Origin of the sequence: Ferrimonas sp. SCSIO 43195 (assembly GCF_023716685.1) — a bacterium.
GTDB lineage: Bacteria > Pseudomonadota > Gammaproteobacteria > Enterobacterales > Shewanellaceae > Ferrimonas > Ferrimonas kyonanensis.
Map to the genome: position 1 here is coordinate 3,667,225 of NZ_CP072679.1, position 57,671 is coordinate 3,724,895.

48 protein-coding genes and 7 tRNA genes (2 of these 55 only partly in view) are annotated in these 57,671 nt (G+C 57.2%); 31 read left to right on the forward strand and 24 right to left on the reverse strand.

Annotated features, from left to right (window positions below):
- Positions 1-3,586: the 3' portion of an EAL domain-containing protein gene (locus J8Z22_RS16940; RefSeq protein ID WP_035416340.1), read on the forward strand. It extends 719 nt beyond the left edge of the window; only the last 3,586 of its 4,305 coding nucleotides appear in the window; its start codon lies off the left edge, out of view; its stop codon occupies positions 3,584-3,586.
- Between the two features lie 94 nt (positions 3,587-3,680).
- Positions 3,681-4,835: a hypothetical protein gene (locus J8Z22_RS16945; protein ID WP_252007167.1), complete on the forward strand. Its 1,155-nt coding sequence runs from the start codon at positions 3,681-3,683 to the stop codon at positions 4,833-4,835.
- Between the two features lie 226 nt (positions 4,836-5,061).
- Here J8Z22_RS16945 and J8Z22_RS16950 read toward each other — a convergent pair whose 3' ends face one another.
- From J8Z22_RS16950 to fadI, 3 genes are all read right to left on the reverse strand, one after another.
- A complete protein-coding gene (locus J8Z22_RS16950) occupies positions 5,062-5,253 on the reverse strand; it encodes a hypothetical protein (RefSeq protein WP_028114673.1) in 192 nt (63 codons plus the stop codon).
- Between the two features lie 113 nt (positions 5,254-5,366).
- Positions 5,367-7,490 carry a fatty acid oxidation complex subunit alpha FadJ gene (gene fadJ / locus J8Z22_RS16955; protein ID WP_028114674.1) on the reverse strand — a complete coding sequence of 708 codons (2,124 nt, stop codon included), beginning with the start codon at positions 7,488-7,490 and terminating at the stop codon, positions 5,367-5,369.
- Positions 7,490-8,800 carry an acetyl-CoA C-acyltransferase FadI gene (fadI, locus tag J8Z22_RS16960; protein WP_028114675.1) on the reverse strand — a complete coding sequence of 437 codons (1,311 nt, stop codon included), beginning with the start codon at positions 8,798-8,800 and terminating at the stop codon, positions 7,490-7,492. The genes fadJ and fadI overlap by 1 nt, the downstream gene beginning before the upstream one ends.
- Before the next feature lie 396 nt (positions 8,801-9,196).
- Here fadI and J8Z22_RS16965 point away from each other — a divergent pair.
- From J8Z22_RS16965 to J8Z22_RS17075, 23 genes are all read left to right on the forward strand, one after another.
- Positions 9,197-9,273 (forward strand) — tRNA-Met (locus J8Z22_RS16965).
- Positions 9,274-9,396: 123 nt separating this feature from the next.
- Positions 9,397-9,472 (forward strand) — tRNA-Asn (locus tag J8Z22_RS16970).
- A gap of 51 nt (positions 9,473-9,523) precedes the next feature.
- A tRNA-Met gene (locus J8Z22_RS16975) sits at positions 9,524-9,600 on the forward strand.
- Between the two features lie 149 nt (positions 9,601-9,749).
- Positions 9,750-9,825, forward strand: a tRNA-Asn gene (locus tag J8Z22_RS16980).
- Between the two features lie 51 nt (positions 9,826-9,876).
- A tRNA-Met gene (locus J8Z22_RS16985) sits at positions 9,877-9,953 on the forward strand.
- Between the two features lie 150 nt (positions 9,954-10,103).
- A tRNA-Asn gene (locus J8Z22_RS16990) sits at positions 10,104-10,179 on the forward strand.
- Between the two features lie 51 nt (positions 10,180-10,230).
- Positions 10,231-10,307, forward strand: a tRNA-Met gene (locus tag J8Z22_RS16995).
- Positions 10,308-10,859: 552 nt separating this feature from the next.
- The gene (locus J8Z22_RS17000) at positions 10,860-11,684 is read left to right on the forward strand and encodes a pirin family protein (protein WP_252007168.1); all 825 of its coding nucleotides are present in this window, start codon (positions 10,860-10,862) and stop codon (positions 11,682-11,684) included.
- 151 nt (positions 11,685-11,835) lie between these two features.
- A complete protein-coding gene (locus tag J8Z22_RS17005; protein ID WP_028114677.1) occupies positions 11,836-12,792 on the forward strand; it encodes a MoxR family ATPase in 957 nt (318 codons plus the stop codon).
- Entirely contained in the window at positions 12,792-13,712 is a 921-nt protein-coding gene (locus J8Z22_RS17010; protein ID WP_035416345.1) for a DUF58 domain-containing protein, read from the forward strand. Before J8Z22_RS17005 ends, J8Z22_RS17010 begins: the two co-directional genes overlap by 1 nt.
- Entirely contained in the window at positions 13,694-14,152 is a 459-nt protein-coding gene (locus J8Z22_RS17015; RefSeq protein WP_252007169.1) for a DUF4381 domain-containing protein, read from the forward strand. The genes J8Z22_RS17010 and J8Z22_RS17015 overlap by 19 nt, the downstream gene beginning before the upstream one ends.
- On the forward strand, positions 14,146-15,126 hold the full coding sequence (locus J8Z22_RS17020) for a VWA domain-containing protein (RefSeq protein WP_252007170.1): 981 nt from the start codon (positions 14,146-14,148) through the stop codon (positions 15,124-15,126). Before J8Z22_RS17015 ends, J8Z22_RS17020 begins: the two co-directional genes overlap by 7 nt.
- A complete protein-coding gene (locus J8Z22_RS17025; RefSeq protein ID WP_252007171.1) occupies positions 15,119-17,071 on the forward strand; it encodes a VWA domain-containing protein in 1,953 nt (650 codons plus the stop codon). The genes J8Z22_RS17020 and J8Z22_RS17025 overlap by 8 nt, the downstream gene beginning before the upstream one ends.
- Complete coding sequence (locus tag J8Z22_RS17030) at positions 17,065-18,687, forward strand: BatD family protein (protein ID WP_252007172.1); 1,623 nt, start codon at positions 17,065-17,067, stop codon at positions 18,685-18,687. The genes J8Z22_RS17025 and J8Z22_RS17030 overlap by 7 nt, the downstream gene beginning before the upstream one ends.
- A gap of 138 nt (positions 18,688-18,825) precedes the next feature.
- Positions 18,826-19,392, forward strand: a complete 567-nt coding sequence (locus tag J8Z22_RS17035) for a sigma-70 family RNA polymerase sigma factor (protein ID WP_028114682.1) — start codon at positions 18,826-18,828, stop codon at positions 19,390-19,392.
- The gene (locus tag J8Z22_RS17040; protein ID WP_252007173.1) at positions 19,385-20,083 is read left to right on the forward strand and encodes a DUF3379 family protein; all 699 of its coding nucleotides are present in this window, start codon (positions 19,385-19,387) and stop codon (positions 20,081-20,083) included. Before J8Z22_RS17035 ends, J8Z22_RS17040 begins: the two co-directional genes overlap by 8 nt.
- Positions 20,084-20,438: 355 nt before the next feature.
- Entirely contained in the window at positions 20,439-21,878 is a 1,440-nt protein-coding gene (gene putP, locus J8Z22_RS17045; RefSeq protein ID WP_252007174.1) for a sodium/proline symporter PutP, read from the forward strand.
- A gap of 361 nt (positions 21,879-22,239) precedes the next feature.
- Complete coding sequence (locus J8Z22_RS17050) at positions 22,240-23,553, forward strand: outer membrane protein transport protein (protein WP_252007175.1); 1,314 nt, start codon at positions 22,240-22,242, stop codon at positions 23,551-23,553.
- Between the two features lie 162 nt (positions 23,554-23,715).
- Complete coding sequence (locus J8Z22_RS17055; protein WP_252007176.1) at positions 23,716-26,256, forward strand: RND family transporter; 2,541 nt, start codon at positions 23,716-23,718, stop codon at positions 26,254-26,256.
- A gap of 4 nt (positions 26,257-26,260) precedes the next feature.
- Entirely contained in the window at positions 26,261-27,046 is a 786-nt protein-coding gene (locus tag J8Z22_RS17060; protein WP_028114686.1) for an outer membrane lipoprotein-sorting protein, read from the forward strand.
- A gap of 7 nt (positions 27,047-27,053) precedes the next feature.
- A complete protein-coding gene (locus tag J8Z22_RS17065; RefSeq protein WP_252007177.1) occupies positions 27,054-28,346 on the forward strand; it encodes a hypothetical protein in 1,293 nt (430 codons plus the stop codon).
- Between the two features lie 11 nt (positions 28,347-28,357).
- Positions 28,358-28,579, forward strand: coding sequence for a DUF2892 domain-containing protein (locus tag J8Z22_RS17070; protein WP_028114688.1), 222 nt, complete (start codon positions 28,358-28,360; stop codon positions 28,577-28,579).
- A gap of 3 nt (positions 28,580-28,582) precedes the next feature.
- The gene (locus J8Z22_RS17075) at positions 28,583-28,933 is read left to right on the forward strand and encodes a rhodanese-like domain-containing protein (RefSeq protein WP_028114689.1); all 351 of its coding nucleotides are present in this window, start codon (positions 28,583-28,585) and stop codon (positions 28,931-28,933) included.
- Between the two features lie 89 nt (positions 28,934-29,022).
- On the opposite strand, the gene J8Z22_RS17080 is transcribed toward J8Z22_RS17075, so the two are convergent.
- Positions 29,023-29,442: a hypothetical protein gene (locus J8Z22_RS17080; protein ID WP_252007178.1), complete on the reverse strand. Its 420-nt coding sequence runs from the start codon at positions 29,440-29,442 to the stop codon at positions 29,023-29,025.
- Positions 29,443-29,653: 211 nt separating this feature from the next.
- Here J8Z22_RS17080 and J8Z22_RS17085 point away from each other — a divergent pair, with 211 nt between their 5' ends.
- Positions 29,654-30,634 carry a transposase gene (locus tag J8Z22_RS17085; protein WP_252007179.1) on the forward strand — a complete coding sequence of 327 codons (981 nt, stop codon included), beginning with the start codon at positions 29,654-29,656 and terminating at the stop codon, positions 30,632-30,634.
- 343 nt (positions 30,635-30,977) lie between these two features.
- Positions 30,978-31,634, forward strand: coding sequence for an HAD family phosphatase (locus J8Z22_RS17090; protein ID WP_252007180.1), 657 nt, complete (start codon positions 30,978-30,980; stop codon positions 31,632-31,634).
- Between the two features lie 106 nt (positions 31,635-31,740).
- On the opposite strand, the gene rssA is transcribed toward J8Z22_RS17090, so the two are convergent.
- The 3 genes from rssA to J8Z22_RS17105 form a co-directional block, all read right to left on the reverse strand.
- Positions 31,741-32,673, reverse strand: a complete 933-nt coding sequence (gene rssA, locus J8Z22_RS17095) for a patatin-like phospholipase RssA (RefSeq protein ID WP_252007181.1) — start codon at positions 32,671-32,673, stop codon at positions 31,741-31,743.
- A 129-nt stretch (positions 32,674-32,802) separates the two neighbouring features.
- Positions 32,803-33,966, reverse strand: a complete 1,164-nt coding sequence (locus J8Z22_RS17100) for a helix-turn-helix transcriptional regulator (protein ID WP_252007182.1) — start codon at positions 33,964-33,966, stop codon at positions 32,803-32,805.
- A complete protein-coding gene (locus tag J8Z22_RS17105; protein WP_252007183.1) occupies positions 33,950-34,936 on the reverse strand; it encodes a helix-turn-helix transcriptional regulator in 987 nt (328 codons plus the stop codon). The genes J8Z22_RS17100 and J8Z22_RS17105 overlap by 17 nt, the downstream gene beginning before the upstream one ends.
- 375 nt (positions 34,937-35,311) lie before the next feature.
- On the opposite strand from J8Z22_RS17105, the gene J8Z22_RS17110 reads away from it, so the two are divergent.
- Entirely contained in the window at positions 35,312-36,871 is a 1,560-nt protein-coding gene (locus tag J8Z22_RS17110; protein ID WP_252007184.1) for a SulP family inorganic anion transporter, read from the forward strand.
- Positions 36,872-37,191: 320 nt separating this feature from the next.
- On the opposite strand, the gene J8Z22_RS17115 is transcribed toward J8Z22_RS17110, so the two are convergent.
- Complete coding sequence (locus J8Z22_RS17115) at positions 37,192-40,146, reverse strand: hypothetical protein (protein ID WP_252007185.1); 2,955 nt, start codon at positions 40,144-40,146, stop codon at positions 37,192-37,194.
- Positions 40,147-40,644: 498 nt separating this feature from the next.
- Here J8Z22_RS17115 and rihA point away from each other — a divergent pair, with 498 nt between their 5' ends.
- Positions 40,645-41,580 (forward strand): pyrimidine-specific ribonucleoside hydrolase RihA, encoded by a 936-nt coding sequence (rihA, locus tag J8Z22_RS17120; RefSeq protein WP_252007186.1) that lies wholly within the window; start codon positions 40,645-40,647, stop codon positions 41,578-41,580.
- Positions 41,581-41,634: 54 nt separating this feature from the next.
- On the opposite strand, the gene J8Z22_RS17125 is transcribed toward rihA, so the two are convergent.
- The 3 genes from J8Z22_RS17125 to J8Z22_RS17135 all read right to left on the reverse strand — a co-directional run bounded on the left by J8Z22_RS17125 (position 41,635) and on the right by J8Z22_RS17135 (position 44,676).
- Positions 41,635-43,284 carry a methyl-accepting chemotaxis protein gene (locus J8Z22_RS17125; RefSeq protein WP_252007187.1) on the reverse strand — a complete coding sequence of 550 codons (1,650 nt, stop codon included), beginning with the start codon at positions 43,282-43,284 and terminating at the stop codon, positions 41,635-41,637.
- Positions 43,285-43,643: 359 nt separating this feature from the next.
- Positions 43,644-43,967: a hypothetical protein gene (locus tag J8Z22_RS17130; protein ID WP_156896941.1), complete on the reverse strand. Its 324-nt coding sequence runs from the start codon at positions 43,965-43,967 to the stop codon at positions 43,644-43,646.
- A 124-nt stretch (positions 43,968-44,091) separates the two neighbouring features.
- Positions 44,092-44,676, reverse strand: a complete 585-nt coding sequence (locus tag J8Z22_RS17135) for an MliC family protein (RefSeq protein ID WP_252007188.1) — start codon at positions 44,674-44,676, stop codon at positions 44,092-44,094.
- 204 nt (positions 44,677-44,880) lie between these two features.
- Here J8Z22_RS17135 and J8Z22_RS17140 point away from each other — a divergent pair, with 204 nt between their 5' ends.
- Complete coding sequence (locus J8Z22_RS17140; protein WP_252007189.1) at positions 44,881-45,495, forward strand: outer membrane beta-barrel protein; 615 nt, start codon at positions 44,881-44,883, stop codon at positions 45,493-45,495.
- Between the two features lie 109 nt (positions 45,496-45,604).
- Here the strand turns inward: J8Z22_RS17140 and J8Z22_RS17145 are convergent, their stop codons facing one another.
- The 13 genes from J8Z22_RS17145 to J8Z22_RS17205 form a co-directional block, all read right to left on the reverse strand.
- Entirely contained in the window at positions 45,605-46,093 is a 489-nt protein-coding gene (locus tag J8Z22_RS17145) for a DUF2059 domain-containing protein (protein WP_252007190.1), read from the reverse strand.
- Positions 46,094-46,166: 73 nt separating this feature from the next.
- Entirely contained in the window at positions 46,167-46,712 is a 546-nt protein-coding gene (locus J8Z22_RS17150; RefSeq protein ID WP_252007191.1) for a DUF1131 family protein, read from the reverse strand.
- A gap of 30 nt (positions 46,713-46,742) precedes the next feature.
- Entirely contained in the window at positions 46,743-47,675 is a 933-nt protein-coding gene (locus J8Z22_RS17155; protein WP_252007192.1) for an esterase-like activity of phytase family protein, read from the reverse strand.
- 70 nt (positions 47,676-47,745) lie between these two features.
- Positions 47,746-48,636, reverse strand: coding sequence for a cation diffusion facilitator family transporter (locus J8Z22_RS17160; RefSeq protein ID WP_252007193.1), 891 nt, complete (start codon positions 48,634-48,636; stop codon positions 47,746-47,748).
- Positions 48,637-48,872: 236 nt separating this feature from the next.
- On the reverse strand, positions 48,873-49,109 hold the full coding sequence (locus tag J8Z22_RS17165; protein WP_252007194.1) for an RNA-binding protein: 237 nt from the start codon (positions 49,107-49,109) through the stop codon (positions 48,873-48,875).
- A 90-nt stretch (positions 49,110-49,199) separates the two neighbouring features.
- Entirely contained in the window at positions 49,200-49,544 is a 345-nt protein-coding gene (locus J8Z22_RS17170; protein WP_252007195.1) for a hypothetical protein, read from the reverse strand.
- Positions 49,545-49,714: 170 nt separating this feature from the next.
- Entirely contained in the window at positions 49,715-50,476 is a 762-nt protein-coding gene (locus J8Z22_RS17175; protein WP_252007196.1) for an SDR family oxidoreductase, read from the reverse strand.
- Between the two features lie 2 nt (positions 50,477-50,478).
- Entirely contained in the window at positions 50,479-51,381 is a 903-nt protein-coding gene (mmsB, locus tag J8Z22_RS17180) for a 3-hydroxyisobutyrate dehydrogenase (protein WP_252007197.1), read from the reverse strand.
- A gap of 2 nt (positions 51,382-51,383) precedes the next feature.
- Complete coding sequence (locus J8Z22_RS17185; RefSeq protein WP_252007198.1) at positions 51,384-52,499, reverse strand: enoyl-CoA hydratase/isomerase family protein; 1,116 nt, start codon at positions 52,497-52,499, stop codon at positions 51,384-51,386.
- A complete protein-coding gene (locus tag J8Z22_RS17190) occupies positions 52,499-53,272 on the reverse strand; it encodes an enoyl-CoA hydratase (RefSeq protein WP_252007199.1) in 774 nt (257 codons plus the stop codon). The genes J8Z22_RS17185 and J8Z22_RS17190 overlap by 1 nt, the downstream gene beginning before the upstream one ends.
- A gap of 12 nt (positions 53,273-53,284) precedes the next feature.
- A complete protein-coding gene (locus J8Z22_RS17195; RefSeq protein WP_252007201.1) occupies positions 53,285-54,442 on the reverse strand; it encodes an acyl-CoA dehydrogenase family protein in 1,158 nt (385 codons plus the stop codon).
- Between the two features lie 10 nt (positions 54,443-54,452).
- Positions 54,453-55,946, reverse strand: coding sequence for a CoA-acylating methylmalonate-semialdehyde dehydrogenase (locus J8Z22_RS17200; RefSeq protein WP_252007203.1), 1,494 nt, complete (start codon positions 55,944-55,946; stop codon positions 54,453-54,455).
- A gap of 99 nt (positions 55,947-56,045) precedes the next feature.
- On the reverse strand, positions 56,046-57,233 hold the full coding sequence (locus tag J8Z22_RS17205) for an acetyl-CoA C-acyltransferase (protein ID WP_252007205.1): 1,188 nt from the start codon (positions 57,231-57,233) through the stop codon (positions 56,046-56,048).
- A gap of 180 nt (positions 57,234-57,413) precedes the next feature.
- Between J8Z22_RS17205 and J8Z22_RS17210 the strand changes: the two genes are divergently transcribed.
- A protein-coding gene (locus J8Z22_RS17210; protein ID WP_252007208.1) for an FMN-binding glutamate synthase family protein crosses the window boundary here: on the forward strand, positions 57,414-57,671 show its start. 1,227 nt of this gene lie beyond the right edge of the window; the window shows 258 of its 1,485 coding nt (coding positions 1-258); it begins with the start codon at positions 57,414-57,416; its stop codon lies beyond the right edge, outside the window.

Genomic DNA, 57,671 nt, shown 5'->3' on the forward strand with positions numbered 1-57,671 from the left:
TGGCGAACAGTTTGAAAAGCTGGATTACAACGAGCGGGAAAGCACGCTGCGGGTAGTCTCAGAAACCGGAATCATCGCCGTTGACACCTCAGAACACCCTTACAAGATCCGCCAGTTTCACACCGAGGATAACAACAAACCCATCATTAGCCTGTTCACCGATTCAGGCAATAACTTCTGGTTTGGCACCAATGGCAACGGCCTGTTCAGAAAGAGTAATCAACAGAAAGTGGTTGAAAAGTTTGCCAATGACAATGGCAATGACGTCTGGGGGGCTCACCAGTTTGGCCAGGAGTTGGTGGTTCTGGAAGATGACCCCGAGGTTCACTTCTATAATGAGCAGTTTGAGCAAACCCGCAGCCTCAACACCGCCATTGCCGGCCCCAAAACCGTGGCCACCTTTGGCGACAAACTGCTGATCAGTGGTCGCCAGACCCTGGTCATTGTCGATGCCAACTTCAATACCACCACCCTGAAGCACGATGCCACCTTCAGCTGCATCATTCCTGATATCTATCAGGGCAAGGTGTACCTTGGTACCGTGGATCACGGCTTGATGATGCTCAACCTCAACAGCCCCTCCCCGGCCATTGTTCCGGCTCCGCTGGATGAGCAGTTTAAACACCCCATTCTCAATGGCGCAGTCACCAAAAGCAGCCTGGTGATCGGTACTCAGAATGGCGTCATTCAACTGGTGAAACTGGACGACGAACTGATTCGAAATGGCGAATTCCTCAAGGGACGCATCATCTCCGGCACCAAAATCGCCAATGGCCAGATCTACGCTCAAGCACTGGATACCGGTATGTTTGAGATAAACAGCAGCGGCCACATCGAACAGTTCAGTAAACTGAACAAGAGCGTGGCCTACTCCTTTGAAGTCACTCCGGAACGCATCATCAGTGCCACCTCCGGCGGCCTGGTGGTGGTCGATCGCAGCAGTGGCGACACCGTCAACATCTACGATACCAAGCTCGGAGCCCTGTCCGAGTTTAACGGCATGGCCAGCGGTAAATTCAATGACAAGTTGGTCTTTGGTGGCAGCGGCGGACTGAACCTGGTCTCCGACATCGACAAAACCCAGCAGCGGGCGACCGCTCCGGTAATCACCTCGTTTCGAATCTTCAACCGAGAAGTGCCGGTGAGTGAGAAGTTGAGCAAGAACATTTTGGTGGCCAAATCCATCACCCTGAAAAGCAGCGATTACCCATTCTCTTTCGGCTTTTCCTCGCCCACAGAGGCATTGGATTACAACATCTCCTACCTGTACCGACTCCATGGCCTGGATGACAACTGGCTGGAAACCGCCAACAACTCCCGCATCGCCACCTACACCAACGTGCCCTACGGCGAGTACCGGTTCGAGATAAAAAGCACCAATGGCCTCGGTCACGACAGCCCGGTTCGCAGTCTTGAGGTCACCATTCTTCCCCCATGGTGGTTGTCGACCTCGGCCAAGGCAATCTACGCCATGGTACTGATGGCCATCATCTACCTGGCCTTCCGCTCCATTCAGCAGCGACGTCGGGTTCAGGCGCGCATCGCTCAGAGTGAGGAGCGCCTCAAGCTGTCTCTGTGGGGCAGTGGCGATGAGATGTGGGACTGGGACATCGATTCCGGACGGATATACCGCTCCAACATCTGGGGCACCCTGGACTTTCCTCAAGATGGTCAACGCAGCACCCCCACCGACAACGGCAACATCCACCCCAATGATCGGGAGCGTGTCCGCGCCGCCCTTGAAGCCCACTTCCGTGGCGACATCGATCATTTTGAGGCGACCTACCGGGTTCGAGACAAACAGCACAACTGGATCTGGATCCTCGACCGGGCCAAGATTGTCGAACGTGACGGTGACGATCAACCATCGCGAATGACCGGAACCATTAAAGACATCAGTAAAATCAAGGAAGCGGAAGAGCGCCTGACCATCTTTGCCCGCGCCCTGACCAACATCTCCGAAGGTATGTTCATTCTGGATGCCAATTTCAACTACCTGGAGCTGAACGACAGTGGCTGTCAAATCCTGGGTCACAAACGCCAGGCACTGATTGGCACTCCGCTGTCACTGGGGGATCTGGACACCGATTACTTCCAGGAAATCTCCAACATCGTCAAGATTCAGGGCAACTGGGCCAGCGAACTTGAGCACCGCCGCCCGGATGGCCGAAAAATCCATCTGGATGTGGTGATCGATCTGATCAAGGCCGAAGACAACCACCCCAGCTATTTTGTCGGCATCCTTACCGACATTACCCACCGCAAACAAAATGAGGTGGAGCTGCGGCGGCTGACCAACAACGACGTGCTGACCGGACTGCCAAACCGCACTTACCTGCACATCAGCCTGGACGCCCGCATCAAGCGTCAAAGCGAACACTGCCTGTTTGTGTTTGATCTGGATAACTTTAAGCGCATCAATGAAACCCTGGGCCACGATGTGGGAGACAGCTTGTTGTGTCATGTGGCCAACCGCCTCAACAGCAAACTGCCCAACGACTGCGAACTCTACCGCCTCGGCGGCGACGAGTTTGCCGTCATCGCCGACAGCACCTCGTCGGTGAAGAATGCCAGTAAGATCGCCAAGCGGATCCTGACCACCTTTGAACAACCCTATCTGGTAGACGAAGAGGAGATCGTCGTCAAAGCCAGCATCGGCATCGTCAGCTACCCCGAGGATGACGTCGAGCCTCATGCACTGCTGAGAAAAGCCGATCTGGCGATGTACCACGCCAAGAGTCAGGGAGGGCAGCGTTTCCAGTTCTTCAACGACTTTATGAATCAGGACGCCATTAAGCGCTTCGAGGTCGAAAGCATGATTCGCCAGGCCCTGAAGGAGCACTGGTTTGAATTGCATTATCAACCCAAAATGGCCCTCGGTTCCGACTCCATCTTTGGCATGGAAGCACTGGTTCGCCTCAACCACCCCAGCAAGGGTCTGCTGTTCCCCGACCAGTTCATCGACCTGGCGGAGGAGACTGGCCTGATTATCGACATCGATAACTGGGTCTTAAAGCAAGCCTGCCTCACCGCCGAGCAATGGCGGAAAAAAGGCCTGCTGCGGGGCCGAATGGCGGTGAACCTCTCCAGCCAGCAATTTAGCTCTCCCGGGCTGTGCAAGCGCATTCAAGCGATTCTGGACGAGACCGGCCTGCCCGCCCACAACCTGGAACTGGAGATCACCGAAGGCACCGTCATCGAGCGGCCAGAAGCAGCCATTCAGATTATGAAAGACCTCAACCGAATGCAGATTCATCTGGCACTGGATGATTTCGGCACTGGATACTCTTCATTGTCTTACCTGAAGCGGTTCCCGATTCATACGTTAAAAATCGACAAATCCTTTATCGATGACATCGCCACTTCCGATCGCGACATGAAAATGGTCGACTCCATCATTACCATCGCCCACAACATGAACTTGCAAGTGGTGGCAGAAGGGATTGAAGAGCAATCGCAACTTACTGTTTTAAAGGCTCTTAAGTGTGAATTAATTCAAGGCTACCATTTCAGTAAACCGCTAAAAGAAAGTCATATAGAACAAAAGCTTAAAAATGAGAAATCCAAAATCTCTTTGAAAAGCTAGGAAATTTACCACAAAACAACATTGGCACAACCATTGCTAAACCCTTGCTGTCTATTTTTAACATTCAGCAAGGGCAACCACTATGACTACAGCAATGAAGCTTCTGTTATCCACCTTCGTTACTGCTACCTCTTTCTACGGTGTCGCATCCATCAGCCATACCCCTGAGCAGGCCAACGCGCTGCAACAGATCGCCGGAAGCGTGCCATGGATAAAGTTGTCCGAGCAAAACCAGCAGGTCGCGGGCAGCGTTCCCTGGATCAAGTTATCCGAAACCACCAACAAGCTGGCCGGCTCGGTGCCATGGATCAAGCTGTCCGAGCAAAACCAACAAGTCGCCGGCTCGGTGCCGTGGATCAAGCTGTCCGAGCAAAACCAGCAAGTCGCCGGCTCGGTGCCGTGGATCAAGCTGTCTGAGCAGAACCAGCAAGTCGCCGGTTCGGTGCCATGGATCAAGCTGTCTGAGCAAAACCAGCAAGTCGCCGGCTCGGTGCCGTGGATCAAGCTGTCTGATCAAAACCAGCAACTGGCCGGCTCAGTGCCGTGGATCAAGCTGTCCGAGCAAAACCAGCAAATCGCCGGCTCAGTGCCGTGGATCAAGCTGTCTGAGCAGAACCAGCAAGTCGCCGGTTCGGTGCCATGGATCAAGCTGTCTGAGCAAAACCAGCAAGTCGCCGGTTCGGTGCCATGGATCAAGCTGTCTGAGCAGAACCAGCAAGTCGCCGGTTCGGTGCCATGGATCAAGCTGTCTGAGCAGAACCAGCAAGTCGCCGGTTCGGTGCCATGGATCAAGCTGTCTGAGCAAAACCAGCAAGTCGCCGGCTCAGTGCCATGGATCAAGCTGTCTGAGCAGAACCAGCAAGTCGCCGGTTCGGTGCCATGGATCAAGCTGTCTGAGCAAAACCAGCAAGTCGCCGGTTCGGTGCCATGGATCAAGCTGTCTGAGCAGAACCAGCAAGTCGCCGGTTCGGTGCCATGGATCAAGCTGTCTGAGCAAAACCAGCAAGTCGCCGGTTCGGTGCCATGGATCAAGCTGTCTGAGCAGAACCAGCAAGTCGCCGGCTCGGTGCCATGGATCAAGCTGTCTGAGCAGAACCAGCAAGTCGCCGGTTCGGTGCCGTGGATCAAGCTGTCCGAGCAGAACCAGCAAGTCGCCGGTTCGGTGCCATGGATCAAGCTGTCTGAGCAGAACCAGCAAGTCGCCGGCTCGGTGCCATGGATCAAGCTGTCTGAATCAACAACCGCCTAACTCAAACCAGGCGTTGATATTCACCCTGTATAGAAGGAGCACGCATCATGATCAAAATGATAGCCACACTATTTAGGGCCACACTGATTCGTAAGCCTCGCAAACGAATCAACGCTGAATTGGATATCAGAGAAGTACCGGCAGGGAGCTGGTGGTCGTAAATTGACAGGTCATCGCCACAAGGTGGCAACCATAAGACCTTTACTCTAGGAGCCTTCGGGCTCCTTTATATTTTCCAGATAACGTTGCCCTGGCCACGGCATTGCAGCATGGCCATGCGGCGATGTACCTGAAACAGAGGCCAGACTAAAGGGCCGCACAGCAAGCCGGCAACAGCCCAGGTTTTTGGCGCCAGGCCGTTTTTCAAGGCTTCGGCATAAAAGAACAGAGCACTTGCGAATGCCAGTATCAACCACATCACGTTTCTTCTCACTACCGCGCCACACCAACAAGCCGAGCATTATATAGTCAGCTCAAAAACTGTCCAATAAAAAAGGCGGCTTGCGCCGCCTCTTATTGAACCCCGATCACTTAGTCGTAAAAATGGCGCCCCTCTTCGGCCATCTTCACCAGATACTCACTGGGAGCAAACCGATCGCCAAACTTGCTCTGGTAGCCCTGCAGTATCTCAACCAGGCGCTTTTGCCCCAGCGAGTCGATATAGCGGAACGGCCCCCCCAGGAACGGCGGAAAACCGATGCCAAAGATGGCACCAATATCACCGTCTCGTGCGGACGCGATGATGCCCTCATCCAGGCAGCGAACCGCTTCGTTCAGCATATGCACCACACAGCGCTCAGACATCTCAGAGTCCGACAGGCGCCCCTGAGGAGTAATGCCTAACACCTTGTATACGCTCTCATCGACGGGCTTAGGCCCCTTTTTCTTACCATTAAACTGGTAGAAACCCTTACCATTCTTGCGACCTTTACGGTCATCCGCCAAAAGTTTGGCGAAAGCCGGTGGGGCCGCGAACCGAGATCCCAATTCCGCCTCTAAAATCGGCGAAATTTTGGCGCCCACATCGATACCTACCTCATCCAAAAGTGTAACTGGACCGACAGGAAAACCGAATTTAACCAGTGCCTTATCTAACTTTTCAATGGGTTCACCCTCTAAAACCAGGGTGGCAGCCTCATTCATATAGGGGGCTAAAATACGATTTACATAGAACCCGGCACAATCTTGAACCACAATGGGTGTTTTACCCTGTTTCTTAGCGAAAGCGACCGTGGTAGCAATGGTCTGAGCAGAAGTGGACTTATGAGCGATAACTTCCGCCAGTGGCATCTTTTCCACCGGTGAGAAATAGTGCAGACCGATGACGTTTTCTGGTCGCTGAGCCGCCTGGGCGATCTGTCCAATGGGCAGCGAAGAGGTATTGGTGGCAAAAATGGTACTGTCTGAGCAATGCGCCTCAACGTCTTTCACCATCTGATGCTTCAGCCCCAGATCTTCAAACACCGCCTCTACCACAATGTCGACATCTTTAATGCCCTGATAATCGGTGGTACCGGTCATCATCGCCATCGCCTTATCCCGTTCGGCCTCGGTGATATGACGGCGTTTTACTTTCTTATCCAACTGCTTCCAGGTTGACCCCAGTGCCATGGAGATCCCTTGATGGGAGATGTCTTTGATCCGCACAGGCACCTTAGCCTTGATGGCGGTGACATTGGCAATACCGCCGCCCATCAACCCGCCCCCAAGTACCATGGCGCGTTCAATCTTCTCTGGCTTGACGTCGCCGGCACCGGTTTCCTTCTTCATTTCTGTGGTCGCAAAGAAGATCGACCGCAACGCCGCAGATTCCGGCGACATCACCAGATCCGCAAAGTGACGCGCTTCCAGTTTCAGTCCCGACTCCAGATCCTTGGTCGACGCTTTGACGCACTCGATGATCTTTGCCGGTGCCGGGTAGTTGCCCTGAGTCTTGGCCATCACCGTCTTCAATGCCTGATCGAAGATCACGTTACGCCCGACCGGTGTCGCCTCCAGCAGTTTCTCTACCCCTTTCAATTTCGGTTTAGCCGCTTTGCGTTTGCCTTTACCGATCCATTTCTTGGCAGCACTGAGCAACACCGTGTTTGGCACCATCTCATCGGCGACGCCCAACTTGACCGCCTGCTTAGCGCGAAGTTGCTTACCGGTCAGCATCATGTCCAGCGACTTAGCGATGCCCACCAGCTTAGGCAGCCGCTGGGTGCCACCGCCACCAGGCAAGATGCCCAACTGCACTTCCGGCAATCCCAGCACCGTTTTGGCGTGGTTACTGATCACCCGGTAATCGCAGGCCAGCGCCAACTCCAAGCCCCCTCCCAAACAGGGGCCATGAATGGCGGCGACCACAGGCAAAGGCAGCCGCGATAACTCGTTGAGCAACTTGTGTCCATCCCGGGACAGGGTGTAGACATCCTCAGCGGTCTGGCAGTCTGCCAACATATTGATGTCTGCGCCGGCGATAAAAGAATCCGGCTTGCCAGACGTAAACACGATCCCGAGCAGATCGCTGCGGCTTTTGATGAAATCCAGTACCTGTCGCACCTCTTCACCAAACTCGCTGCGTAAGGTGTTCATGGTTTCGCCGGGCACATCCATGGTAATGACGGCGATCTTGTCATTGCCGACTTCTACCTGAAAGCTATCTGTCTTCATTACTCTACCTCCAGAACCATTGCTGCGCCCAGACCACCGGCGGCACACGCGGTGGTTAGCCCCACGCCACCACCACGACGTTTTAATTCATTACACATCTGAGTGATCAACCGTGCACCGGTTGCCGCAAAGGGGTGACCGTAAGCCAGAGAGCCACCCATCACATTGAATTTATCCATGTCGATGTCGCCAATGGCAGCGCTGCGGCCCAACTTTTCCTCGGCAAAACGTTTGGATTCAAACATCTTCATATTGGCCAGTGCCTGAGCCGCAAACGCCTCGTGCATCTCGATCAGATCCAGGTCGGCAAGGGTCATACCGGCACGGTCCAGGGCCAACGGAGTGGCATAAGAGGGCCCCATCAACATGTCGTCAAACACATCGATGGCGGCAAAGCCCCAACTGCGGATGTAACCGATCGGCTCGTAGCCCAGCGCCTTGGCCTTGGACTCCGGCATCATAATCAGCGCCGAGGCGCCATCGGTCAGCGGGGTGGAGTTAGCGGCCGTTACCGAGCCGTGCTTGCGATCAAACACCGGCTTCAGGGTACTCAGCTTCTCGATTTTGGCATCACCCCGGACGTTGTTGTCCTCACTGATAAAGCCCTTATAAGGGGGGACATGGCAGGTCATGACCTCGTTAGCCATCACACCGGACTTCCAGTTTTTGGCCGCCAGGTGATGAGAGCGAATGGCCATGGCGTCCTGGTCGGCGCGGCTGATTTGATGGGTCTTGGCCATCTGTTCGGCGGTTTGTCCCATGGAGATGCCGGTGGAGTACTCGGCCACCGCCGGTGGAACCGGCGCCAGATCCTTGAGCCCCAGACGGCGGAAGATGGCAATGCGCTGCCCGAGGGTTCGGGCCTTGGTCAGATCCACCAGCGCACGGGCGAGCTTGGTTGACACCGTGATTGGCAATACTGAGCTGGAGTCGGAACCACCGGCGATGCCCACATCCACCGTGCCCGCCATAATCGATTCGGCAATGTTCACCGTCGATTGGAAGGAAGTGGCACAGGCCCGGGTCACGCTGTAGGCATCGGTATGGACGTTCATCCCGGTTCCCAGAACGATCTCACGGGCAATGTTCGGCGCTTTTGGCATCTGGATAACCTGGCCATAGACCAGTTGATCCACACTCTGTGGATCCAAGTCGTATCGGGACATCAATTCCGATACCACCATCTTACCCATGTCTAACGCCGATACACCGTGAAACGCCGTCGCCTGGCGGGCAAAAGGCGTTCTTAGTCCCGCAACTATGGCAATCCGGTCTCCACTTCGGGTTGTGACCTCTTGTCTTTTATTCATCGTTTGTCCTCTCGATGTACCCTGTTCAACCCCAACGCCGGAACCCCATCCCAGCAAGGTCTGACCAGTAAAGTGTGATCCGATTCTAACTTTTAATGGCGAAGTTTCAAACAGCCATATTGAACAAACACTCTAACCAACCACTAAATCCCTCTAATTCAGCCCATTAACCCTGTTAGTCTACCGCGAGAACTAGTAGGTGTTTATGAGACTCTGTTTGACTTCGACGATCACCTAAATCCGGCCACGACTCGCTATTTGATTCGCCTGTGAGCCATTTTTCACCACTCGCGTATACAAACAGGCCCAGGTGTCGCATAAATCGTCACACGAACCAAAAATAGTGAAATAGTGCTTGAGCTACTCGCTCAATTCGCTATAGTGCATGGCCTCGGTCGCGGGGTGGAGCAGCTTGGTAGCTCGTCGGGCTCATAACCCGAAGGTCGTCAGTTCAAATCTGGCCCCCGCAACCAATTTATACCTCTGGAGAGAGTTAAAACACTCAACAATTCGATTCCCCTTTAGTTCAGTCGGCACAACACCGCGTGGACTGGGATAGAAGCTCCGGAGGGAGTGAAATCACTCAACAATTCGATTCCCCTTTAGTTCAGTCGGTAGAACGGTGGACTGTTAATCCATATGTCGCTGGTTCAAGTCCAGCAAGGGGAGCCACATTACAGGGTGGTGTTGATAATCATCAACGGCAGCCTTAAAAGTTTCGGTCGCGGGGTGGAGCAGCCTGGTAGCTCGTCGGGCTCATAACCCGAAGGTCGTCAGTTCAAATCTGGCCCCCGCAACCAACTTATTGCTCTGGAGAGAGTTAAAACACTTATTACTCCGGAGGGAGTGAAAGCACTCAACAATTCGATTCCCCTTTAGTTCAGTCGGAATAACACCGCGTGGACTGGGATAGAGACTCCGGAGGGAGTGAAAGCACTCACAATTCGATTCCCCTTTAGTTCAGTCGGTAGAACGGTGGACTGTTAATCCATATGTCGCTGGTTCAAGTCCAGCAAGGGGAGCCACATTACAGGGTGGTGTTGATAATCATCAACGGCAGCCTTAAAAGTTTCGGTCGCGGGGTGGAGCAGCCTGGTAGCTCGTCGGGCTCATAACCCGAAGGTCGTCAGTTCAAATCTGGCCCCCGCAACCAACTTATTGCTCTGGAGAGAGTTAAAACACTTATTACTCCGGAGGGAGTGAAAGCACTCAACAATTCGATTCCCCTTTAGTTCAGTCGGAATAACACCGCGTGGACTGGGATAGAAGCTCCGGAGGGAGTGAAAGCACTCAATACATCGATTCCCCTTTAGTTCAGTCGGTAGAACGGTGGACTGTTAATCCATATGTCGCTGGTTCAAGTCCAGCAAGGGGAGCCACATTACAGGGTGGTGTTGATAATCATCAACGGCAGCCTTAAAAGTTTCGGTCGCGGGGTGGAGCAGCCTGGTAGCTCGTCGGGCTCATAACCCGAAGGTCGTCAGTTCAAATCTGGCCCCCGCAACCAACTTATAATGAAGCTCTAGCCGCAAGGCTGGAGCTTTTTTATTGCGGCAAAAAAACGGCCACACCGCGTCAATGCTGTGGGCTGTTGGTCATAACCCTCAGGCCATCACAGCGACGGCTGCCGGTTTAATCAGGCCCCCGCAACCAACTTATACAAAAAGCCTGATTCGAAAGAGTCAGGCTTTTTTGTTGTCTTCGCAAAAACTCTGTGCTTCGCATTAGTACCGTGGCCTGTTTGTCATAACCCTCAGGTCATCACAGCGACGGCTGCCGGTTTAATCAGGCCCCGCAACCAACTTATAATGAAGCTCTAGCCGCAAGGCTGGAGCTTTTTTATTGCGGCAAAAAAACAGCCACACCGCGTCAATGCTGTGGGCTGTTGGTCATAACCCTCAGGCCATCACAGCGACGGCTGCCGGTTCAGATGGGTACCGACGCCACTCAGTGAACCGCTCATCCTTTCGATTTAGCTGGTTATTAACCGCTATTTTATGCAATTTTCGTTCGATTAAACTGAGTCCATACTGGCTCCATGACATTACGGAGACTCAGTATGACCATTCGACCACTCATTCACATCGAAGCCTCGCGTCCGACTCAGGACGGCGATGGCGTCACCATCCAGCGCATCGCCGGCTTTAAAAACCCGCTGATGGATCCCTTTTTAATGCTCGACGAACTCAAAGGCGATCAATCCCGAGATTACGTCGGCGGCTTCCCTTCCCACCCGCATCGTGGCATCGAAACCCTGACCTACATGAAGAACGGGCATTTTTTGCATCAAGACCACCTTGGCAACCGGGGGGAACTCACCGATGGCGGGGCACAGTGGATGAGTGCCGGCCGGGGTGTCATTCACTCGGAGATGCCCATCATGACCCAGGGGCAGTTGCATGGCTTCCAGCTATGGCTCAATCTGCCGGCGAAGAAAAAGATGCAAGCTGCGGACTATCAGGATTTTCAAAAAGAGACCATTCCCGACATCGAGCTGACTCAGGGCAGCAGCATGAGACTGATCAGCGGCACCTATTCCGGCCAGCGCGGCCCTTTGGTGCGCCAGGCCGTTCCCATGTTAATCGCCGATCTCAGTCTCAACGGCGAACAGCAACTCAGTATTCCCAGCACCATGCAGGTCATGGCCTACCTGTACCAGGGCAGCGTGACCACCGACAAGCGCTCAGTCGGTGCAGGCCATATGCTCTATTTTGGCGAAGGCAATACGGTACAATTGAGTACCGACGAGGATGCCAGACTGCTGTTGCTGGCCGGAGAGCCGATTCGGGAACCCATCGTGCACTGGGGGCCGTTTGTGATGAATAGCCAACAGCAGATCGATACCGCCATTCGTCAATATCAGCAGGGTACCCTGACCGACTGACCTCCGTCCTGGTCTGTGCAGGAAACCAGCACTCGATGCCGCAGCAGGGAACTTTTGGGCTCCAGTCGCCTCAGAATTAGACTCCCTCTGGCAGGGAGTAACTGATTTTAATAGGATAGTATCGGACTTACAGACGAAAGCGGACGCCCACATGTTGCTGGAACGATTTGAACAGGCAAAAAACTACCTCAATCAGATGGTCATCGGCCAGCCTGAGATGGTCGAAGGACTTCTCATCGCGCTGGTGGCCAATGGTCACCTGTTGGTAGAAGGACCACCGGGGCTGGCCAAAACCCGTGCAGTAAAAGCCCTGGCAGACAGCATTGAAGGCAACTTCCATCGAGTCCAGTTTACCCCGGATTTGCTGCCTGCCGATCTGACCGGTACCGATATTTTCAGACAGGAAACCGGTCAGTTTGAGTTTCAGGCTGGACCGCTGTTTCACAACCTGTTGCTGGCCGATGAGATCAATCGGGCACCGGCTAAGGTTCAATCCGCACTGCTTGAGGCCATGGCCGAAAACCAGATAACGGTGGGCAAAACCAGTTATCGGCTGCCAGAACTGTTTTTGGTTCTGGCCACTCAGAACCCCATTGAAAATGAAGGCACCTACCCGCTGCCTGAAGCTCAGCTGGATCGTTTTCTGCTCCACCTGTCTCTGGACTACCCCGGTCCCGATGTCGAAAAGCAAATTCTGGCCCTCAGCCGCCAGGAAGCCCTGTCTGCACCACCACAACCGCCGGTGCCACTGACTCAATCCGAAGTGTTCAGCGCCCGCAAGCAGGCTTTGGAGCTCTACCTGGCGCCGCAACTGGAGGACTACATGGTCCACCTCGTGGACGCCACTCGAGCGCCACAGCGCTACAGCGACCAGTTGCAACGTTACCTGGAGTGGGGCGTAAGCCCAAGGGCCACCATCGCCCTCGAGCGCTGCGCCCGGGCCAGAGCCTGGCTGCACGGCAAGGATTACGTGGCACCGGAAGACATTCAAGCGGTTCTGCCTAATGTCCTCAGACATCGATTACTGCTTAGCTACCAGGCGGAAGCCGAAGGGGTCAATGCCGACGATATCATCAACCAAATTATAAAATTGGTGGCCTTGTCCTAATGGTCAACCTGCCGACTCACAGTAACGGTATTGATGTCAGCCTAGAGGAACTGCTGGTCTACCGAGGCCCGGCAGCACGCAACAACCCGTTTAAAGGCTTACCCCGCACCAGCCACCGTGCCGGCCAGAACCTGAGCCGCATTAAAGGCCGTGGCATGGAGTTTGACGAAGTCCGCCGCTATCAGAGTGGCGACGATGTCCGCACCATCGACTGGCGAGTGACGGCCAGAACCGGCCATGCCCACACCAAGCTGTTTCGAGAAGAACGGGAACGACCGGTGCTGCTGTTTGTGGATCTGGGCAATCGGCTCCACTGCGGCTCCGCCCTACTGCTGCAATCGGTTCAAGCCTGCCACCTTGCAGCGATGCTCGGCTGGCAGAGCATCAACGCCGGCGAACGACTTGGCGGCATTATCTGCCGCGAGGGCGGGCATCGAGAACACAAGCCTCGGGCTCGTCGTCAAGGTATCTCGCCACTGCTGGATTCCCTGGTCGAACTGCACCGGGCTGAACAACAAGCGGAACCTGGGTACCTGGATACCGGGTTGAATCGGTTACGACGACTGGCGCACCCGGGCAGCGTGGTGTTGGTGATCTCCGATGGACTCGGGTTTAACGATCACCATCTCGATATCCTGGCTGAGCTGGCCAGGCACAGCGAAATTCGCCTGTTTCAAATTACCGATCCACTGTCAGAGCGGCTGTCTCAGCTCAATGCCGACGCGGTGTTGCCGGTGTGGTATCAGGGCAAGTTGACCACCCTCAATCAGGCCGGGCGGCAACAATGGCTGCAACAACTGCAACAGGAACAACAGCACTTTGTTCTGGGTAGCCGACAACGTGGCCTGGCAAGAAGCCAGGTGGATGCCGCCGTTCCCTTAACAGAGCAATTGGAAACACTATGGCACCCGATCCGTTAGCTCAATTGAAAGACATCATCACCGAACCGACGCCCTGGTCATGGCCACTGTCTGTCAGCGCCAACCTGGTTGTGCTGGTGTTGATTGTGGCCCTGGGGCTTGGGTTGGTCGTACTATGGCGCCGCCATCGCCACCTGCGCCCATTGCGATGTGCCCAGAGAGAGCTCAAGGCCTTACCCGCAACGGTAACCATTGCCGATGTCAGCGGTTTAATGAAACGCACCGCCCTGTGCTACTACCCCAGAGAGCAGGTCGCGGCCCTGAGCGGCACCGAGTGGACGCAGTGGCTGGCTCAATTTCAAAGTCCCGATCATCAGCGTCAATGGCAACAACTGCAACAGCGGCAATATCAGGCCAATGCCGAGGTCAGTCGAGACAGCATCACAGCCCTGCTGACTCACACCCTTAAACGGCTTAGCAAGGGGAGGAAGCCATGTTAACTCTGGCCTGGCCCTATCTGTTGCTGGCGGTGGTGACTCCTTGGCTACTGCCCCGGCCTCGCCAGCGTCAGGGCGCCGTCACCGCGCTGAAGTTGCCCTGGGGCCAGTCGCCTCTACACAGCAGCGAACGCCGGCCTACACCCGCCTGGATGAAAGCCATCATGCTGTGCGCCTGGTTGGCCCTGATCATTGCCTGCGCCCGACCACAGTGGCTGGGTGAACCGGTGCCTCTTGAGCGACAAGGCCGGGATCTGATGATTGCCGCTGATCTTTCCGGCAGCATGCAGATTCAGGACATGCGCTATCAGGACAACATGATTGATCGCTTCAGCATGATGCAGCACCTGCTTGGCGATTTTGTTCGCCGCCGCGAGGGGGATCGCATCGGCTTAATCCTGTTTGCCGACGGTGCCTACCTGCAAGCGCCACTGACCTTCGACCGTTATACGGTTAAACGCTACCTCGATGAAGCGGTTCTGGGCTTGGTGGGGCAACAAACCGCCATCGGTGATGCCATCGCCCTGGCGGTTAAACGCTTCAGCCAGCTTCAGGACAGCAACAAGGTACTGCTGCTGCTCACCGACGGCAGCAACAATGCAGGCCAATTCAATGTCGATCAGGCCCTGCAACTGGCGAAGAACGCTGGCGTTAAGATCTACGCCATTGGCATTGGCGCCGACAGCCTCAAGCAAACCAGTTGGATGGGCTTCGATACACGCCAGGTCAACCCCAGCCGGGATCTGAATGAAGCGGTGCTTCAGCAGCTGGCCAATGAAACCGGAGGCCAGTACTTTCGGGCCCGCAGCGGTGACAGTATGCAACAGATTTACACCAGGCTCGATCAACTCGAGCCGGTGGCACGAGACGAAAAGAGATGGCGGCCCAAAACCGAACTCTATGCCTGGCCTCTGGGCCTGGCTTTACTGCTGACCGCATTGGGACTGGTTGCCGGCCGGAGGACTCAGCATGACTGACTTTCATCTGATTCGGCCATGGTGGCTACTGGCGTTAGCGCTGCTGCCGCTGCTGTACCTGCTATCAAAGCGATACCGCAATCACGGCCTCAACTGGCAACAGCTGGTGCCCGAACATCTGCAGGCTGCCATGTTGATGCGCCATCAGGATCAGCACCCCAGCCGTCGCAGCCAATGGCCCTGGTGGCTGGCCGCCCTGTGCCTGCTGACCCTCACTGGCCCCAGTTGGACCCGTCTTGAGGTCCCGGTGTTTCAGCTCAACCAGGGCAGGGTCATCGTTATGGACATGTCCTACTCGATGTATGCCACCGATCTAACCCCAAATCGACTGGTTCAATCTCGGTTTAAGGCCATTGACCTCATCAGGAATTTTGACGAGGGGGAAACCGGACTTATCGCCTACGCCGGCGACGCCTTCACCCTGGCACCGATGACTGACGACAAGCAAACCCTGCTCAACCTGATCCCTACCCTATCGCCTGAAATCATGCCGGTTCCCGGCTCCGATCTGCCCAGCGCTTTAGAGTTGGCCAGCACCCTGCTTAAGGATGCGGGTTACCATCAGGGCGAGATCATTCTGTTTATTGACGGCATCAACGATGAACACGCGGCCCGAGCACTGGAGCTGGCCCAATCCCAGCCGTGGAACCTGAAAGTGTACGTGCTGGGCACCGACGCCGGCGCCCCCATGCGCCGCTCCGACGGCAAGCTGGTGAAAAACCGGGCCGGAGAGGTGATCGTGGCTCAAGCCAATACGCCGTTATTAAAAAAACTGGCCGATGCCGGCAACGGGGTACTGATTCCGTTCCGCCCGGATGATCAGGATATCGCGACTTTGGCTGCCCCCCTGCAACGCCAGGGCCACAGCGATGAGTCTCAACAGCAACAGCGCCGCACCAGCCAATGGCAGGATATGGGCGTCTATCTTCTGCCCCTGCTGCTGCTGCCAGCGGCCTGGTTCGTCCGCCGTTACCTGCCATTACTGATGCTGTCGCTAGTGCTGCTGCCTCCCCCCCCTGCCAACGCCGCCTGGTGGCAATCGTCTCAGTCTCAGGCCAATGAACTGATGCGCCAGGGTCAACATCAACAGGCCACCGAACTGCTGCCGGACGGCAATCAAAAAGCCGAAGCCTACTACCGCAGCAACCAGTTTGAGCAGGCTCTGACCCAATACCAGCAGCTGCCCCAAACGGCCGAGTCGCTGTACAATCAAGGCAATGCTCTGGCCCACCTGAACCAACTCAAACAGGCGCAACAGGCTTATGAACAAGCACTGCAGCTCAATCCCGCTCTGGACGCCGCTGCCGCCAACTTGAACCTGGTCAAACAGCTTCAACAGCAACAGCAACAACAACAGCAACAGCAACAGCAACAAGGCGACGGCGATAACACCCAGAGTCAAAGCCAAGGCGATAACAATCAAGGGCAAGACAACGACCCGAATCAGGGCCAAGACCCACAGCAAAATCCACAGTCCGGCGATCAAGACGGTCAGGGCCAGCAAAGCCAGGACTCGCCTCAGAATCCGGATTCGAGCCAGGAGCAAAGCACCGCCAAGGATCAACCTCAACCTGCAGCGGATGCCGAACCACAGCCGGACGACAACAACGACCCCAGCAATCGCACGCAGTCAGAGGCCCAACCACAGCCCCCGCAACCGCCGGTTTCCTCTGGCCCCGATGATGCGCAGGCGTCGCAGACAAGGGACGAGTTTGAATCCGGCGCCGAAAACGATCCATCGCCGAAACAGCCTCAATCTCAACTCGGGGCAGCGGCCGAAACGGAACTCGCCCCTGAGCAGCAAACGCCAGCGACGTCCATCGATGCCCGCACGCTGGAGCGGATTCCCGACGACCCCAGCCTGCTGCTGAGAAACAAGATGAAACTAGAGTATGAGCGCCGCCGCCGGGCTGGCCAGATAAATGAGGAGCGTACCCAGTGGTAAATCGATTGGTACTGCTATTGATGCTATGCATCTCCCCCGCTTGCTGGGCCTACAGCAGCTTAACAGCCAGTGTGGATGCCAATCCGGTTGTGGCCAATCAATCGTTCGTGCTGACGGTCATTGCCGACGATGAAGTCGATGCCAACGCCCTGGACACCACGGCCCTGCAACGCCAATTCACCGTGGTTCGCAACAACGTTAGCCGCTCCACCCAGATCATTAATTTCAACACCCGCAGGGAAACACGCTGGCAGTTAGTGCTGATCCCCAAAGACACCGGCACCGTCACCATTCCGCCGCTAACGGCCGATGGCTTGCAAAGCCAGCCCATCACCCTGAAGGTGGTGGCAGACAATGCCGAAGCCGGTCAATTGGCCACCGTCTTCATGAAGGCCGGGCTTAACGAACATGAGGTATGGCTGGGCCAGCCCGTAGACTACTGGGTCAAACTGTACCTGGCGGCAGAACTGCAACGAGGCCAGTTGACCGAGCCGCAACTGGCCAACGCCAGTGTCATGCAACTCGGTCAGGACAAGAACAGCAATGAGGTGGTGAACGGTCGTCGTTACCGGGTGATCGAGCGCCATTATCTGGTCACCCCACAACAAGCCGGCACCCTAACGCTCAAGGGCTCGGATTTCAGCGGTGACATCCTCAAGCCAGGGCGCAGCAACGATCTGTTTGCCCGCAGCCTGTCCACACCGGTGCAGGTGATGGGCAGCCCGCTGACCCTGACGGTCAAACAGCCCCCGGCGTCGTTCACCGAGCCGTGGCTGGTGGCCAATGCCGTGTCCCTGTCTGAACAGTGGAATCCACAACAACTGACCGTAAAGGTTGGCGATCCCATTACTCGAATCATCAACCTGACCGCCGTCGGCACCTCGGAAGCGGCATTGCCAAATCTAAAGCTGGACTACCCCAAAGGACTCAAAAGCTACCCGGACAAAGCCGAACGGGGGGACGACCCGCAAGGCAAAGAGATCGTTGCCCGCCTGCAGCAAAGCACCGCCATTGTGGCTTCCAGCGCCGGAGAGTACACCCTGCCTGAGATTCGGGTCGCCTGGTGGAATGCCAAACTCAACCGCAAAGAGTACGCCACTCTGCCGGCCCGTACCCTGACGGTACTGCCCTCAGAGGCCAGCGCATCGCCAGCTCCAGCGTCGGCGCCCTCACAGCCCGAGCAGGCCCAGCCCCGCCAACCTCAGGAATCTTCACTGTGGCGATACCTGTCGATGCTGCTCGCCCTGGCGCTGGTGCTGACCTTTATCTGGGGCTATCGGCGTCAGCCGACGGCCGCCGCGGTCACCGTGGCGCCTTCGCCGCAACCCGGACCCGAGCGTGGATTCACCCAGGCCGCGCAAAACAACGATCTTCAGCGGGCGCTGAAACTGCTGCCCGCCCACTTGGACGGCATTCGCGGTCCCACACCGTCACTGACCCAGGTCCGGCAGCAATTCCCGGAACTGGCACCAGAGCTGGACCGGTTGCAGCAGGCCCGGTTCGGTCGACAGCAACACCCGGCCCAGACAACCGAGTTGTTAAGATTGGTGGCCGCAGCACAACAAAAAGTTCAACAAAACCAACAACACTTACCAGAACTTAACCCCAAAGCCTGAAAAACAGATACACTCTGTACCTATGGCATCAGCACTCACGATCAGGAGCGCGTCCTCCTGACCGGCCACTCACTCCAGTACACCGGCAATGTCGGTGTCTGGCAGTGAAGGCCGCCGCCCGGGACAGGCAACAAAAAAATGTTGAAAATATTCCGAAAGAAAACGCAGGCTTCACCGGTCTTAGATGACATGGTGAGTAAACAAAAACGTTATGAAAGCCTGGTTAGGGCTTTGAATACAGAGATCTACCGCTATGCCTACTGGCTCAGCGGCAACCCCACTGTGGCGGAAGATCTGGTTCAGGAGACCTTTCTCAGAGCTTGGAAAGCGCTGGATTCCCTCAAGGATGACAAGGCGGCCAAGGCCTGGCTGATCACCATTTTGCGGCGTGAAAATGCCCGCCGGTTTGAGCGCAAACAGCTGGATGTCAGTGACATCGACGATTATCAGGTCGCCGACAACCACGCCACCAGCAATGAACAACTGGTGGACAACGCCTTGCTTCGCAAGCACATCGCCGCACTGGCTGAGGACTACCGAGAACCCCTGGTATTACAGGTGTTGCACGGCTTTAATGGCGACGAAATCGCTGAAATTATGGGTTTAAACAGAAACACTGTGATGACCCGATTGTTTCGGGCCCGCAACCAACTGCGTGAGAGACTCGAAGACAAATCGCTTTCCCGGGAGTTAAACAATGGATGAATTAGAGTTCCGTCGGCAAGCTTATGCCGATCCAAACAATCAGGAGCAGGACTTCATCGACGCCATCTCACAAGAGGCGCCCCGTCAAAGCTTTGTCGATGAACTTCAGCAAATGGACGACCATCTTGCCGCGGCCATGAAGGTAGCGCCGCCGGAAGATCTGGCCAACCGTATCTTGCTGCAGCAAAACCTGAACCAGTTTCAACGGCAGAAAAAGCAGCAGCGCTTTCACCTTGCTGCTGCGGCCTCGGTGGCTTTCGTCATTGGGTTGTCACTGACCTTCATTCGTCAGCCTGTTAGCCTAGGGGACCACGCCCTGGCCCATGTGGCCCACGAAGCCGGCTTTGCCGACAAGGTGGACGAAGCGGTCAGCCTCCAAGCCCTGAACACCAAGCTGGCCAGTTTCGGCGGTAAGATGGAGCAGATGCCAGGCCACATCTACTACGCCAACTACTGCGATTTCGACGGCGTTCGTAGCCTGCACATGGTGATGGACACCCCGGACGGAAAGATGACGGTGTTCTTCGTGCCTAAAGAGCAGAACAAATCCATGTCACCCGAGTTTGGCAATGACAAATACACCGGTGAAGCCTTTGAAATGGGCCGTTTCCAGATTGCCGTGGTCGGCGGCAAGCAGCAGCACATTGATTCGGCCGTCTCCATGCTGAGAAGCACCGTTTCCAGCATCTGATTGCTCCAGAGCCAACCGGCCTGCCGGTTGGCTCACCGCCTCGCTCTCAACAGCGTTCCATCCTGCTGATGACCCGTCCCCCGGCGGCCTTGGCCTCAATCGCCCGCCCCTCGCGGCCCCAGGCAGCATAAAGCCCCGTTCGTGAAGGTAGTCACATATAGCCGTCTCTGATAGGATGAAAACCGATTGGGATTACGTGCCCATCTGTCTGTTTGATTTTTCATCACATTTGTTGAGTTTCGCCACGTCGCAGCCAACAAATCAACATCAATGCCTTCAGACTCAGCAATCAACACTCAGCAGCCTTCACCGGCTGCCATGAGACCGTGTTTAATAAACAACATAAAGTAGACTCATGATTTCTACCCCAGCACTCATAACCTTTTTCGGTTATCTGATTCTGTTGTTGGTGATCGGTACCCTAGCCTACCGCGCCACAACCACATCCAGTGACTACATCCTGGGCGGCCGTAAAATGGGCCCCGCCGTCACCGCACTCAGTGTCGGTGCATCCGACATGTCCGGCTGGTTGCTGCTTGGCCTGCCCGGCGCGGTGTACCTCTCCGGCCTCGGTGAGATGTGGATTGGGGTCGGCCTGCTGGTCGGCGCCTGGATAAACTGGCTGGTGGTGGCCAAACGGCTGCGCATCTACACCCACTTCACCGACGATGCCCTGACCATGCCGGATTTCCTGGAAAAACGATTCCATGATACCGGTGCCTTACGCCTGGTCGCCGCCAGCATCACCCTGCTGTTTTTCGTGTTCTACACCTCCTCCGGCATGGTCGGTGGCGCCATCCTGTTCGAAAAAGTATTTGGGCTGGATTACCTGACGGCGCTGATGATCGGCAGTGCCATCATCGTCTCCTACACCTTTGTGGGCGGTTTTTTTGCCGTCAGTTGGACCGATTTCCTGCAGGGCTTACTGATGCTGTTTGCGTTGTTGCTGGTGCCCACTATGGTCTTCGGTATTCAGGGAGCCAGTGTCGACACCTTGCCCGCCTCGATGACCCAACTGGTCTCAGACAACACCACGACCATCGGCATGCTGTCCCTACTGGCCTGGGGCCTGGGCTACTTTGGCCAGCCCCACATCCTGAGCCGGTTTATGGCCATCGGTGACGTTAAGGATCTGCCTCTGTCGCGCCGCATCGCCATGAGTTGGATGGTACTGTCACTACTGGGGGCCCTGGCTACCGGACTGGCAGGGGCGGTGCACTTCCACGGCGAAACTCTGGCCAACTCTGAGACGGTGTTCATCGAACTGAGCCGAGTGCTGTTTAACCCCTGGCTGGCTGGCATTCTGATTGCCGCCATCCTGTCGGCCATCATGAGCACCATCGATTCACAGCTGCTGGTGTGCTCCTCGGTGGTCACCGAAGATTTCTATAAGAAATGGCTGCGACCCGACGCCAGTGAGCGGGAAAAAGTGATGGTCGGCCGACTGACCGTCTTGGCGGTGGCGGTGATTGCGACCCTCATCGCCCTGGATCCGGAAAGCACCGTGCTGGAACTGGTCAGCTACGCCTGGGCCGGCTTCGGCGCCTCCTTCGGCCCGGTAATCCTGCTGGCACTGTACTGGAAACACTACAGCCGCTTCGGCGCCATCGCCACCATTTTGGTGGGGGCGATCACCGTGGTGGCCTGGAAGCAGATGCAGGGCGGAATCTTTGATCTTTATGAAATTTTGCCTGGCTTCCTGTTCGCGACTCTGGCCGGTATTGTGGTCAGCAAACTGTTACCAGCCGATAACAAAACTCAGGATTTGCACCACAACTTTGAGCAAAAGCTCTAAGCTTTTCTGTTTGCGGGGGCAACCACCCCCGCACATCTCTCTGCCAATTCACAACCTCACAGACAGTTTCCCCTTCCCGGTATTAATTTAGGATATTCACTCTAAATTCCGACCCTCAATACACATACCCTTAACATGGTGTGATATAGCTTCACAATCGAAGCATTTCGTGGCAGATTCACTCTAAAATACGTTCTGGTCGGAGCTGTATTGGCGCCCAATCCCCCCTACAATGGCGCCAATTCAAAGGGGCGTATTTTGGGTTTGAACATGCGTCGAACTCCGCCGAAAAAAGACACATATAAAGACCCCGAGGTTCGTCCGACGGGATAATAATAACAATCTGAATTTAGAGAGAGTTATGAAGACGTTTAACAAGACGATTATTGCTACTGCGCTGATGGCCATCAGCACCGGTTCCTCAGCGGCCGGCTTCCTGCTTAACGAAACCTCCGTATCTGGCCTGGGCCGAGCCTTCGCCGGTGAAGGTGTTGCTGCAGACGATGCCGCCGTACTGGCCCGTAACCCGGCCGCCATGTCACTGTTCGATGAAACCGCCATCTCCATCGTTGGCACCTACATCGATCCCGGTGTCGACATGCAGGGTGTCAGCGGTGCAGCCGATCCAAACGATCTGGACATCGACGGCGCCGCCCCTACCGCCTTCGTGCCCGCCGCCTACCTGATCATGCCTCTGAACGACAAGGTCGCCATCGGTTTCGCCGGTTTCTCCAACTTCGGTCTGGGCACCGACTTCGGTAGCGATTACGCGGCGGGTTCCATCGCCGGTAAGACCGAAGTGATGACCATGAACCTGAACGCCAGCGTCTCCTACCGCTTCAACGACCACTGGTCATTGGGTCTGGGCGCCAACGTCATCTACGGTGACGCCGAGCTGAAACGCTACGCCGGTAATATGTCCGACAACCCGGCCATGAACCCCATCCTGCCAAGCTACGACACCACACTGGCGGACATGTCCGGTGACGGCTTTGGCTATGGCTACAACGTCGGCGTGATGTACGAACTGAACGACGACCATCGTTTCTCCGTCACCTACCGCTCTCAGGTGACCGTAGAGCTGGAAGGCCAGTGGAAGAACGACATCACCACCATGGTTCCCGGTGTCTCTGATGCCCTGAGCGCCACCGGTGGCCAGTCCATCGACGGCACCCTGGACCTGGAACTGCCGGACATCTTTGAGTTCTCCGGTTACCACAAGGTCAGCGACAAGCTGACGCTGCACACCACCGTGATGTGGACCGGCTGGAGCGTGTTTGAAGAGATTCGCGGCGTGGCCGATCAGGACTTCAATGACGGCGCCGTCTCCATCAGCAAGGGCGATACCGTGCTGCTGAAGAATGAAAACTTCGAAGACGCCTGGCGCTTCGGCATCGGTGCTACCTACAACGTCAGCTCAGAGTTTACGCTGCGTACCGGTATCGCTTACGACGAAACCCCGGTGCCAGAAAGCCACCGCTCCATCTCCATTCCAGATTCCGATCGCGTCTGGTACAGCATCGGTGCTAACTACCAGCTGTCTGACAACGCCAACATCGATCTGGCCTTCTCCTACATCGATGGCGAGCAGGTGGAAGTGAACGAAGACGGCTACGTGCTGAACTCCGAAGGCAACGCCTTCCTGGTGGGCGCTCAGTTCAACTACAGCTTCTAAACCCAGCTGACTCCCTGAACAACAAAAACCGCGACACGATGTCGCGGTTTTTTTGTTTCTTGCCTTCCCTCCCGCGTAAAGAGGTACCCTCGAAGGAAATCCAACATTGAATATTAGAAAAAACTAAACTATAGTACCCTTAATAAATTAGGGAGCTCTAATATGAAAGCCTGGCTGATTCACTTCGCCACCCACTATCCGAAACGGGTATACGCTCTGGTGCTGGCCCTGACGCTGTTGGCCGCCGCGCTGGTACCGATGATCCAGATCGACACCGACCCGGAGAACATGCTGCCGGAAAACGATGCCGCCAGGCTGTTTCACAACGCCACCAAAGCCGAATTCGCCCTCTATGACAGCATCGTTGTCGGCGCCGTCACGGATCAGCCACAGGGGATCTTCACACCGGAATCTCTGCAGCAGATGGCCGCCATTACCGACGCCATCCTGACCATTGACGGGGTGGTGAAAGCCGACCTGATGGCGCTGTCTACCGTGGATAACATCTCCCAGTCGGCACCGGGCACCATCCGCTTTGAGTACATGATGAAATCGGCGCCCACGGATCCACAGCAGGCCAGCGCCATTGGCGATGCCGTCGCCCGGTTGCCACTGCTGAACAACACCCTGGTCTCCGGCGACCGCCAGGCCGCCGCCATCTATGTGCCTCTGAAAGACAAAGATCAGAGCTTTGCCATCGCCGAGCAGATTCGGGCCATCATCGCCGACCAGCAACCGAGCGCCCACTACTACCTGACCGGCCTGCCAGTGGCAGAAAACCAGTTTGGTCACGAGATGTTTGTTCAGATGGCCATCGCCGCCCCCATGGCCGGAGTGATGATTTTCCTGTTGATGTGGTATTTTTTCCGCTCGCTGCCGCTGGTGGTCGCGCCGATGTTGGTGGCCATGGCCACGGTGATCATCATTGTCGGCAGCCTCATCGGCCTGGGCTTTACCGTTCACATCATGTCGTCGATGATCGCCATCTTCCTGATGCCCATCGCGGTGGTGGACTCCATCCACATCATGAGCGAATTTGCCGACCACTACCGTCCCGGCCAACAGGCCAAGAAGGTGATCACTCAGGTGGTCAATGACCTGTTCACGCCGATGCTGTTTACCTCGGTCACCTCGGCGGTGGGCTTCTTCTCACTGATGATCACCCCTATCCCGCCGGTTCAGGTGTTTGGCGCCTTTGTCGGCACTGGCATCCTGCTGGCCTTCCTGTTGACCATTATCCTGCTGCCGGCTTACATCGTGCGCTTGTCTCCCGATGCCCTGAGCAAGATGCAGCAGCGCCTGCATACGCCCAAGGCTCCGGGACTGCTGAGCAAACTGCTGCACGCCACCGGCCAGCGCAGCGTTCGCCGGGCGAAGCCGATAGTGGCCATCAGCCTGGCCGTTCTGGCCTTCAGCTTTTGGGGGATCAGCAAGATACAGATCAATGACAACCCGATCCGCTGGTTCAAAAGCAACCACGACATCCGCGTTGCCGACGTCGCCCTGAACCAGCATTTTGCCGGCACCTACGATGGCTACCTGGTGTTGTCCGCCCATGATCGGCCCTCTATGGACACCAGACTGCAAACCACAGTCGTGGAACTGCTCGGCCCCGAGTACCAAGCGCTGGCGCACTCAGCCAGCACTGGCAACGCCGAAGCGCTGCAGCAACTGATCCTGGCCACCGACGATGCCAGCTTTGAGCGCGACGATCCGCGGCTGCCGACCCTGCTGGCGCAGCTGGAACAAGTGGCGGAGCAACAACGACGCTTCCTCGACCCGAGCCTGCTGCACTGGGTCGACGACCTGCAGCGTCACCTCGACGACTCCGGCCTGGTGGGCAAGAGCAACAGCCTGTCGGACATCGTCAAGACCGTTAACCGAGAACTGCGCAGCGGCGAAGATCACGACCTGGCGCTGCCGGACAGTGCCGCCGGCGTGGCCCAGACCCTGCTGCAGTATCAGTCCAGCCATCGCCCCAATGACCTGTGGCACTTCGTAACCCCGGACTACCGCAAGGGGTTAATCTGGTTGCAACTGACCTCCGGTGACAATCAACACATGAGCCAGGTGATCGCCGAAGTGGACCAGTTCCTCAGCCAGCACCCGGCTCCCAGCGGCATCGAGGTCAACTGGGCCGGCAAGGCCTACATTAATGTGATCTGGCAAGACGCCATGGTCAGCGGCATGCGCGACAGCCTGCTGTCGGCGTTCGCCATCGTTCTGGTGATGATGGTGCTGCTGTTCCGCTCGCCCCTGTATGGCCTGCTTGCCATGGTGCCGCTGACATTAACCATCAGCTTTATCTATGGGCTTATCGGCTGGCTCGGGAAAGATTACGACATGCCCATCGCGGTATTGTCCGCCCTGACCCTGGGTCTGTCGGTGGACTTTGCCATTCACTTCCTCGAGCGCTTCCGGGAACAGCTGAAACGACTCGGCCAGGTTCGACCGGCCCTGATCGCCATGTATCAGGAGCCGGCCCGCGCCATCAGCCGCAACGCCATTGTTATCGCCTTGGGATTCACCCCGCTGTTGTTGGCGCCACTGGTGCCCTACATCACCGTCGGTGTGCTGTTGGCCAGCATCATGGCGATCTCGGCGCTGGCCACCCTGGTGCTGTTGCCCGCCTGTCTGTGGCTGCTGGCACCACGATTGACGCCCCAGCTTCAACCGACCCCAGCCCCCCAACATCAGGAGTAGAGTAATGAGAGTACTGCTTGCTGCCAGTGTCATGCTGGCGTCGATAATGATGCCTCGGAGCGGTTATGCCCTCAGCGCCGACGAGGTGGTGGCCCAGGCCAACCTGGCCGCTTTCTATGCCGGGAACGACGGTCGCAGTCAGGCGAGGATGATCATCGTCGATGCCCAGGGGCGAAAGCAGACCCGTCAGTTCACCCTGCTTCGCCGCACCCTGGAGTCCGGTGGAGACCAACAGATGCTGGTGTTTTTTTCCCGCCCCTCCGACGTGCGCGGCACCGTATTCCGGGTCGAAAAGAAAGTCAGCCGCGACGACGACCGCTGGCTGTATCTGCCCGGACTGGATCTGCTCAAGCGCATCAGCGCCGGCGACAAACGCACCGCCTTTGTCGGCAGCCACTTCTTCTATGAAGACGTCTCCGGTCGCAACCTGGCCGAGGACAACTTCACCCTGGAATCTGAAACCGACGACTACTATCAAATTGGCGCCACCCCCAAGGCCCCGGACAGCGTCGAGTTCAGTGCCTATCGCGTCTGGATCGACAAGCACACCTGGCTGCCAAGCAAGGTGGAGTACCGTGACCAGCAGGATCAAGTCTACCGCCGGGTTGAGACCATTAAGGTGGACACTGTCGACGGCTACCCAACGGTGCTTCGCTCTAAAATCAGCGACCTGAATTCCGGAGGCTATACCCTGATGGAGTTTCGCGGCGTTCAGTACAACCTAGGCCTGCCCGAGTCGCTGTTCAGCGAACGCAGCATGCGTCAGCCACCGGTTAAGTATCTGAAGTGAGGGGGTCATGACCAGGAAACGACCGCACAGCCTGACCCTGATGCTGGCCCTGATCGCCACCGCCGCAGTCCACGCCACGGAGCCCGAGTGGGAGGATGACTGGGGTGACGACTGGGTTGAGGAGTCCACCTCCCCTTGGCAGCCCCTCAGTGGCTTCATTGAAGCCGGCACCGGCCGCCGACTGCAAACCGATGAAGCGGGCCTGGGCAGCAGCACCCTGTCTCAGCTCATCGCCCGTCTGGAAAGTGGCTACCAGGGCGAGCAATGGCAGGCAACGATGCGACTCGACGCCGGTTATGACGACGTGGTCGACGGTTGGCTGGTGGATGTACGGGATCTGTCCGTCAGTACGTCGGTCGGCGAGCACACCCAGCTCAAAATGGGCCGACAGGTACTGACCTGGGGGACCGGTGATTACCTGTTCCTCAATGATCTGTTCCCCAAAGACTGGCAGGCGTTTTTCTCCGGCCAGGAGGACCAATACCTGAAGGCGCCGGTGAATGCCATTAAGACCAGTTGGTACGGCAACCGCTTTAATGTCGATCTGGTGTACATGCCCAGATTCGAGGCAGACAACAGCATCAATGGCGAACGCTTCAGTTACTTCGACCCCATTAGCGGCGGCAAAGTGGCCCCCGGCCACAGCCCGAATGAACCCAGCGACGACGCCGCAGCAGCCAGGGTGTTCTGGAGTACCGGTCAAACCGAATACGCCCTGTATGGCTACTGGGGGTACAGCGGCCAACCCAAGGCCATTGACTTCGACTCTGGCTTTCCGGCACCTCAGTATGCCCGCCTGAACGCCTACGGTGCCAGCCTGCGTACCACCTTGGCCGGTGGCCTGTTTAACGCCGAAACGGCCTATCATCAGAGTCTGGAGTCCAGCAGTTCGACCCAAATTGCACCACCGGATCAAGTGCTGCTGTTGCTGGGGTACGAGTCTGAACTGATCACCAACCTGACCGGCTCGATGCAATACTATCTGGAGCACACCCGTCATTACGGCGACTACCTGAGCACTCAGCCGGACCCCAGCAAAGCAACCGATCAGAATCGGCACCTGCTGACACTGAGACTGGGCTACCGCGCCTGGCAAGACAAAGTGCAGCTGAACCTGTTCACCTTCTATTCGCCCAGCGATCGCGATTTCTACCTCAAGCCGCAGGCCAGCTACCGCGTCGACGATCGCTGGCTACTGAGCGCCGGACTCAACCTGATGAACGGCCGCGACAATCACACCTTTTTCGGACAACTGGATGACAACAGCAATGCCTGGCTCAGGCTGCGCTATCACTATTAAGGAGCACCACCATGAGCGGATTTTCAACCGAACGCGCCACCCAGGCATTTGCAGGGAGTATGGTATTGATTTCAGTAGGATTAACCCTTTGGGTTCATCCATTATTCTTCTGGTTCACCGTTTTCATTGGTGCTAACCTTATTCAATCCGCATTCACCGGTTTCTGCCCGGCGACCCTGGTAATGAAAAAACTGGGGATGCCGACGGAGAGACAGTTAGCTCACAGAGAATAATTCATGCTAAGACCCCTGATCGCCCTTATCCTGATACTGACCAGCTGGACCTCTTTTGGCAGCGAGCGCGCCGAACTGGCCTGGCAACAGATTCGCCAGCAAGAGGCGGTCATCATCGATGTCCGCAGCCCGGGTGAATTTGCCGAAGGACGGCTGAAGGGGGCCATCAACATTCCGCACGACATCATCGCCGATGAGATGCCGCACCTGAGCCTGGCCAAAGACCAGCCCATTGTGGTCTACTGCCGTTCCGGTCGTCGCTCCGGCATCGCCGAGATGATTCTGGAAAAACAGGGCTACACCAAGGTCACCAATGGCGGTGGTCTCAACGAGATGTTGGCCGCAGAGCGGTAAGTGTTCGGCCTGGGCCGTGGTGGCAGTCTCGCCGCCACCGCTCAGGCTTTTCTCCAGCCAATGTCTCCTGACTCCGCCTACACCACTCGCTAGTCGAGCGATTTCAAGACACTCTCAGTTATCACTCCTGACTGAAAGCACAATCTGATTTCCTGGGTGTACCGCAGGGCAAAATCCAGTTCAACATTGCAATCGACAAGCTCCCCCTGGGGCAGGGTAATCTCCCCGGAAAACCAATCCGCCAGCAGAGGTTTAGGTTCCGATAGCCGATACTTACCCTCTAAACCGATGAGATAAAGGCGGCCATGATTGATCTCCCAGGTCGCAATGTAATTACGCCAACAGGCCGACGACCCGACTATGCTCTCGAGTCCAAGGCGCCGAACCTCTTCCTCACTCAATGGAATAATTCGGCCGTCATCGATCGGAAAACCGATACAGACCGGCATAAAATACTCAGCCCCCTGATACACACAGCGATCTTTAAATTGCGTCGTCACTTCAGCCACCGTCCCTATTCATGCGTCCCTATTCAGACACCCATACTATCAACGCTCCCTCTAACCAGACACCCAGATTTTCAACGCTCAACCTATCTGCGCCTCACCCGCCATCAACCGCTTCCCCTAACCAGACACCCAGGTTTTCGACGTTTAACCTTTCTGCGCCTCACCCGTCATCAGCTACACTGTGCTCTGTGTTGGTTTCAAGGAAGAGACTATGCCCACCGCCAGGAGTCAGCAGGTATCGCTGCAAGATACCCCGTTTTACCATTGCGTCAGTCGCTGTGTTCGTCGCAGCTTTCTCTGTGGAGTCGATGACTACACCGGCATCAGTTACGAACACCGCCGAGATTGGGTAGAAAAACGACTACTTGATTTAAGTCAGTCATTTGCCATCGACATCTGCGCGTTTGCCGTGATGAGCAACCACAGTCATGTGGTGCTGTATGTTGATGCACAAAGATCGCATGGCTGGAGTACCCTAGATGTACTCACCCGTTGGCATCGGCTGTTTGCGGGAACCGACGTCACCCGCCGTTATTGCGACGACGAGCAGCGTGACAACCTGACTCGTGTCGAGCTAAACCAAGTAGAACGTAAAGCGGCAGTCTACCGCTCTCGCCTGACCGACCTAAGCTGGTTTATGCGCTCACTCAACGAGCACATCGCCCGCGAAGCCAACAAAGAAGATAACTGCTCAGGCCGGTTCTGGGAGGGGCGATTTAAATCTCAGGCACTCCTGGATGAACAAGCACTGCTGGCCTGCATGGCCTACGTCGATCTCAACCCTATTCGAGCCGGCATCGCCAACACGCCGGAGCAATCGGAGTTCACCAGTGTCCAGATGCGCATCCGCGCGGCATTGCAAGGTAAGCAACCTGAACAACTGAAGTCATTTGAGCCCAGAGATTCGGGCCTGCAAACACTCCCCTGCCATATCAATGATTATCTGGAACTGGTTGAGTTTACTGGCAGAGCCATCAAAAAGACCAAAACCGGCGTCATTCCAGCTCGTTGCGGCAAACTGCTGCAACGCCTCGACATCGACATCGAGTGCTGGATGGAGCTCACAGAAGGGTTTGAAGACCACTTTTGTCACTTAGCAGGGCGACTGCATAGCTTGCAGCACTGCCAACAAACGAAGGGTATGCATCGAATTCGCGGCTCAGGCAGTGCCAAACGTCTACTCGGCGCTTAATCACGGCCCAACTCCAAAACACCAAGCTAGCCAGTCCCCTCAAAGGCACCGTTGCGCCCGATAAAGGGGGCTCCCCTGGCTGCGCGCGACAAAACACACCGAGTACGACGTCGACCTGACAGAACCAACCAATTTCCCCTCTTCGGAACTGATGCCTATCAATTCTGGTAAACGCTTTTAACCTGAGTGTCTTTATAAGGGATTGATAAGGGATTGGGTGTCTGAATATGAGAGTCGTAAATAGGGGCTGGTAGTCTGGGTGTCTTGATATGAGGGATTTGTCAGTGACAGGGGTGGGGTTGTGGCATAATGCCGGCCTTCGCTCACTTTTGCTGTACGCCAAATGACATATCACGCTGCCATTTTCGACATGGACGGGCTGCTGCTGGACACCGAGCGCCTGTGCATGCGCATCTTTCAACAGGCCTGTGACACCCAACGACTGCCATTCCACAAAGAGGTCTACCTTTCCATTATCGGCCGAAACGCCGCCGGTATAGAACGGATCTTTCGACAGGCGTACGGCGACGATCTCGACCGCTTGCATGAAGAGTGGCGCTGCCGCTACCACGCCGTGGTAGAGCACCAACCGATTCCGGTAAAACCCGGCGTCATCGATCTACTGGAGTGGCTGCGAGCCAATGGCATCAGCATGGCGGTCGCCACCTCAACGGCCAAGGTGGTCGCCAGAAAGAAACTGAGCTTGGCTGGACTGGATCACTACTTTGACAGCCTGGCCACCGGCTGTGAAGTCAGCCGGGGTAAACCGGACCCGGAGATTTATCGATTGGCCGCCAGTCGGCTGAATGTCGCGCCGGCAAAATGCCTGGCCTTCGAAGACTCCAATAACGGCGTCCACGCCGCCGTGGCCGCCGACATGATCACCTACCAGATCCCGGATCTCGTCGACCCCAGTGATGAGGTGATTGCGCTCGGTCACACCGTGCTGCCGTCGATGGTTCAGGTGCTCGAGGATCTGAAACGGTGGCGGTCGCAGTGACACGCCTCGAGTCGCTCTCCCTTCGCGACTCGACTTAGAACCGAGCCAGTCGCGGCGACCGTGCACGCGGGCACCGCACAGCCAAGGGGTTGGCCTCGCGGGCGCCTCAGCCGAAGCGCTGCACTTCGGCTTCAATTTGATGCTGTATCCGCAGCACCGCTTCCTCGCCGGCGGCGATTGCCTCGCCCGCCCGTTGAAACTCCATGGTATTGATGTCGCCCACTCTGGGCATCACCAATGCCTCGGGCGGATCGCCCATCAACCGGGCCCGCTTATGCCGTTGCTCAAGAATCTCCATCGACTGGTGCATCACCGCCAGCATATTCGGCTGAGCGGTGGCGGCATTGGAGAAACGATCGGCAAACTCATTCACCAACTCCTTGCCACTGGCCAGCAGATCCATAAAACCGGTTCCCGATTCTTCCGGTTGTGGCTGTACCTGGCTGCTGACCTTGGTCAGGCGCACCGGTTCGGCCACCGACTGGCGCGCATCGCCATGCAGGTCCACCGCAATCACCAGATCCGCGCCCATGGCTCGACAGGCTGACACCGGTACCGGGTTCACCACCGCCCCGTCCACCAACCAGCGTTCACCAATCTGCTTCGGCTCCATCAAGCCGGGGATGGAACAGCTGGCTCGCACAATGTCCGATAGAGAACCGCTGTCCAACCACACCTCCTGGCCGGTGTAGAGATCGGTAGCCACCGCCACATAGGGTTTATTCAGTTGATCGATGTCGATGATCCCCAGGGCATCGCTGGCCGCCTTGAAAATCTTATCCCCGGACACCAGCCCGCCCCGACGCCAAGACAGGTCCAGTAGCCCCACCACATCCCAACTGGAGAACCCACGCACCCATTGCTCCAGTTCATCCAGTTTGCCGGCAGCATAGGCCGCCCCCACAAACGCCCCGATAGAGCACCCGGCCACGTGGGTGGGAATGATGCCGATACGGTTCAGACCTCTCAGCACACCGATGTGTGCCCAGCCTTTGGCTGCGCCGCTGCCCAGTGCCACCCCAATTTTTACATCCGCCATAGGACCTCCAGATTTCAGTCAACGCCCCAACTGCGGCGGCAAGCCCGAATAGAATTGCATTACTGCTTGATATACAAAGAATACAATCAGGGTAGGCCGGGAACAAGGCGCAAAGGAGAGGATGAAAGCCTATGGGGAAGGGGGCAAATCCGGGTGACCGGCCAGGGTCAACAGCGGATCGTGCAGGCGCGCAATCAACTGCTGCTGGCTGTTTACATTGAACTTTCTCAATAACGATTGAATGTGCGTCCGCACCGTGGTTTCCGCCACGAAACACTCATGAGCGATGGAGCGGGCATCCAATCCCCTGGCAACGTAATGCGCCACGTCCAACTCCCGGGCCGACAGCCCCATCTGCCGCTGCATCAGACTCAGGCTCAGGTGCTCAGCCTGCTGATGGCTTCTCAGCAACACCACCGCATTCAGGCTGGCATCCTCGAAGCTGTGGCTACTGACACACCAGGGTCGCACCAAGGCTTCCAGTGGTGAACTGCGACTGCCCAACATCAGCGGCGACAACTGCGGCACACTGTGCTGGTCGACAATGTTGCAGGCGCGATACAGCGCCTGCTGCAGCGCCTGTTGCTGTTGATGGTCACTGAGCACCAAACGCCCCCCACAAATTTTGCCGATGCCATTACTCAACAACAGCGATTCCGCCTCGGCATTGTAAGATCGTACTCGGCCTGAGGCATCGCACACCACCGCCCCCACCTTCATCTCATCCAGGTGACGAAACGGCCCCGAACGGCACTGCAGATGGTAACGACTCAGTTCATCCAACTGCAGGGTCTGAGTCAGGTGCGGCATCAACAGATCCAGACGCCGGACAAAGTCGGTATTGAATGGTGCCTTATCGGCACCGCGGAAGAACGACAACCGAAACACCTTGTCACTGCCGGGCAGACTGGCGTAACCGCCGCACAGATGCAGGATGCCATGATCGGAATTAAAATCGTTGTAGATCTCTGAATTCAGGTAGTTATCAAAATCGACGACTTCCTGAATGGCGTAGAACCTGCCCTCTTTCAGCTCCCGATTGACCATCAAGGCTTCGGCCACCATGTCCTTGTCATGGTAGTAGTGGTTGTAATCGGCAATGCCCTCAAAACCGACATCGGCCAAGCTGTCTGCGGCCAAGGTCTGCTTGTCCACCAGAGTCACCCAACCGGCATCGGAGCCGGCGTCCTGCAGGAAGGTCTCCAGCCAGTACTGCCAATGCCCGCCGTGCACCACCCCCTGATAGAGGTTGATAATCAACTCATTGACCTGATGCTCAGACAGTCTTGGCATCGCTCTCCTCCCCGGTATCGGTGCACGGCCTCAGCGGCGGGTACAATCCACTCCATTCCAAACCATTAAGGCCGCAGTGCATCTTCACCATCAGATGATTCAGGCTGCGACTGTCGGTTTTCTGAAGGATTTTCCTGATGTGGCTGCGAACCGTGCTTTCCCCAATGTAGAGGCTCTCGGCAATCTGCTGCGCCAACAGGCCATTGGCCAGCAACACCGCCACTGCGGCCTCTTTCTTGGACAAGTCGTACAACTTCTGAAAGTACTGTGGCGAAAAAGCCCGGCTTTGACCCTGGACTCGAATCAACATCAGATGCGATCCCGGCGGTTCGAAAAATGGCCGTACCAACACCTGGTAGCTGCGTCCCCACAGCATCCTCGGAACCCAGCAGGATTGATGGCTTTCCATCACGCTGGTCAGCGGTGACGGCAGCACAGGCGCCGATTGTTCAGACTGACGCTGAAGCAACTCGGCCCCCAAGGGATTGCTGGCCAGCAGTTGGCCACGGTTATCACACAGCAACGCCGCAGTATGATCCGCCGCAAGCAGAAACTGTTCCGGTTTAACACTGGCACGCAGCACGCTGCCCCACTGCACCAGGTGAGGCCGAAGCAGATCCATGGCCGGGTGCTGCCACAGGGCAGACTCGGCATCTGAGCCCAAACACAGCCACAAACCATAGGGGGTATCCTGGCGGGCAAACCAGCCAAATCGCTGCTCCACCCGGTCACAGTCGCGCTCGGACACCAACGCAGCCTTAAAGGCATTCAGGTTGTCACGGGCCTTATCATCATCGGCATCGCAACAGCTGACCACCTCGCGACCATCGGCAACTCCCACCACCGCCAGTTGCACGACGTCGGCTTGCAATATGGCCTGCAACTGCCTGCCCCAGGTGTGCCAGGGCAGTTTCTCGGTGCCCGCAACGTACAAGCGCTGTATCAGTGGATTGACAGATTCAATCACCACAATGATGCCTCCTTGACTCCCCTTTAACATCTTCGCAAACACCTGAAAAATCAACCGTTGCCGTCAAAAAAGTGCCGTCGGGAATATTTCATCAATAAAGGTGAGGTTAAACCTCATATTTGATGACGAAATAGATATATCCACCAATAAGTAATATTTTCCATATTTTTCATATGGATAAATGAGTCATCAATTTATTTATTACCGATAGAAAAGGCGAATACCCTCAAGCAAACTTTGACATATAAAGCTTCATATTCCATACCTTCACAAAAGCAACGAAAATGTAATTATTTTTGACTATCCTGGCCAATAATGTCAGACTGCGCGGCTTTTTAGTGTCCCATCAACCAACATACAGTGGTGAAATAAGCAATGTTTGAGCTTAGAAGTAATCCAGACGCGTCGGCCCGAGCCGATATCCTGTCGGGATTAACCGTTGCCCTTGCGCTGGTGCCAGAGGCCGTTGCCTTTGCATTTGTCGCCGGAGTCGAACCCAAAGTCGGTCTCTATGCCGCCTTTATGGTCGGACTGATCACCGCGCTTATTGGCGGCCGCCCGGGCATGATCTCAGGCGCTACCGGTGCCCTGGCAGTGGTGATGGTCAGCCTGGTGGCTGAGCACGGGGTTCAGTATCTGTTTGCGACTGTGATTTTGATGGGGCTGATTCAAATGGCTGCCGGCGCCTTTAAGCTGGGTAAGTTCATTCGCCTGGTGCCCCACCCGGTGATGCTTGGGTTTGTGAATGGCCTGGCTATTGTGATCTTCATGGCACAGCTGGGCCAGTTTAAAGTGGCCAATGCGGCCGGAGAGATGGTGTGGATGCAGGGGCAACAACTGTACGTCATGCTGGGCCTGATTGCCTTGACCATGGCAATCATCCGCTTCCTGCCCAAACTGACCACTGCGGTGCCCTCCTCACTGGCGGCCATCGCCACGGTAACGGCTCTGGTGCACTTTGCCGGCATCGAAACCGGTACCGTCGTGGACTTCCTGCGCAACATGACCGGCGACGCCAATGCCAGCCTGTCCGGTACGCTGCCGGAGTTTGCCATCCCCATGGTGCCGTTCACCCTGGAAACCCTGTACATCATTCTGCCTTACGCCTTTATTCTGGCGGCCATCGGCCTCATTGAGTCACTGCTGACCCTGACCCTGGTGGATGAACTGACCCAGACCCGAGGTCAGGGCAACCGCGAATGCGTCGGCCAGGGTGTGGCCAACGTGGTAACCGGTTTCTTCGGCGGCATGGGTGGCTGTGCCATGATTGGCCAGAGCATGATCAACATCAACTCCGGCGGCCGCTCGCGCCTGTCCGGTGTCACCGCCGCCCTGGCCTTGCTGGCCTTCATACTGTTTGCCAGCAGCCTTATCGAGATGGTGCCGCTGGCCGCCCTGGTGGGCGTGATGTTTATCGTGGTTCTGGGCACCTTTGAGTGGTCCAGTTTCCGCATCATGCGCAAAGTCCCCAAGTCCGATGCCTTTGTGATTGTGCTGGTGTCTGCGGTAACCGTGGCCACCGATCTGGCCATCGCGGTACTGGTGGGTGTGATCGTTTCGGCGCTGCGCTTTGCCTGGGAACACGCCACCCATATGGTCATCAGCAGTAAGGAAGATAAATTCGGCCGCAAGGTTTACCAGATCAATGGCCCGCTGTTTTTCGCCTCGACCTCCAGCTTTCTGGAACAGTTCGATGCCAACAATGACCCTCAGGAGGTGATTGTGGACTTTGGTGAGTCCCGAGTGTGCGATCACTCGGCACTGGAAGCCATCGACACTCTGGCCGAGCGCTACTTGAAGCAAGGCAAGCACCTGCACCTGCGCCACCTGTCCGACGAATGCCGCAAACTGCTGCAAAAAGCCGGTAACCTGGTCGAAGTGAATGTCATCGAAGATCCCACCTACAAAGTGGCGGTCGACGAACTGGGAGGCTAATCGCGCCCCTTTTCTCGCCTCTTAACAACGCCGTGGCCCTGCCGCGGCGTTGTCGTTTTCAGGCCACAAGCGCCTTAGCCACGCCAGGCTCTCCCTCTTGTCATGACAGCAACTGCCTATGGGAGTCGCCGCCTTGGACGGTCTGCGCCACGTAGAGACAACAACGCCGTGGTCCTGCCACGGCGTTGTTGTCTTTGGGCGGTAGCGCCGCATCCATCGAGGTGCATCGGCTACCAGCAGCAGTCACGAGGATGAGTCATCCCTGGGCAACCGCTGCCCCCTGAATACAAGAACGCCCCCAACCGGGGGCGTTGTCTTACTTAAGGGATGGTCACATCCACATCCAGCAACCACCAGACCTGAGCCTGGGTCTCTCCTCCCTCAATGAGGCCACCAGATTGGTAAGGCCGAGCATAGTGCACCAGCATCAGCGGCGTTCTCGACACAAAATGACCCGACGGCAAGCTGGCGTTAAAGGGATCAGCAGCGTTGAATGTCACTGTCACCTGAGACGAACAACTGTTGACCAGAGTGGAGGCCAGTGGCAATGCCAATTGAGAGCCATCCGGACACACCGAGGTCTTCTGCAATCTCAGCGTCAGATTCAAACAAGCCGTTGGCCGGTCTTTCAAACACACCGCCGTTGTCTGCAAGCTGTAGCCTCCGGTCAGGTTATCGTCATCCCCCAAGGTGGCACCATGGCGACCCAGCTGAAAGACAGAGAAGTAGCTGGCATCTTTGGCAGCCACCTGTGCCGGCGAATCAATCACCAGCGGGGTTCCGTCAAAACTCAGCGTGCTCTCCTCTCCGGTTCCCGCCTCATAGTTTTTGAAATACACCGGGACAATTCGAGAGGCAGATTCGTAGTTGCGGCCGCCATCATCGGTCACCAGAACGTTTATCGGTGTGCTTTGAGGGTATCGATGAACAACCAGAGTGCCGTCTTCCCGCAGGTCATAATCCGATGTCGCATAGTCTGCCACGAGTCGATAATGCAGGCTGCCCTTAGGATCGGCCAATGCAATCGGCGGCACCTGCATGCCGGGTACAAACGCTTGAGCGGTGGGGGCCTCAATTTCCAGAGAATCCGGATAGGCGGCTTTGTTTACCCGCAGCGTATACTCCAGGCTGGTGTCTTCGAAGTTACGGCTGGTCTCTGTCACCACGAACTTTGCCTCACCGGCATTGTTGACGGTCATTTGGCCGCTGTCGTAGTCCAGATCCACCACCTGTTGATTGAAGTCCAGCGGCAGGAACTGCAGCTTGCCGTCCTCGACTTGCCCGGTTACCGTCGGCGCCAGCACGGTCTTACCATCCTCAAAACGCGTTTCCAGCAGAGTCTGGTCCAACGACAATGCCGGATTCTGCGGCGCCTTGTCGATGGTCACCCGCATCATCGCTCCACGGCTACCATGGCCGGCGTCACCGGAGTCGGTAATGCCAATGAGGGTGGTGCCGGCATTGCGGATAATTAGGCGACGGTTGTCCTCATCAATCTCGACCACATCTTCGGGCTGAGCATTATCATAACGGTAGCTCAATTGGCCCAGCACACCGGAAACCGGAATCGACAACTGTTTGCCTTCAACAAAGGCCGCCGTCACATTGCCCACTTTCAGGGTGCCATCGGCATAAGCAACGTCCACATAGAACTGGGCCGTGCTACTCAGGTAGAACGCGTCGCCACTGTCGGTGACGGTCACATAACCGCGGCCGGCGCCAATCAGGGAAATGCTGCCATCGCCATTTTGGCGCAGCACGTCATCGCCCTCGACGCTGAAGCTCAGCTGGCCTCGATTGCCCCGAACCACAGGCGTCAACAACGCATCGTCTGCAAATTGCAGCAACAAATTGTCGGCCACCAGATCCTCATTCACCCTCTTATCGATGGTTACCTCTACCGTGGCACGCTGAGGCTGATAGAGACCATCTCCGTCGTCGTTGACCCACAGAGTCGTGGTGCCCGGCTTTAACATCCGTAGCAGACCATCTTGCGATACCGACACCACGTCCTCTGGCTTGCCGTCGACAATGCCGAAACTCAACTGGCCGTTGGCACCAATAACCGGCACATTGAAGCTGGCATCAGTCGCATAGGTTCGATGTATCGCCTCGGTGGTCAACCCAGAGCTCGGCAGTTTGTCGACACTGATGGTGGCGGTCACTTCGGCAGGCAGATGATCACGATCACCGCCATCGGTGATCACCACCTCGGCTTCGCCAATACCGTCGAAACCAAACACCCCCAGAGCGTCATCAACCAGGTGCACAACGCTGCTGTCGTCCTGTTTCAGGGCAAAGGTCAATGCGCCCCTGGCGCCGGAGGCCGGCAAGGTAAACTCGTCATCAAAGCCGTAATCCAAGGTCAAATCCTGCACCGAAAACGCGATGTTTGCGACCGGCTCAATGACCACAGAGAAACGCTGAACCGACACCGGAGTCACGCCGTCGGTGGCAAACTGAGTCACCTCCACCTGCGTCTGCCCGGCGTGCAGAATATCCATATCGCCGCTGTTGCGGTTAATACGAACCACATCCGCAGCAGCGCCCTCGGCAATGACGAACTGACGATGGTTCTGAAGCGGGCCGGCGTAAACCGGTTTCAACTTACCCCCGCTAACAAAGGGCTTTGGCGACAAATCGGCAAACTGAGCAACCGAGCCATCGGTGGCTTTGACCTGCACGGCGATGCTGGCCTTGGCTGGCTGGTAATTTCGGCCTCCATCGTCGGAAACGGTGACTTCTGTGGTTCCAACCCCCAGCACTCGAATTAACCCGGAGTCATTCACCTCCACCACTCCGGGCGCACCGGTCAATGCATAACTCAATGCGCCTTTGTTTCCCTCTGCCACCATCTGGTGTTCAGCGTAGGGCTGATAACTCAGCATCAGGTCACCCACTAACAGGGGCGCTCGGCTGGCTTTATTGATAACAACGTCGATGTAGGAGGTCGTCTCTTGATAGCGAGTCCCACCACTGTCACTGACTTTCAGTCGCGTGTGGCCCGCATTGAGTACCCGCACCTCATCACGCAGGGTCAGCGCAATAACATCGACCGCTTCGCCATCGGCAAAACCTACCCCGATGCTGCCTTTGCCGCCGCTTATCTGCAGAGGTAACAACAAATCCGATTGGTAATCATGGGTAATGGCCTCGACCTTAAGGCCAGGGTGTGGTTTTTTTTCCGCGGTATCCGTTGATGTTGCTCCCCCGCCACTGCCACCACCACAGGCGCACAGCAACAGAGGAAACAGAACTATTAATAGTCGTTTCACTAGCTACTATCCTAATCTTCAATATTTACTCTTCTCTTTTCGCGGCAATATTAATCCTAAAAACGCAAAAGACCAATCAAAAATCGTTCGTCAAGCAACTATTTTCAAGCTGCCGTTATCGCTTTCTACACCAGTCATTAAGCAAAAATAAAAAACCTTTTATATCAACCACATGACCCACAAGCTGAAAAGTAAAAACGTTAACAAAATAAAATCAATGACTACACAATCCGTAAAATATATGAGTTAACGAATACGTGAGGTTTGAATATTGATAAGTGGCAGATTGAAAGCTCGTTTAAATCTGAATGAATATGCTAACTCACCCATATAGTTAATCTAATTTATTAACCTTAATTAATTTAGTAGTCCATTAATTAACTGCCGCGACCAACACCGGCTTGACCATTCAGCCTGAGTTTCGCTACGCGGGTCACCTTTCCCGTCGCCAATTCCTGTTAGCGTTATTTCCCTGCGCAACATCAGTATGGAGTCTCAATGCGTACCCCTATTATTCTCGACTGTGATCCTGGCCATGACGACGCCATTGCCCTGATCCTGGCTCTGGCTTGCCCTGAACTCGACCCGCTGGCGGTCACCACCAGTGCCGGCAACCAAACCCCGGATAAAACCCTGAACAATGCCCTGCGGGTACTGACACTGCTCAAGCGCAGTGACATCCCGGTGGCCGGCGGCGCCATTAAGCCCCTGGCCCGGGAGCTGATCATCGCCGACAATGTCCATGGCGAGTCTGGACTCGATGGCCCCAAACTGCCAGATCCGGGCTTTGCCCCCCAATCCATCAACGCGGTAGAGTTGATGGCGGAAAAACTCAGAGCCAGCTCCGTTGCCGTCACCCTGGTTCCTACCGGCCCTCTGACCAACATCGCCCTGCTGCTGGCCAACCACCCGGAGCTGCACAGTAAGATTGAACGCATCGTGCTGATGGGGGGCGCGGCCGCCATGGGCAACTGGACCCCGGCAGCGGAGTTCAATATCTACGTCGATCCGGAAGCCGCCGACATGGTGTTCAAATCCGGTATTCCCATCACCATGTGTGGCCTGGACGTTACTCATGAAGCCCAGATCATGGATGAAGACATCGAGCGGATTCGAGCCATCGGCAACCCCATCTCCAATGTGGTGGCCGAGCTGCTGGATTTCTTTATGATCTATCACCGCGACCCCAAGTGGGGCTTTACCGGTGCGCCGCTGCACGATCCCTGTACCATCGCCTGGTTGGTGGCACCGGAGCTGTTTACCACCAAAACCTGCTGGGTCGGGGTGGAAACTCAAGGCGAGCACACTCAAGGGATGACGGTGGTGGACTACTATGACCTGACTGGCAAGCCGGCCAATACCACCGTCGCCATGGGGTTGAACCGACAAGGGTTTGTGGATTTGCTGGTCGAACGCCTCCGCTTCTACGGCTAACAGCGCCAGATCAAAAAGGCCGATCCATAGGATCGGCCTTGGGCTTCACGCCAACTAACTTACTCGAAAACGCTGAGTCAGCTCGGTCAGGCCGTGGGCCAGCTTAGCCAACTCCTGACACGCACTGGCCGTCTGCTGCGTCCCCGCCAGTACCTCAGCCGCCGTATCGTGAATATTGACAATATTGCGATTCAGCTCGGCGGTCACACTGGACTGCTCCTCGGTAGCACTGGCAATGTGTGCCGACATATCCCCAATTTGGCCCATGGCCGCATTGATGGCACCAATCACCTCACCGGTGCGGTTGGTCTCCAACACGCTTTTCGCCATGGTATTGCGACTCTGCTCCATCACCCGCTCGGCATCGGACGCGCGCTGCTGGGTGCTGTCGATGATCTCGTGAATCTGGGTAGTCGAGTCTTGAGTCCGGCTCGCCAGGGTGCGAACCTCGTCGGCCACCACCGCAAATCCCCGTCCCTGCTCACCGGCCCGGGCCGCTTCAATGGCGGCGTTCAATGCCAGCAGATTGGTCTGATCGGCGATCTCCCGAATCACCGACAACACCACCGCAATCCGGGAGCTGTCGGCCACCAATTGACGAATCACCTCGCTGGCCTCGGTCAGTTCCTGCGACGCCGCCTGAATGCTGGCCTGACCCGACTGGGCCACCTGCTCGCCCTCATTGGCCGAGATTCGAGCCTGGTTGGCGGTGTCGGCCGCTTCCGAGGTATTGCCGGAGATCTCACCGATGGACGACTGCATCTGATTCATGGCGGTCGCCACCATATCAACATCGGTACGCTGACGCTCCATGCCAGTGGCCGCATCCTGAGAAATGGCGCTGACCTCCTCGACGGCGGTCGCCAACTGGGTCGCGGCCGTACTCAGTTCAATCACCAGGCTGTTCAACTGACGCTGCATCTGCAGGCCGTCACTGGCCAGTTCCGCAAATTCGCGGGCGTGGAAACCGTCGTCACTGATGCTGGACGTCAGATCGCCGGCGGCAATCCGGCGCAAAAAGTCCCCCATGGCGCCCAGGGGAACCATGATGCTGCGCAGTAACAAAAACGCCGAAAACAGCAGCAAAGCAATGAAACAGGCGGACACCACCAGGCTGTACTGCGACAACTCACTCAGAGCGGTCACCGTGGTGCCTTTGGCCTGCTCCACCCGGTTAGCGGACAGCTGCTTTAACTGATCCAGTGTTTGCTGAACCTGCATGTACACCTCCCAGCTTTGCCGGGACGACAGGTAGCGGGCGGCACCCTGGGTGTCGCCGGCAGCATCCAATGTTAAAAACTGATCGTGGATGAGACTGTACTGAGCAATGTCGCGCTGCAGCTGCTGCAGCAATGTCTGCTCCTGCCCGTGGCTCTCTGCCAGGGCTTTGGCTAATACTCGCTGTTGATCCTGACGAAGATCCTCCAGATAGCTAAGGGCGGTATCCGGCATCGGAGCACCGATGTCCCGCCGCAAGATGTACCCCAGCTCTTCACGCCGCAGGCCGTCGAACCCAACGCTGATCTGACTCAGATCGGACTGGTTCAAAAAGCCCAGCTCAAGTTGGCCGACGGCGTCGCCAACCCGTGAGGAACTCAGGTAAATGGTTCCAACCACAACCAAAAACAGGGAAAACAAGCCAAGAAATACCCCGGCCAGCAATGCACGGATGGAGGGTGGTTGAAGTAATCGTGTCAATATCATGGATGCAGTTCTCTTTTAAAATGGCAACAAGGTTGCCGGGCAGTGGATGCATCCTGACCCTTGGCCTCAGTGAGGCCGATATAGTTATAGTGGTGTTGTTATACGCTGAATAGCGACGAAAGACCTTGATCTATTAACCGATTCCTATTTCGGCGCGGCAATTTCTCGATCCGGCTCGCACTATTTTGCTCAGCCAACCGACCCGAAGACGATCAAACTTCTGTCCCAGTTCGGCCAAACCTGATGATGCCGGTGGCAACCGGCAAGACGCCGATAGCAGACCCTCTGGTGCTGTCATAGAGACAGCCAACGCCGGAAAAAGGAAAACGGGGCGAACAGGCTTTCGCCCCAGGGAAGAGTTAGCGGGCTTTCACGCCGGCGGAGAGCAGTACCGACACCAGCGCGCAGGCGGCAATGCCCATCAACCCCCAGCCAACGTTGTCACCGATATCCATAACGTACTTGCCGGCCAGCAGCAAGGTGGCGACGGAAAACACCACCGCCAGGGCTTTCTGTCTGGCCCAGATAGCAATCGCAAACAACACGGGTAGTCCCAACAACCCGTAGGCGATGCCGCCCCAATGCTCTCCGGTTTGATAGAAACCAGCAAAACTGTTGAACGGCTGATAAAAGAAAAACGCACTGGCCAGCGCCAAGATTACGGCAACGATTTTTTTGTTCACGGCGTGTACAACTCCCAATGACATACAAAATTGCCTTGCATCATAGAGTGTTAGATTTATAAGAACCACCGTTCAAGCCGCTAAAATACCCCCTAGTCACAAAACTGGGTGCTCGCCTTCAACCTCAGTGATTGGCACCATGGCTCTGGCACAGCACCGCCTCAGCCTGGTAGCCCCAGGTCAACCTGACCTCCCCCTGATGTTCCCACAGGCTTTCATTGCGACCACGATAACGCACCCCACTGCCACTGGGCTGGCGAGTCATCAGCGACCGCTGTCCGTTGTAGTCGGCCACGAGCGTCGGCTCCGAGGTGGCATAGTGCCTGATCCGTAACGTCTGCGACGGTGTCGTCTGGCACCGAAAGCTGAGCCAGGGGCCTGCCTCAACCAGTTCGTACTCCGCCTGCAGGGTGACAATGCGCTGCCGATAGCTGTCCGCCATGCAGCGATCGGGATCGGCGCTTTTCCAGCAGTCATTGCGCCCCTTAATCCACCCCCGCTGCTCCGCTACCAGCATCGAACCAGGCTGACTCTCTGCCACGATACGCGCCTGGCGATACACTCGGCTCAATTGCCGATCCAAAGCCGCTAACGACTCCGACTGGCAGATGCGCGACTCCATGCTGCCGCTTTCCACCTGCTGGCAGTCAAAGGCCGGGCCGCTGGGTGTCCCCGGCTCGGCGCTGCAACCGGCTAAAACCGACAACACAGATAACACCATTGGAATGCCCCTGTTTCTCACACTTCTCTCCTCACGACAATACCCGCTGCCGGTTACCGCCCTGCAGTGGCAAGCTACCCGGTTAAGCAAAAGTTCAGGCAAGAATCTACCAACTGACCTAGGATAGGTTAAAGGAAAACATAAGTGCATGAACTAGCGATATTAAATTTATGAAAATCTAAGGGAGTGACCATGAAAGCCGTGACATTGATGACGCTAAGTGTGCTCTGCTGTGCCCCGGCATCGGCACAGTGGTTTGTGGCCCCATTTGGCGGCTACAGTTTCGGTGCCAGTGACTTTGATCTAACCAACACCGAAGAAGAACAAGACAGCGGTAATCTGAGCATCGAAGAGTCGAGTCACTTTGGCTTCATGACAGGCACCATGGTCGACGACACCGGCAGCGTCTACCTCTACTACAGCCATCAGGACACCGACCTTCGCAGCGGTGGCGCATTCACGCCACAACTGAGAGAAACGCTCAGCGTCGACTATCTGCACCTAGGGGGGACTCGCTACTACCCGCAGGCTCAGTTCAACCCCTACATCAGCGCCAGCATCGGCCTGACACAACTGCGCCCCGGCGGCGACCTGTCCAATGAAACCAAGTTCTCAATGGGGCTGGGCACCGGCCTGGAGTATGAGATCAGTTCGCGGCTGTCATTTTTCGCCGAGATTCGCGGCTTCGCGACCTTTACCGACTCCGAGGGAGGAATCCTGTGCGACGGCGAGCGCTGCGTCTGGAAAATCAAATCCGACATGTTCTGGCAGGGGCAGACCAACCTGGGACTGAGACTGAAGTTCTAAAGCGGCGCCAGCACTGCTGACCACTGCCGCTCCAGCGGCGGCAACCCCGACTCAAGCCCACGGCAGGCCGAGCCGCTGCAATGGGGTGCCCCGCCCAGCCACCGCGAGATCAGTGGGCGTGGCCCTCAGAGTCACCTTCCAACGCCTTCAGCCGCGCGTCCTCCTGGGCGATCATCTGCTGCAATTCGGCGATGTTCTGCTGCACTTTCGCCGCCCCCAATTTGGCCCCTTGAGCGGTCAATTGCGGCATCAGGGCAATGCTCTTACGGCCGGTGGGGGTCTGGTAAAAGGCGTTCAGGTCTTGCAGCTCCTGCGCCGTAAAGGCTTCCGAGTACATATCCACCAACAGCGGTTTCAGACTGGTGTAACTCATGTGTTTATGCAGAAACTGGCTCATTACCTGCTGGTAAGGTGCCATGGCCGGGTTTTGTTGTACTTGCAGAGTCAGCATCTGGTCGATGGACTGCTCCAGTACCTGCGCCATGCCCATGGAATCCAGCAGTCGCTCTGCCTCTCCCCGGGGATCGCCTGCCGCCCGAACCACCATGGTGGTCATCATCATCATCATCACTACGGCCACTCGCCAAATGGGTTTCAAGGGCACCTCCTGCACACACTGTGTCGATAACATCATGCTCATCGCTCAAAGGCAATGGCACTCCATTGATAAGTCAGTCATTGAACCAGAACATGGCCGCCAATGTTGCGCCCTTCAACACAAACTTTGGCGGCAATTCGCCATCGGGGCCGGGCCAATCATAATCAAACAGATAACGAATGTGGCCGCTGCCAGGCGCCGGACAGATCACCCGGCCGGACAACGCCTCCATCCCAGCCACGCACAGTTCGGTTCCATTCGGGTACACCCGTTCAAAACCATCGCCAATTCGGTGATCCAGGTAGGAGGCAATCTGAGACTGACGATTCTCAAGGCTGTATAAGCCTTTGTCGTCAAAATGAAAAATCAGTTCCTGCTGCTGCAGATTGACCACCCGCAGTTGCCGATGGCGCCCAGCCTCAGACAGCGGCCATTCCTCGAATACCTGCGACTCTGGGAACCGGCGCTGCACCTGGGTCCGCGTTGGCGCACTCAGCTCAAGCCCGGTAAGGCCCTCTTCGGTTAGGCGCAATTCCGACCCGGCGCAGGCCGTCAGAGCGGCGACGCTGATGCCCGCCAGCAGACAGCGTCCACGCCTGGTGCCATTACCCTTGCTCATGCTTCTCTCCCATGGCCACAGTGTGGCGCCTCACCACTGCAGGGCATCAAAGTCCGTCGATGGCGGCAGCAATGGCCGCCATACCCCGGGGTAATGCTCATCCTCAGTGGCAAAGCTCATGACGCTGCCGGCCACCCCCGCAGCCGGCCCGGAGAGTGCCTCCACCTTAAAGCCGTCGATAATCCAGCCCATGCCCCGCTTCTGAACTGGTCGCAACAGTGGTCCGGCCGGGGCCGAATTTAACTGTGCCACCGAGTAGATCAGCGATCGAAATGGACCGGCGTCGCCGCCGTCATCGGTGGCCGAAGCCCACAGAGTACCGTCAGCATCCAGATACAGATCGGAGATCGCCCGGCGTCCCGGGCGCTGCGGCCCCGGAGCCGTCACCCGCATCAATGGCGCATCCTGCCAGTTCAGGCGGCCACTCTGAGGCTCAAACTCCCCCAGACGCACTACCCCTTCGGGGTAGTGACGGCTGCCGCCACGCTCGGCAATGATCACCTTGAAGCCGCGATCCGATGCCAGACACACCATGCCTTCAACATTATCCCCCTCGATCCCGGGCTTACTGTCCACCCGTCTGGGCAACGGATACACCGCCATCACCCGGGCCCGTTCCCCCTCAAGGTGTACGTGGAAGACTCGGCCAAACCGTCCCTGCCAGGTACCGGACTCCGCCAGTAAAAACTCGCCATCCCGTCCCGGCAAGGCGCACAGCGACTCCAGGTCACTGGCCTGGCCATCGGGACTGTGCCAGTCATCGATACGCACCGGCCGATACTCGTAACCGGACGAGGGGGTCAACCGCACAATCCCCAGCCGCTCCCCCGCCGTATCACTTTTGCGGTCCAGCACCACCACAAAGGCGCGGCCATCCAACGGCGCCATGCCGCTGAATCCCGGCACCGACGCCCACACCGGCTGTGACAAGCATGCCACAGCCACCATCCACCAACGCCACATAGAGAGTTTCCGATTTACTGACAACAAAGTGCCCGGACCTCAGTCCGGGCCAGTTAGAGACAGGGGACCATCATATCCATTCCGGGTCATGGGTAAAGCTGACATTCACCCAATAGCCAGGCTGAATCTTCGACGCCACGTCAGCGACGCGATAACGGACTTCGTCCATCTGCCTCACCGTCATCGTTCGATGAGCCATCAACAGATTCAGCTCCACGGTCACGTTCCGGCCGACACTGACGGTACGCAGTTTAAACTGGGCGTCCAACTCGGCGGCAATGGCTTCAGCCTCCCGCCGCAGCGGCGCCAACTGCTTATCGCCCACCCGAAACTGCAACACCTCTTTGAACGCCGACACCAGGCTTTTCAATGGCAGCAGAATAAACAGGCTCGAGGCCACTACCAGCATCAGTGGATCCGCGTAGGGCACCAACCAACTGTACGCGCTTCCCTGCAGTAGAAAAGCCACCGAAAACCCCACCAGGACACCGATACTGAGCAATGAATCTCCCAGCCATTGGTTGCGCTCTGCCTGCAGCAATCCGGATGAAAGGCGCCGATTGCGTCGATCGATCACCAGGGTTACGACCACGCAGCCCACCGAACTTATCAAGGCATACAGCATCGCCGAAGAGGGGGACACATCGCGGCCACCGGCCATCAGATCGGCCAGGGCTTCAAAGGCTGAAAAGGCACACATGCCGATGAGAGTCAGTGACTTGAACACCACCAACAGGGGTTCAAAATGGGCTTTACCAAAGGGAAATCGTTCGTCTTCATCCGCCTGCTGTATCTGCTGTAATACCAGCAGAGACAACAGGCTCAGGCCCATGCTGATGAGCGAGTAGACTCCATCGAAGAGGATCATTGCGGATGAGGTTAGGAGCCCCCACCCGACCCCGAATAGGGCAAAAGCAAAGGTCACTGCTACCGATAATTGAAGGAGTCTCTGTTCATTCATAAAACCTGCTTAGTTGAGGGTGTTATCCATTCGTAGCAGGAATCGGGGTTAGTCCGAAGCCCACTCGCACATGACTTAAGTTCATGTAACTATTAAATTTTACCACAGTTTACGAATAAAAACTGACCCAGGAGATCGGCGCCAACCGTTATGCTGCAACAACCCGCCGCCGTTCCACTGCCCCAACCACAAAAAAGCCGCGCAAAGGCGCGGCTGCATGACACGTCATAACGACCTTAATCGGCCTGACGAATCTTAATCGGTTTACGCTCGACCAGTTTGCCATTGAGGGTAAACATCGCCTTGCGGGCCTTGTCGTAGCTCGGCATCTCAACAAAACCAAAGCCCTTGGACTCGCCGCTGTGCTCATCCATGACCAGCGTACAGTCGCTGACATCACCAAAACGCTCAAACAAGGCTTTCAGCTCAGCTTCGGTCAGGGTGCGGGCAAGATTTCGTACCAAAAGTTTCATAGTAGGCCGTCGTTATACAAGAAGGGGAAACACAATAAGCCGGCCATTATCCCAGATGCCCCGGCGCAAACCAAGCACTGCGTTTGTTGATCACGGTGCCTGCTGAGCCACCTGCATCTTAAGCCAGTGCCTCTGCTGGCAGCGATTGTAAAACTGTTTGCCCAGTGGCCGAATCGCCAACCCCGCAGTTTCGGTGACCCGATAACTGATCCAGCACTCCGGACAAGAGTCCATTGCCGCCTCCGATTCCGGAATCCGGTCCTGCTCTTCGAGGTGCACCAGCTCGACACCGTTGTCAAACCAGTAGTGGTACTCGGTTTCGCACACCTGCAAATCCTGCTCCTGATGCCAGCGCTGCTGTTGCTGCTGCCTGACCAACTTCACTGCGGAAGGACACTGACCAATGGCCAGGATGTAACTGCTTAACTGCTCCATCGACACTCCCATGGACACTGAGTTTCCGCTCGAGCGGGAACGGTACGGCGCCTCAGTGTAGGGCCACAGAGGCCAAATACAACCCACAACCAGTAGGGTTAAGTCATTGACTAAAAATAAAAACGCCACGAGTTACCCCGTGGCGTCATTCTGGATCCACCCAAGCTGAACTAGAGGCGGATGCCGCCGTCGACCTCGATGCAGCGACCGGAGAAGTAGTCATTGGCAATGATGAATTCGATGGCCTGAGCAATCTCATCCGGCTGCCCCAGACGCCCCACCGGCACCGCCTGCTCCAACCGGGCCAGCGCCTCGGGCTTCATGGCATCGGTCATCTCGGTTTTGATCACTCCCGGTGCCACCACCCCGGTGCGAATGCCGTAGCGAGCCAGCTCCCGAGCCCAGCCTACGGCCATGGTGGCCACCGCCGCTTTCGAGGCGGAGTAGTTGGTCTGGCCGATATTACCGGCTTTGGCCAGCGATGAGATGTTGATGATCACCCCCCGACTGCCGGTCTCCACCATCACCGCGGCGGCTTCCCGACCGCACAGGAAGGTACCGGTGAGGTTGACGTCAATCACCTTCTGAAACTGTGCCAGGCTCATCTTGGCGCTGACGATCCCCTCTTTGGCTTTCAGCAACATGCCGTCCGCCAGCACGCCGGCATTGTTGACCAGCACATCCAGCGCCGCATGATCGCGCTTGATGGCGGCAAACACCGCTTCCACTTCCGCTTCATCGGTAATGTTGACCTGATAGCCACTGGCATCAATGCCCTCGGCCGCCAGCGCCTGGCAGGCCTGGTCCAGAGTCTCGGCCTGAATGTCCAGCAGCGCCAGACGGGCGCCCTGACGGCCAAGGCGCTGTGCCATGGCCAACCCCAGTCCCCGGGCTCCGCCGGTAATGGCCACCACCTTGTTGTTGAGTTCCATCTCTACCCCTTGTTCGTGTTCTGCTGTTCAAATTGCTCAAAAATGCTGGAGAAATCCCGCCGACCATTGCCTTTGGCCGCATGCAGACGGAACAGGCTGGTGGCCAGCGATCCCATCGGCGTCGCACTGCCGCTGTCGGTGGCAGTGTGGGCCGCCAGCCCCAAGTCCTTGCACATCAGGTCCACCATAAACCCACCCTGATAGCCGTTGCTGGAGGGCACACTGTCCATCACGCCCGGGCAGGGGTTGTATTTCTCCAGCGTCCAGTTGCCGCCGGAGCTGACCTTGATGATCTGCGACAACACCTTGGGATCCAGGCCATTTTGAATCCCCAATTGCAGCGCTTCCGAGGTACCGGCCATCAGCACCGCCAGCAGCATGTTGTTGCAGATCTTGGCCACCTGACCGGCACCGGCGGCGCCGGCATGAAAGATGTTGGCGCCCATGGAGGCCAGAATCGGCTGCGCCTGAGCAAAACCATCATCACTGCCGCCGCAGATAAAGGTCAGGGTGCCGGCGGCCGCGCCGGCGGTGCCTCCGGATACCGGGGCATCGACAAACTCCAGCCCCTTATTCTGGGCCGCCTGCGCCACCACACGGGCACTTTCGGCATCGATGGTGGAGCTATCGATCAACAAGGTGCCCTGCGCCACGGTCTCTACCAGGCCCGACTCTCCGAGATACAGGCCGCGAACGTGCTGGCCCGCCGGCAGCATGGTGATCACCACCTCGGCACCGGCGGCGGCGCCACAGCTGGAGGGACAGGGAATCGCTCCCTGCTCGGCAATGGCGTGTACGGCGTCGTGATTAAGATCAAACACCCGCACGGTGTGGCCGGCCTTGACCAGGTTCAGGGCCATGGGCCCCCCCATGTTACCCAGGCCGATAAAAGCGATGGTCGCCATAACTACTCCTTGTTCCAGTTCTGTAATGGGTGATCACGCCAGGGTGGGGTCACCATGGCGTCGATGTGGGCCGCCGGCACCTCGTCGACCGAGGCAAAACGCCACTTTGGCTGGCGATCCTTGTCGATCAACAGGGCTCGAACCCCCTCGACAAAATCCCCCAGCTCGGCGCAGCGTACGGCCATCACCAGCTCTTTTTCAAACACCTGCTCCAGGCTCAAGTTCTGCCCCTGCTGCAGCTGGTGCCACAGCAGATGCATGGTGATGGGGCTGCCCACCGCCAGGGTGGCCGCGGCCCGGGACAGCCATTTCTGGTCGCTGTCCAGCCGACTCATACGGGTCACCACTTCGGCCACCTCGTCACCGGCCATCAGGGCATCGATATCGGCCTGATTGGCCTGCAACACGCTATCCGGCAACTGCGGCAAATCCTCGTCCTGGTACCGCTGCAGCAGCCCGTCCAGAACCTGATGGGCTTCGGCGCCAGACCAATCCAGTTGGCACAGATCGCTCAGCAGCTGCCCACGGCGTTGGCTGGCCACCCCGTAATCCGCCAACCCCACATAACGGGCATCGGCGCCATTCATCTGGTAACCGCTCAGGCCGAGGAAGCGTCCACACTGTCCCGGCATGCGATTCAAAAACCAGGTGCCACCCACATCGGGAAACAGACCGATGCTGATCTCGGGCATGGCGATACGGGAGGTTTCGGTGACCACCCGGTGACTGGCGCCCGCCATCAACCCCAGGCCGCCGCCCATGACGATGCCACTGCCCCAGAGCACGATGGGCTTAGGATAGACATGGATCAGATGGTCGAGTCGGTACTCGGCGGTAAAAAACTGCTCGACCTCCTCGACCCGCTCGCCGGGGTGAGCCACACAGGCGTCGTACATGGCCCGAATGTCACCGCCGGCACAAAAGGCCTTATCACCGGCCCCGTCGAGCAGCACACATTGAATGTCATCCCGACTCTGCCAGGCCAGCAACTGCCGGTACAGACGTTCAACCATGGGCAGAGACAGGGCGTTGAGTGAGCGCTCACTATTGAGGGTCAGCTGACCGATACGGGCACCATCGCGGCCCTGATGTTCTTGAACATGAACCAACTCAGTCATCAGCGATTCTTCCATTGTGGGGCGCGCTTCTCCAGGAAGGCGTTGACGCCCTCTCCCTGATCTTCGCTATCGAACAGATCCAGGAATCGCTCCCGTTCATTCACCAGCGCCTGCTGACGAGGCATGCTGCGGCCCGCCTGAACCAGGGTTTTGCAGGCCGCCACGGCGACCGGACTCTGCCTGGCCACCTTTTGCGCCAGGGTCAGGGCCGCCTCCAGGGCGTCGCCGCGATCCACCACCTGTTCAACCAGACCGATGGCCAGGGCGTGATCCGCCTTGAGACGCTCACCACACAAGATCATCCGCTTGGCCCAGCCCTCGCCCACCAGCGCAGTCAGGTTCTGGGTGCCTCCGGCACAAGGCAACAGCCCCACGGTGGCTTCCGGCAACGCCAGTTGCGCCTGAGATTCCGCCACCCGCAGATCGCAGGCCAATGCCACCTCCAGGCCACCGCCCATGGCATAGCCATTGATGGCGGCGATAGACACGCCTCGAAACGCCGACAGCGCTTCAAAGGCTCGGCCAAAGGCGCGGGCCATATTGGCCGCCACCGCCTTGTCACCGTCGGCAAACAGCTTCAAATCGGCGCCGGCGGAGAAGAACTTGTCGCCCTCTCCGGTCAAAACCAAGGCGTACACCGAGGAATCTGCATTCAATTCCGCCACCAATTGCTCCAGCTCGCCCAGGCTTTGCAGCGTCCAGGTGTTGGCCGGCGGGTTGTTGATGGTCACCAGGGCAATGTGGTCCCGACGCTCAAGTGTCAAAAATTCCATTTACTCTCTCCGTTACACGATGGCGCTGGCGTTGTCGTCCAGCAGGCGCCGGGCGATGATCAACCGCATGATCTCGTTGGTGCCTTCCAGAATCTGATGGACCCGCACATCACGAACGTGGCGCTCCAGCGGGTACTCCTGAATGTAGCCGTAGCCGCCATGGATCTGCAGCGCCTCGTTACACACCATGAAACCAACGTCGGTGGCGAAGCGCTTGGCCATGGCGCAATAGGCCGTTGCCTCGGGGTCGCCGTTGTCCAGCTTGAACGCCGCCAGACGCACCAACTGCCGTGCCGCCACCAGTTCGGTGGCCATGTCCGCCAGCTTAAATTGCAGCCCCTGAAACGCCGCCAGCGGCTTGCCGAACTGCTTACGCTCGGCCATGTACTGCTGCGCCCGCTCCAGTGCCGCCTGGGCAGTACCCAGTGAACAGGCGGCGATGTTGATGCGACCGCCATCGAGCCCCTTCATGGCGAAGGTGAACCCCTGGCCTTCGTCACCCAACAGGTTAGCCACCGGCACCCGCACGTTATCGAAGGTCACCAGCCGGGTCGGCTGAGCGTTCCAGCCCATCTTCTCTTCGGCCTTGCCGTAGATAATGCCGTCCAGATCCGCAGGCACCGCGATGGCACTGATCCCCTTGGGGCCGTCGTCGCCGGTGCGACACATCACCACCAACAGTTCGGTGGCTCCGGCACCGGAGATGAACATCTTGGCGCCATTAAGTACGTAATGGTCGCCGTCTCGCTCCGCCTTGGTGGTGAGGCTGGCAGCGTCGCTGCCACTGCCCGGCTCGGTCAGGCAGTAGGAGGCCAGTTTCTGCCCGGTAGTCAGCGCCTCGCACCACTGGGTTTTGAACGCCTCGGTGCCCCAGGTTGCCACCATCCAGGTGGCCATATTGTGGATGGTCATCATGGCGGTGGTGGCGGTGCAACCCTTGGACAGCGCTTCGAAAATCAACGCACTGTCGAGTCTGGACAACCCCATGCCACCGGCCTCTTCCGGCGAATACAGGCTACAGAAGCCCAACTCACCGGCCTGTTGAATTACCGCTTTGGGAAAGTGGTGGTCCTTGTCCCACTGACCGGCATTGGGCGCCAGTTCCGCCTCGGCAAACTGCTCCGCCACCTCGATGAAGGCCTGCTGATCCTGAGTCAGATTAAAATCCATTGTTGCCTCCTTACTTCAGGGCGATGGTCAGGTTCTGACCTTCGACAATGCCGGACTCGGGCCAACGGGCGGTGACGGTCTTGGTTTCGGTGTAGAAGCGCACCGCCTGCTTGCCGTAAGCGTGCAGGTCACCATAGAAGCTGTTTTTCCAGCCGGTAAAGGAGAAAAACGGCAGCGGTACCGGAATCGGCACATTGATGCCGACCTGGCCCACTTCAATCTCGTGCTGGTACTTACGGGCGGCGGCGCCAGAGTTGGTGAAGATGGAGGTGCCGTTACCAAAGGGGTTGTTGTTGACCAGTTCGATGGCCTCGGCCAGGGTGTCGACGTTGCTGGTGCACAGCACCGGCCCGAAGATCTCCTCGTTGTAGATGCGCATCTGTGGCGTCACGTCGGCGAACAGCGTTGGCCCCACCCAGTTGCCGGACTCGTGACCGGGCACGGTAAACTCGGAGCCATCCAGCAGACAGGTGGCCCCCTCCTCCTTGCCGGACTGAATCAGTTCCAATACCCGCGCCTTGGCACCTGGGTTGATCAGCGGCCCGTAGCCCGCCTCCTCGTCGTCCCACAAGCCGGGGCGAACCTTGGCCAGAGCCTGTTGCAGTTCAGGGATCCACTGCTTGGACTCTCCGACAAATACCGCCACCGAAATCGCCATACAGCGTTGACCGGCCGCGCCCACGGACGAACCGACCAGCTGATTGATGACGGTATCCTTATCGGCGTCAGGCATCACCACCATGTGGTTCTTGGCACCGGCAAACGCCTGGACTCGTTTCAGGTTGGCGGTACCGGTTTTGTAAATGTATTGCCCCACGGGCACCGAACCGACGAAGGAGATGGTCTTGATGTCCGGGTGGGTCAGAATCTGATCCACCACCTCTTTGGCCCCATGGACCACATTCAACAGCCCCTTGGGCGCCCCGGCCTGCTCAAACAACTCTGCCAGCAGCATCGGCGTCATCGGGTCCTGTTCAGAGGGCTTGAGGACAAAGCCGTTGCCGCAAGCGATGGCCATCGGGAACATCCACAGCGGAATCATGGCCGGAAAGTTAAACGGCGTGATGCCGGCACACACCCCCAGCGGCTGAATGTAGCTGTAGGTGTCGATGCCTCTAGCCACGTTTTCCACCGTTTCCCCCATCATCATGCTGGCGATGTTGGCCGCCTGCTCCACCACCTCGATGCCACGCCAAACGTCCCCCTTGGCATCGGCAAACGTCTTACCGGTCTCTTTGGCCAACACGGTGGCGATGCGGTCGTGGTTCTCTTTTAACAGGTGCTGATAGCGCAGCATTAAGCGGGCCCGCTCCGAGACTGGCGTCTCCCGCCACTGCAACTGGGCGGCCTTGGCGCTGGCCACCGCCTGGTTGACCTCCGCTTCGGTGGCACAGTTAAGTTGGGCGATGGTTCCGTTATCGGCGGGGTTGGTGATCTCGATGATGCGGTCGCCGCTGCCATTCAGGCATTCGCCGCCAATTAAGTGCTGTACTTGTGTGGTCATTGTTGCTTCTCCCGTTAGCTATGTCGCCACCTGCCGCCTGTGCCTTAACGGCGTTCTTATCAGCAGGTGACCAATCCTTGGTTGTAAGAGGTGCCGTTATTAATCGGCCAGTTCGATGGCCACCGCGGTCGCTTCTCCGCCGCCGATGCACAGGGACGCCACCCCCTTGCGCAGCCCCCGGGCCTTCAGGGCATGCACCAGAGTCACCAGCAATCGAGTTCCGGAGCAGCCGATGGGGTGTCCCAGGGCACAGGCACCGCCGTTGACATTGACCTTGGCGGCATCCAAATTCAGTTCCGAGATCGCCAGCATGGTCACCATGGCAAAGGCCTCATTGATCTCATACAGATCCACCTCATCCCGCTGCCAGCCGGTTTTTTCCAGCAGCCCACTCATGGCGCCAACCGGGGCAATGGTAAACTCCTCAGGTGCCTGAGAGTGGGTATGGTGACCGGCAATGCGCGCCAGCACCGGCAAGCCGTTAGCCCGGGCGTAACCGGCGCTGGTCAGCACCACCGCGGCGGCGCCGTCGGAGATGGAGCTGGCATTGGCGGCAGTAATGGTGCCCTGTTTGGCAAAGGCGGGACGCAGGGCGGGAATCTTGTCAGGGCGGGCATTGCCCGGCTGCTCATCCACAGTCACGGTCACGTCGCCCTTGCGGGTAGTCAGGGTCAGCGGAGTGATCTCAGCCTCAAAGGCTCCGGTTTCGATGGCGGTGTTGGCCCGGCGCAGACTTTCCAACGCGTAGGCATCCATCTGCTCCCGGGTTAGCCCGTAGTCATTGGCCGTGGTCTGGGCAAACACCCCCATGGCCTTGCCGGTATAGGCGTCCTCCAGGCCATCGAGAAACATATGATCCATCACCTGACCATGGCCCATGCGCATGCCGCCACGGGCTTTTTCCAGCAGGTAGGGCGCACGGGTCATGCTTTCCATGCCGCCGGCCACCACCACCTCGGCACTGCCGGCCTTGATCAGATCATGGCCAAGCATCACGGTTTTCATGCCGGAACCACACACCTTGTTGACCGTCGTGGCACCAGTAGATTGCGGCAGACCGGCTTTCAGGCTGGCCTGACGGGCCGGCGCCTGCCCCAGGCCCGCGGGCAACACACACCCCATCAGCACCTCATCCACCTGCTCGGCAGCCAGCCCGGCCTGCTTGACGACCGCAGCAATGGCAGCGGCACCCAACTCCGGCGCCGCGACGCCACTCAGGCCCCCCTGAAAACCACCCATGGCGGTGCGACTGGCGGCCGCTATCACAATCTCGTGATCCTTGATCATTTCCAACTCCTTGTATTCCGATTAGGGCTAGGTTACTTGATATCTGACGTTTACGGCAACGTAAACTTTGGTTTAATAACGCCGAAAGTTTCACCACGCTGTAAGCCCACGCTGACGCAATCTCCACTATCCTTTATTCACCAGTTACAAACAGATGGGATTTCAATGGATAACGGACAGATGATGATCAGTTGGTTCAGCCGCCTGCTCGAATTGAGTGCGGCCCTGCTGATCTTCCTGCTGGGGCTGGGATTGCTGGTGGTGATCTACCTGTACATCAAGGACGTCACCCAGACCCAACAGGCGATTCGCCGCAACTATCCGGTGATCGGCCGGTTCCGTTACTGGTTCGAGCACATGGGCGAGTTCTTTCGCCAGTATTTCTTTGCCCTGGACCGGGATGAAATGCCGTTTAACCGGGCTCAGCGAAGCTGGGTC

Bases quoted from the DNA above. Each gene is read 5' to 3' on its own strand.
- J8Z22_RS16945 (WP_252007167.1), top strand. From the start codon at position 3,681: ATGAAGCTTCTGTTATCCACCTTCGTTACTGCTACCTCTTTCTACGGT.
- J8Z22_RS16950 (WP_028114673.1), bottom strand. From the start codon at position 5,253: ATGTGGTTGATACTGGCATTCGCAAGTGCTCTGTTCTTTTATGCCGAA.
- fadJ (WP_028114674.1), bottom strand. From the start codon at position 7,490: ATGAAGACAGATAGCTTTCAGGTAGAAGTCGGCAATGACAAGATCGCC.
- fadI (WP_028114675.1), bottom strand. From the start codon at position 8,800: ATGAATAAAAGACAAGAGGTCACAACCCGAAGTGGAGACCGGATTGCC.
- J8Z22_RS17000 (WP_252007168.1), top strand. From the start codon at position 10,860: ATGACCATTCGACCACTCATTCACATCGAAGCCTCGCGTCCGACTCAG.
- J8Z22_RS17005 (WP_028114677.1), top strand. From the start codon at position 11,836: ATGTTGCTGGAACGATTTGAACAGGCAAAAAACTACCTCAATCAGATG.
- J8Z22_RS17010 (WP_035416345.1), top strand. From the start codon at position 12,792: ATGGTCAACCTGCCGACTCACAGTAACGGTATTGATGTCAGCCTAGAG.
- J8Z22_RS17015 (WP_252007169.1), top strand. From the start codon at position 13,694: ATGGCACCCGATCCGTTAGCTCAATTGAAAGACATCATCACCGAACCG.
- J8Z22_RS17020 (WP_252007170.1), top strand. From the start codon at position 14,146: ATGTTAACTCTGGCCTGGCCCTATCTGTTGCTGGCGGTGGTGACTCCT.
- J8Z22_RS17025 (WP_252007171.1), top strand. From the start codon at position 15,119: ATGACTGACTTTCATCTGATTCGGCCATGGTGGCTACTGGCGTTAGCG.
- J8Z22_RS17035 (WP_028114682.1), top strand. From the start codon at position 18,826: ATGTTGAAAATATTCCGAAAGAAAACGCAGGCTTCACCGGTCTTAGAT.
- J8Z22_RS17040 (WP_252007173.1), top strand. From the start codon at position 19,385: ATGGATGAATTAGAGTTCCGTCGGCAAGCTTATGCCGATCCAAACAAT.
- putP (WP_252007174.1), top strand. From the start codon at position 20,439: ATGATTTCTACCCCAGCACTCATAACCTTTTTCGGTTATCTGATTCTG.
- J8Z22_RS17050 (WP_252007175.1), top strand. From the start codon at position 22,240: ATGAAGACGTTTAACAAGACGATTATTGCTACTGCGCTGATGGCCATC.
- J8Z22_RS17055 (WP_252007176.1), top strand. From the start codon at position 23,716: ATGAAAGCCTGGCTGATTCACTTCGCCACCCACTATCCGAAACGGGTA.
- J8Z22_RS17060 (WP_028114686.1), top strand. From the start codon at position 26,261: ATGAGAGTACTGCTTGCTGCCAGTGTCATGCTGGCGTCGATAATGATG.
- J8Z22_RS17065 (WP_252007177.1), top strand. From the start codon at position 27,054: ATGACCAGGAAACGACCGCACAGCCTGACCCTGATGCTGGCCCTGATC.
- J8Z22_RS17070 (WP_028114688.1), top strand. From the start codon at position 28,358: ATGAGCGGATTTTCAACCGAACGCGCCACCCAGGCATTTGCAGGGAGT.
- J8Z22_RS17075 (WP_028114689.1), top strand. From the start codon at position 28,583: ATGCTAAGACCCCTGATCGCCCTTATCCTGATACTGACCAGCTGGACC.
- J8Z22_RS17085 (WP_252007179.1), top strand. From the start codon at position 29,654: ATGCCCACCGCCAGGAGTCAGCAGGTATCGCTGCAAGATACCCCGTTT.
- J8Z22_RS17090 (WP_252007180.1), top strand. From the start codon at position 30,978: ATGACATATCACGCTGCCATTTTCGACATGGACGGGCTGCTGCTGGAC.
- rssA (WP_252007181.1), bottom strand. From the start codon at position 32,673: ATGGCGGATGTAAAAATTGGGGTGGCACTGGGCAGCGGCGCAGCCAAA.
- J8Z22_RS17100 (WP_252007182.1), bottom strand. From the start codon at position 33,966: ATGCCAAGACTGTCTGAGCATCAGGTCAATGAGTTGATTATCAACCTC.
- J8Z22_RS17110 (WP_252007184.1), top strand. From the start codon at position 35,312: ATGTTTGAGCTTAGAAGTAATCCAGACGCGTCGGCCCGAGCCGATATC.
- rihA (WP_252007186.1), top strand. From the start codon at position 40,645: ATGCGTACCCCTATTATTCTCGACTGTGATCCTGGCCATGACGACGCC.
- J8Z22_RS17125 (WP_252007187.1), bottom strand. From the start codon at position 43,284: ATGATATTGACACGATTACTTCAACCACCCTCCATCCGTGCATTGCTG.
- J8Z22_RS17140 (WP_252007189.1), top strand. From the start codon at position 44,881: ATGAAAGCCGTGACATTGATGACGCTAAGTGTGCTCTGCTGTGCCCCG.
- J8Z22_RS17150 (WP_252007191.1), bottom strand. From the start codon at position 46,712: ATGAGCAAGGGTAATGGCACCAGGCGTGGACGCTGTCTGCTGGCGGGC.
- J8Z22_RS17155 (WP_252007192.1), bottom strand. From the start codon at position 47,675: ATGTGGCGTTGGTGGATGGTGGCTGTGGCATGCTTGTCACAGCCGGTG.
- J8Z22_RS17160 (WP_252007193.1), bottom strand. From the start codon at position 48,636: ATGAATGAACAGAGACTCCTTCAATTATCGGTAGCAGTGACCTTTGCT.
- J8Z22_RS17165 (WP_252007194.1), bottom strand. From the start codon at position 49,109: ATGAAACTTTTGGTACGAAATCTTGCCCGCACCCTGACCGAAGCTGAG.
- J8Z22_RS17170 (WP_252007195.1), bottom strand. From the start codon at position 49,544: ATGGAGCAGTTAAGCAGTTACATCCTGGCCATTGGTCAGTGTCCTTCC.
- J8Z22_RS17175 (WP_252007196.1), bottom strand. From the start codon at position 50,476: ATGGAACTCAACAACAAGGTGGTGGCCATTACCGGCGGAGCCCGGGGA.
- mmsB (WP_252007197.1), bottom strand. From the start codon at position 51,381: ATGGCGACCATCGCTTTTATCGGCCTGGGTAACATGGGGGGGCCCATG.
- J8Z22_RS17185 (WP_252007198.1), bottom strand. From the start codon at position 52,499: ATGACTGAGTTGGTTCATGTTCAAGAACATCAGGGCCGCGATGGTGCC.
- J8Z22_RS17190 (WP_252007199.1), bottom strand. From the start codon at position 53,272: ATGGAATTTTTGACACTTGAGCGTCGGGACCACATTGCCCTGGTGACC.
- J8Z22_RS17195 (WP_252007201.1), bottom strand. From the start codon at position 54,442: ATGGATTTTAATCTGACTCAGGATCAGCAGGCCTTCATCGAGGTGGCG.
- J8Z22_RS17200 (WP_252007203.1), bottom strand. From the start codon at position 55,946: ATGACCACACAAGTACAGCACTTAATTGGCGGCGAATGCCTGAATGGC.
- J8Z22_RS17205 (WP_252007205.1), bottom strand. From the start codon at position 57,233: ATGATCAAGGATCACGAGATTGTGATAGCGGCCGCCAGTCGCACCGCC.